This is a genomic window from Cysteiniphilum litorale, assembly GCF_003428165.1.
Taxonomy (GTDB): domain Bacteria; phylum Pseudomonadota; class Gammaproteobacteria; order Francisellales; family Francisellaceae; genus Caedibacter; species Caedibacter litoralis.
Map to the genome: position 1 here is coordinate 1 of NZ_QLIQ01000026.1, position 43,617 is coordinate 43,617.

Here is a 43,617-nt window from a genome sequence, read left to right on the forward strand (position 1 = left end):
ACATTGAGCTGTTGGTGGTCGTGTTATTGCTCTTGTCATGCTTGGTTAAAGCCTATCAACATCCATTTTTGGTAAGTATACAGGGGAACTAGCACATAATCACGCTGTCATCAATGCGTAAGTCCTAGAGATTTATTTTGAGTTGCTAAGTGATATTGATAGCGCTGATTTTAAGGCGGGCGTGAAAAAACTGTTGAATCAAAGAGTTTACAACTCATTCCCAACGATTGCCGAGCTTCGCAATGCGTGCTTAATTGATGCCGATAGTCGCGCGATTATGGCATGGCAATCAGTTTACGATGCGATAGCGCGCTTTGGTGCATATGCTACGGTGGCATTTGACGATAAGGTTATCCATATGGCGCTAGGGGCTGTAGGTGGTTGGCATCATTTATGCTGCAGCACGATTCAGCAGTTGGAGTTTTTGAAGAAAGACTTTATGAAAGCCTATGTTAGCTATAGCAGAACACCAATGGAAACGAAACCATATTTCACAGGAATTTGTGACCGAGAAAACGGTTTAGCAACCATTAACAGCATTAGCTGTAGTTATCTCAGCGAATCAGAGGTCAACAAACAGCTTGCGTATGTCTCTGGCAACAAAGGCAGTGCTAAGCAAATTATGGCAGAGATAAGAAATAAAATTGCGCTTAAGGAAATCCAAGGAGGTGCAGCATGAGTTTTGAAGATGCTTTCAGAGGAGTTGTATCAGCGGAAGTTCAGCCAATCACACAAAATATTGAGCGATTAACCCAAATGGTTGAATATTTAGCTGACAAAGTTCAAAGGCTAGAAACAGCTAGGGGCACGACAGGAATCAAAAAAGAGCTTTTGTCGTTGCGTGATGTTGAAAACATTGTCGGGCGCAAGCAGTGCTGGATATACAAACAAATGCATGCAAACGCTTTTCCTGCGCAAATTTCAATGGGTAGTCGCGTATTTTGGAAACGCGAAGATATTGAACGATTTGTTGATATCACCAAAAAGGGTGAAGTGTATACAGTTAAAAATGGAACCACGGAGGGCTAAGCGATGTCTAAAAAGAGATTATGCGAAATATGTGGGCTAAATCCTGCGACAGTTCCTGACAGGGGTCGTCCCGGCAAATTAATTAATCGGGTATGCGGTAGATGTCATGGCTTGAGGCTAAAAGGAGATTTTCAACAAATTTTAGAATTACGCAAAGCGTGGAGGCTAAGCCATGAAAACAACTAATGCTATGTTGAAATACCGCACTAAGCGATTGATTGATATTGACCGTGAAGAGATTGAGGCGGCTGAGAACGTTAAAAGCGCTCATAAATCGCCTGTAAGCGACTTTTTTATAAAATACGTAGTTAGACAGCCAAAGGATGGTGTTCGTTCATTGGCGCCCTATTTACGTCGAAATGCGGGGTTGTGAAATGTTCGGAACAAAAGAATTTGATGCTGTACTTGTAGGTTTTGAAAACGCCATGCGCTATGGCGCCTTTAGATGTAGGTTAGACAGGGAGTCAAGAGAAGAAATGCGCGAGGGAAAAGGTAATTGGTACCAAGATGGTGAGGCTAATCAGTTGTTTAAGGCGTATATGCTTGGATATTCAAACGCCAAGAGCGTTTATCAGCAAAGTTAGGAGGGAATGGTATGCACCAATCACTAGAGATATTAAATCACTTAAAAGACAACGGCAGTATCACGCCACTTGAGGCACTGCACAAATATGGCTGTATGCGCCTTGGTGCGCGGATTTTTGAGCTACGCCAGAAAGGTTACCCGATTAAAACGGAGATTTCTGAGAGTAGCAAAAAGTATGCGGTTTATAAATTAGTTAAGGAGTAGTTATGACTATTGAAGAGTTTAAAAAGCAAAAGTGGACAGCTGAGATGTATTGTACATATTCAAACCCGCGCACGAAGGAACAAACTATGCACGCTGTTGCAACGGTTTGTTTTTCTGAATGTCTGGTTGGGCTGTGCGATCCAAACGTAGATGAATGTGAGCCTGAGGATATCCATTGGGTTAGATGTGAGAATGTTACTTTAGGTGTGACGGGGCGTGGCAGGACATGAAAGTTTTAAGCTTATTCGATGGTATTAGTTGCGCACAAGTCGCTCTAAACAGAGCGGGTATTGCTTGCTCAGAATACCATGCTAGCGAAGTTGATAGCCATGCAATCAAAGTAACACAGTCTAACTACCCGATGACTAAACAGCTTGGCTGTGTAACAACGGTTACTGCGCAGGACTATGATTTGATTGTTGGCGGCTCACCTTGCCAGGGCTTTAGCTTTGCGGGGAGACAGAAAAACTTTAATGACAACAGAAGTAAGTTGTTTTTTGAGTTTGCGAGAGTGCTTAAAGAAAATAAGCCGTGCTATTTTTTGTTTGAAAATGTCAACATGGAGCAGAAGCATCAAGACGTCATTACGCAAGAGCTAGGTGTTAAGCCTATCAAAATTAATAGTGCTCTGGTGAGTGCTCAAAATAGAGTTAGGCTTTATTGGACTAATATTCCTGCGGTAAAACAGCCAGGCGATAAAGGCATTGTATTAGCTGATATTGTCGGCTCTGGTTATGTGAAAGTAAGTAAAAAGCTTACGCCTAAAAACAATCAACTTAAAGCATCCTGTTTGACCGGTGGTGGTCACAGTGGCGGTAATCATAGTGATATGGATTTACTACTGGTGAATGGTAAAACAAGACGATACACACCAGAGGAATGCGAAGCTTTGCAAACATTACCGCGAGGATATACGGCATCAGTGAGCAATACACAACGCTACAAAGCACTAGGCAATGCTTTTACGGTTGACGTTATAGCGCATTTGTTTAGCGGTTTGCAGGGTTAATATGAGGGCTTTAATCACATTTTCTGAGTTCTCAGAGCTAAAGCAAGTTGTACTGCTTGCCTTAGTCTGTGAACAAAAGCAGACAGAATCAAAAAAGCAGGTGCTAACTCGAGTGCTTAAAGCCTTTGATGTGAGCGAGTTTGTCAAAGAAATGCTCAAGCGTGACGTGCTTGGGTTTGTTTAGCTGATGGATTGTGAAGTCAAGTTACACAAACTTGAGTGAAGCAGGTTGGTAATATTGACCTCACAACAAAAAAGGAATGCTTACGAATGAATGAACTTCAGAAAATAACAGACTGGAAGTATGTTACAACAGATAAAGCGAAGCATATATTTGCGCAGTTAGAAAAAGAGCTAGATACAAGTCTGGAGACGCAAAAAGTCTTAGACGACAAGCTATTCAAATTGCTCAGTTTCTCAATTGTTGCTATTCCAGCATTATTTACGGCTATGCAGTTCACAAAAGTATCGGCAGCGATTTTTATCATTGCGATAGGTTTCTTGGTTTGCATGTTGTTTTGTTTGCTTGGTGTGTATGCGCGCAAGTATCGAGCAAGAGCAGAAAAACCAAGTGATTATATGTGCACAGGCGTTATTGATGAACCCTACAGATTGTTTTTGTATGCGGATGCAATGAGCTTTCAAGCATCGATCTCAGAAAATATCAAATCTAATCAGAGTAAAAGCAAATGTTATAAATTGGCGATTGTCAGCCTATTTGTTGGGTTTTCTTTAAGTACACTTATTTTGGCGGTGGCATGCCTCTATCCCATCCATCTGGTACAGGTCTAGGGTTTGGGGCAGTCAAGTTTAAAGCCATAGTGAAAACTCCATTTTTAAGGTTAAGCAATGAGTATAACAAGAAACACAGCATTCACGAAAGCGCAGCAGCAGTTATTACAAAGTCAAACTTTATCAAGCATTACTTTGCACGCCAGCGGGGAGGTGGGGGCTGAGTGCGTCTTTAATGGGAAGCTTACTTTTTCCTCTTTAGACGCGCTTCAGGCTTGGCTTGATAACGAAGGTAATTTATTTATTTAAACTCTTGGGAGGGAGGCGATGAGTCAAGAAGTGCAGACCGTCAATAATCAGGTCACAGTTGTTACCGATGAGCAAATTGGCAAGTATCTGGAGTCAATGGGTAATGATTTAAATCCAGTACACAGAACACAATTTATTGAGCTTGCTAAGGCGTTTAATCTCAATCCGTTTACGAGGGAGATATATGGCGTCAAATATGGTGATAATTTCAATATTATCGTTGGCTATGAAGTTTATATAAAACGTGCTGAGCGTAGCGGTCAGTTAAATGGTTGGTATGCATGGACAGAAGGCAATTGCGAAATTAAAAGCAAAACCATCAAGCGCAGGAATAAAAAAACAGGTGAGTATTTTGACGTAACGGTTAATTATCCTGTTGGTGACATGGTGGCAAAGATTGAAATATATCGAAAAGATTGGGATAAGCCGTATAAGCACAAAGTGCACTTAAGTGAATATGCGCAGGAAAATGAAATGTGGGCATCAAAACCTAGAACAATGCTTGAAAAAGTCGTTATAGCACAAGGATTTAGGCGTGCATTTAGTGTTGAGCTTGGTGGCATGCCATATACGAAAGAGGAGTTACCACCGCCAAGTGAGCCAATCGATGTCACGCCACAGAATGAGCAGCCTAAGCAAAAACCAGCAACACATCCAACAGCAAATAAGATTTTCTCAAAATTGAAGTCTGAAGGGATGAACACTAAACAAATGCAGCAGTTTGCTGCATATGCAAAGCTTATATCTAGTGACGCAGATAGTTGTGCGCGCGTATTCAATAACTTTGCTGAGATATTAGAGCAATACAAAGAATCAAAGGTAATCGATCATGAAGCTATATGATATTAATCAAGAAATTATGCAGATTGTCTGCGAAGCAGTTGACGCTGAAACGGGTGAAGTAATTGCAGAACTAGATACCCAAAAGCTAACAGACCTTAAGATAGCGCGTAAGGAAAAAGTACTCAATTTGGGTAAATACATTAAAAATTTAGATGCTGAATTGACTGCTGTAAACAATGAAAAAACAAAGTTTTTGAAGTGGGAGCAATCGCTTAAAAAGCGTATTGAGTCGATTAAAACCTATCTGGCTAAAAACATGGCAGAGGGTGAGAAGTTCAAAGACGCGCAAATCATGGTGAGTTGGCGCATGCCAAGCGAGCAAGTGCATGTGTCTAACGTTGATATGCTGCCAGAGAAATACAAGCGTATCAGCGTTGATGCTAACAAGGTCGAGCTAAAGCGCGCGATTAAAAACGGTGAGGCAATTACTGGAGCTTGTTTGCAATATGGTGAGCCGAGTGTATTGATTAAGTAGGAAATGCAAATGTTTATCGTACTATTTTTAATTTTCTTAACCTTAAAAGTAATCGGTTTAATTGCATGGTCATGGTGGTGGGTATGCTCACCGCTTTTGATAGGCACAGTTTTTTACTTACTGGCAACGATGGCAATGCTAATGATTAGTGCAAAATTTCATAATGTTTGGAGGAATCTAGAGTGAAAAATTTAACCGTTTTGAATAATGATAAGTTAACGATGTCTAGCCGCGAGATTGCTGCTTTAGTAGAAAAAAGGCATGATAATGTTAAGCGCACTATAGACACATTGCTAGAGAAAAAACTTATTGGCTGTCCTCAAATTGAGGATGGGGAAAAGTCGGCTAATGGTGTGGTTGAAAAGGTTTACCTAATAGGCAAGCGCGACAGCTATGTCATAGTGGCTCAACTAAGCCCTGAGTTTACAGCTCGACTTGTTGACCGTTGGCAAGAGTTAGAAGCTAAATCACAATCAAACCTACCAAACTTTAGCAATCCGGCAGAAGCAGCTAGAGCTTGGGCGTTGCAATATGAGCAGAATCAAAGTTTGCTAATCGAAAACACCAAAAAAGATCAGTTAATAGGTGAATATAAGCCAAAGGCTGATTATGTCGATATGATTTTAAAGTCGACTTCATTGGTTACCATTACTCAGATTGCTAAAGATTACGGCAAAAGCGGTCGCGCTATGAATAAGCTGTTGAATGACTTGGGCATACAATATTACCAAAGTGGGCAGTGGCTACTGTACAGCAAGTATCACGCACAAGGCTATACACATTCCGAGACAATTAATATCAAACACAATAACGGTCTTGATGAAATCAAAATGACAACGAAGTGGACGCAGAAGGGGCGTTTATTTTTATATGACAGATTAAAAGCAGCAGCTGTTTTGCCTTTGATTGAACAGAAAGCAGCGTAGTTATGCAGTATGCGTTCACAACGGATTACCCGCCAAGTGTCAATAATCTTTATGTGACCACCAAAAGCGGTAAAAAGTGCTTATCAAAGCGACATGTAAAGTTTAGAAATCAGCTTTATTTTGATGCTGTTGAGCAATGCGGGCGTGTTATTAAGCCGATTACTGGTGATGCTAAGCTCATCGTTTTGCTTAGTCCACCGGATAACCGCGTCCGTGATGTTGATAACGCATTGAAGTCCTTATTTGATGGGATTAAGAAAGCGCGAATGATTAACGATGACAGTCAAATCAAAACGCTGTATGTGCGTATGTTAGCTAAAAAACGAGGTGGAAGTTGTAGCGTTAAAATTAAAGCAATAGGAGCTTCAGAGCATGATTGAGGTTGCAAAAAATCAAGAATGGAAAGCAGCGCGGATTATCGCAAAGATGGAAAAACAAGGAGAAATACAACCGCTGCAATGGCTCAAAATCCCTAATGCAGTGATTAAAAAATATTTCATGGTGATTAACAAAGAGAATGGGAAAAACGGGAATAACAGGAATCAACAGCATGCATAATCATAATATTGTTGCCACAACGGGCACTTACACCGGACAAGACGGACAAAAGAAATATATCAATAAAACGATTGGCAAAGTATTCCAAACGCAACATGGGATAAAGCTAAAGCTTGATGCAAGTTTCAATTTAGCGGCATTACAGCAAGCTGATGATGGTAGCGTATGGCTAGCGGTATTTCCACCGCGTGACAACACCCAACAGCAGGGAGTAAGCACTCAGTCGCAACCACAGCCAACTATGCAGCAGTTAAATGATTTTGATGACGATTCAATACCGTTTTAAGGGAGGAGTTAGGCAGATGTATACATATGACAACAAACAATTTAAGTCAAAGAAAATGCTTTTTTCACACTTGCGCGAGCAAGGCACTATTTCATGCTCACATGGCTATTTTCTTAAAGCTTTCTCAAAGAATTATTTAAACATTGAGCAAACGCTTGCGTACATTGGCAGCGCTTACACATTAAACAGGTCAGTCAAACATACCGATTTTACAGTCAATGATGTTTACTTTAAGAACATGCGCGAGTTTGAAATTCATTACAACTTGCCCGCTAACACACTGTCATCAATGAAGAATAAACGTAAAATCAGTACAAGCGAAGCCGCTAAAATTGCTTTGGAGTCACCAGAAGTCCAAAAGCAAATTGCCTATAAAAATTCACACACGGCTAAATTTCTACAGCTCAGGCTACCAACGACTAACTTTGTTTACCATTAATTGAATGACTGGAGTATCAGGAGGGTATTATGGAGGAGTTAACACTATCAGTAGGCTACAAAATGATTCGTAATGTGGTTGGCGAGAAATACGCTGATATCATTTACGATGTGGCGTGCACCAATAAGCGTAATAAAATCTACTTTCCGATGTATGCCAATAAATCCTGTGGTGCGCTTAAAAAAGTATTGCCGCATGATGTGCTTAGAAAGCTTTCTGATCACTTTGGCGGTCAAGCTATCTATGTGCGAAAAGATAATTTAAAGATTGATGACGCTAAGGAAAAAGAATGGGCGGCACGCACTCTAGCTAAAGCCGGAGCAACTGCCGATACCATCGCCAGAGTGCTAGGCGTGACTAAAAAGACGGTGCTTAATTGTTATGTTGAGCAGAGAGTAAAGCCCGTTGATAAGAGCGGTCAACGGCAGTTGTGTTTGTTTTGAATAGATGGTGTCGTAATGTTCTTTTTAAAAGATAAAAATTTTGCTACATTCTCACCTATAAAAGTTTTTTTGCAAAATGGAAGTGGTAGGGTGCAACAGGAGTTCGCAGAAAGCATAGATGATTTTGAGGTGGTATTTGGTGGCGCAAATACAATAGATGCTGAGATATTTTCCAAGTTGATTAAGGACACTATTGGCTTAGTTCGAGAGAGCGCAAAAGTGGTTGACCCTAGCTGTTTTGTTAGACTTGAGATTAAAGCAAATGAGCAAGGCAGCTTTAAAACAATCATTGACGTGATCACAAAATATATTCCTGATATACTAGCATGCACATCAATTGCAAATGAAGTTCTGCAAGGATTTGTCAACTTCCTCCAAATTAAAAAGCATTTGAAAGGCAGAAAAGCTAAGGATATTACCTATAATGATGAAAGTGCATTGATAAAAAATGCAGAGAATGCGGTCTTTGAGGTGCCTAAAAATATAGGTGAAGCGTTTTTTGAAAATAATAAAATTGATCAATTAACCATCCAGTTTATTAATAATGTCGCAAGCAGTGATCGTAGTCACGTGTCTGTGAGCACAAAGTCTCAAAATATTGAAATCGTTAGTAAAGATTACCACGAAATGTCCCAAGCAGTAGTTGAGAATGTTTATAACACTGTCAAGATGGAGCCATTAGAAGTAGAGTTAGCATTAAAAAAACCAGACCTTCTTGGCTCATCAAAGTGGGAGTTTGTTTATAATAATAAGAAAATTGAAGCAAGTGTTTTAGATAAGAAATTTATAGGGAAAGTGCAAGAAGGCGAGATTCGCCGCCTTTATGCAGGTGTTAAAGTTCCTTGTATAATGCAGATGGAATATGATTTGAATTCAAAAGGTGAGATTGTTGCAAATAGCGATAAATACACTGTTTTAGAGGTAACGGGTCATATTATTGAGCCCGAGAATAAAAAACAGTCTGAGTTGTTTTAGATAACCCTGATGTCTAAATGTTTATCAAAAGCACCCAAAGCCTGCTCGATTGCTTCAATCTTAGAGCGATAACGCAGATTGAATAGTCTATCTAAATTTGATGGCGCGATCCCTATTTTACTAGCAATGTCTGTTTTTTTAAGGTTAGACGCTAACCATTCGTTATAAAGATATACTTTGGCAGCCAGACCAACTGGTAAGGTAATGTAATCGACGCCAATATTTTGAGGTATTGGAATGGGCTTTTTATCTTCAATATAAAAATCAAAGGCAGAGACAAGCGCATCAGCTGCTTGGGTATGCAATTCTGTTAGCTTCTCAACAGTTGTCACTGCCTCGGGCACATCAGGGAATGTAACTAAGTACTCGCCGTTGCTATCTTCTTGAATATTAATATTATATTTCATCAGGTCACCTCGCATTATTTCAAATCTAGGTCTTTCTTTATTTTTTCAACCAACCCTTTACCGATTTCTTTTGCACCATGGTCAGGGAAGATGGTCTGGCGTCCATTTAAATATACTTTGAAATGGCTGCCTTTTGCTTTTTTGAATGTCGCGCCATTGTCTTTTAACCATTTTCTAAACTCACTGTACTTCATTCAATGACGCTCCGTGCTTGCTATATTTTTAGTTTATCAAAAATGATAAAAACGTCAAGGAAAAATTATCAAAAATGATAAATATTTCATGCTAAATAAATATAGGGTTAATATGGGGTGATTGGTCGACTACCCCATATTAAAACCCTTGTAGTGTATGGCTTTGCATTGCGTATGATAAAAGCGACAATCACTCTACATTTCATAAGACATTGCACAAACTGCTAGACAGTCACTTGCTACAATCCCTGATATCAAAGGCTTTAAGGTACTTCCGGAGGCTTGAAAGCGGGCAGGTTTGATACGCGCAGAAAACACTTTCTGCGTGGTTTTTTGAGTTTGGGGTTTAGGTTTAGTTACGGGGATTAGATGCCGACAATAATCAAGGGGAATATTGTTACACGACAGCAAGCAGCTGATACTTTTGGCTTTGACGTTATTACAATTGATAACTGGGTGAGGCGTGGTTGCCCATATGTTAAAAAAGGTGGACGTGGTAAAGCGTGGTCATTTAATACAGCGGATTTATTTAAGTGGCGTTTACAAGAAGAAGCACAAAGAAAAGCCAATAAATATGATGACTTACAAAATGGCGAGGAGCTTGACTTAAAGATTAAGATCGCACGTTTACGCTTAACCGATGCCCAAGCTGAAAACGAAGAAATCAAAGCGCGATTGGCATCTAGTAAAGCAATCGATGCTGAGCAGTTAGAGCATGCGTTGGCAGAAGTGCTAGGCATGATGCGCAATAAACTATTAGGTATTCCCGAACGTGTTGAAACCACGTTAGTAGGCGAAACCGATAAAGACGTGTTCAAAAAAATCCTCACTGCCGAGCTTAAAGATGCGATGTATGCCGCATGCGATGGTATTGATGAAACATTAGATAAACTAACCACAGGAGAACAGAATAATGATTGATATGAATGAAGAAAATGACTTGATTCCAAACATTGCCGAAATAAAAGAACGAGCGTATGTTGATGCTTTGCATCTTTCTGGCTTAAGGTATGCGTCCCTGAGTGGGCAGTTATATACGACAACAACTAAATTTACAGAACTGTTTAGATCAATATTATCTGAAAAAGACGCTGATAGAGAGATTCTAGTGGACTATGTTGAAACGCTACCGCGAGATGTTGCCGTGATGATTATTGGTGATTTACTTGTGACAGATGACATTACACACGCAGAATACCAAAGACTTGAAAGCATTATTTTTGACTAACGTGCTATCTGAACTAATCAAGCAAACCTTTGAACAGCACTTTAAGCCAGTTAAAGACATGGGCATTAGTGACTGGTCAGAGTCACATGTTTATTTGCCTGCGGGCACGTCTGCCGTGCCTGGCAGATGGCGCACTATTGAATACCAAAAAGGGGTGTTTGAGGCGATTGAAAATCCCAAGGTCAATAAGATTACCTTAATGTTTGGGGCACAGTTAGGTAAAACCTCAATACTTAACAACAGCTTGGGTTACTATATTCAACATCAACCAGAATCACAGATTGTGATGCAGCCGTCAGAGTCGGATGTTAAAACTTGGCTTGAAACAAAGTTCAACCCGATGGTAGACAACTGCCCAAGTATACGCGATTGCTTAGCAAAGCCGCGCGGACGTGAGGGCGTTAATAATCAAAAGATGAAATCCTATCATGGTGGCTTTTTAATGCTCAGTTGGTCAGGCTCACCCAATACCATGCGCGGACGTTCAGCACCGAAGATTTATGCCGATGAGGTTGACGGTTATGAGCGCACCAGTGAGGGGCATCCTGTTAATTTGTTGTGGCAACGTGCGGCAACCTTTGGCAGTAAGCGCAAGCTATTAATCACGAGCACACCAACGCACAAAGGTGCATCTTTTGTTGAGATGAGTTATCTATCAGGCGATCAGCGGCAATACTATGTGCCATGCCCGCATTGTGAGGAATATCAAACGCTTAAGTGGGCAAATGTTACATGGCACAGTGACAAAGGCAAGCATGATATACACAGCGCGCATTATACGTGTGAACATTGTGGCAGCTTAATCAATGATGGGCAAAAACTTGCGATGCTGCGTAAAGGGCAATGGCGGGCAAATATGGCGTTTACTGGGCATGCCAGTTTCCATTTAAACGAGCTGTACAGTCCGTTTAGAACCTTTGCTGATATTGTTGAATCGTTCTTAGAGAAAAAACAAACGGGTGATTTAAAAACCTTTGTTAATGTATCTCTTGCCGAAACGTGGGAGGAGGAAGGTGAGCAGGTCGAAGCAGGCAGTTTACTTGCCCGCGTTGAGCATTGGCAAGCCTTGCCAGAAGGTGTTGCTTTAATCACCGCAGGCATTGATGTGCAGCAGGATAGAATCGAGCTGCAAGCCGTTGGTTGGGGTGTAGATGAAGAGAGTTGGGTTATTGATTACAAAATCTTTCATGGTGAAACCAGTGAGGATGAGGTTTGGCGTGAGTTGACACAATTTCTAACTTGTAAGCGTTACTTACATGTTTGCGGTAAACAATTACCTATATCCTTTGCCTGTTTGGATACTGGTGGCACCAATAACATGACATCAAAAGCATATGACTATGTGCGCCATAGTCGAATTGGTTTGCCGTTTGCGATTAAGGGGCGCGGTGGTGAGCATCCCTTTGTATCCGCACCCAGTCGTAAGCGTGTGCCCAATAAAAAAGCCTTTGATTTATATAACATTGGCACCGATGAGGGCAAAAGTATTTTATACAATCGCTTAAAGCTCAGTGATAGCCAAGGCGCTAGCGTGATCCACTTTGATGCTAATATTTGTGATGAGCGCTATTTTGGGCAGTTGACCGCTGAAAAGCGTTTGCTGCGTTATCAAAAAGGATTCCCCAAATACGAATGGCACAATGTTGCCCCTGATAAGCGCAACGAGGCGTTAGATACCTATATCTACGCACTGGCTGCATTAAGAATTACGAATATTGATTTGAACTTAAAACTGCAGCAGTTATTGAAAGAAACAAAGAAGCTCAAGAAAGTGAGCACTAAAAAAGGCTATAAGCTTTAACAAGGGTAGACTTATCAAAGTGAGTATATTTATAAGCCTGTTTTTTTTGAGAACTCATTATCTAACTTTATACGATCGAGAAGTTCTTGCTCTTCTTTATCAGGAAGGCGATATTTATGAATAACGTCCATTGTATGTCGAATTTGTGAAATGTCAGATTCGATTTCACCTATGCTGCAACAGTTCTCAGATATTTGGTCATATGTGTCTGCAATATGGCTCAATAATTCAGTTTGCTTTTTTAGCATCTCAGCATTTTGACTTTGAAAATAACACAGCTGGTCTAAACTCTTGCGGATTTTGGAAAAACTATAAAATAGAGTAAAGATAAGAATTACGAGCAAATAGCTGATTTCATTTTCTACTAAGGAATTAAGAAAATTATGCAATATATCATACATGACGATAGCACCTCTTTGGTATTTGAAGCAAATTTTGAATTAAGAATAGATTTTAAAAATAAATTTTCAAACTTTTAGCTTGCTTTACTTCAAAACAATTTACACAAACTCTCTCTATCCCTACGCATACAATATCCTTATTAAAGATGGGGGTCTTATGCTTTTTATGGATATTGAAACAGAATTAGCGCAGAAATATGCTGAATTAGAGGGCATTCGCGCATCAATCAATAAAGCGATTAGTAATGCGCATATTGGCACATATAGCGCTGCGGGTAATTCGGTTACCTATCGCGAGATGAAAGACTTGCGTGCGGAAGAATCACGGCTTGTCTTTGCAATTAATCAGTTGGAGCTTATTCAGCAAGGTAAAAAAGCAAATAGCTTTATGTCAACAGGGTTTAGGGTGCGCTAATGGGGTTATTATCACTTTTTAAACAAGATAAAACAAAAGCACAGCATGCGCTGCAGCGCAAGACATACAACGTTATGCAAAAGCGGATGTATGAGGCAGCGCGCTCCAATCTGGTACGGGATATTTTCTCAGGTGGTGATATTGATGAGATGATTGAATCACAATCAAGCGCCATTTTGCGCCGTGCGCGTGAGGCGTATGCCAATAATGATTACGTCAAAGGCTATATTTCAATGGCGTGCACCAACATTATTGGGCACAAAGGCATTCGCATTCAGTGTAAAAGCAAGAGTGACGCGTTAAACAATAAGGTTGAGCTTAGCTTTTCTCGTTGGGCACGTCGTGGGCGCTGTGATGTCACTGGGCAGTTATCATTGATCGATGTGCAATTATCTTGCGTGCGTTCGTTGTTGCGTGATGGTGAGTTTTTTGTGCTTAAACACGTGATTGATGGGCAGTTGCAATTGCAATTAATTGACAGTGGGCGCATTGATGTGACCAAACGTGCAACATTAAGCAATGGTAATAAGGTGATTAATGGCGTTGAATTAAACCACTATGGCAAACCGCAAGCCTATTATTTAGTTGATGACGATGGCGCTGAAACGACACGCATTGCTGCTCAAAATGTCATTCATGGTTTTATTTCTGAATATATCGGACAAAAGCGGGGTATTTCAACGATTGCTACGGCGTTAATTCGCCTAGGGTTATTAAAAGAGTTTGAAACCGCAGCAGTGGACAATGCGCGAAGTAATGCCAAATCAATGGGCTTTTTCAAAAAGCCTGAAGGGGTGATTGATTATGAGCAGTTTGCCGATCGTGATGGGGAAGCCAGTGACGAGTTTAGTATTCAAACCTTAGACGATGCTGCGCGCTTTCACGTAATTGAAGCAGGTTACGATTTTACGGGATTTGATGCGCAATTCCCAAGCACCAACTTTGCCCCTTTTAAAGAGTCAATTTTAAAGGCGATTAGCTCAAGCTTAGGCTATGGCGTTAATTACATTAATCTGGGTAATGATCTAAAGGGTGTCAGTTATTCAAGTGCCAGACAAGGCTTGTTAAGCGAGCGCGATGCGTGGCGTATGCTGCAAACTTTGCTGATTGATACGTTGATGCGCCCAGTGTTTGAAAGTTGGTTAGAGGTTGAGTATGCCAGTGGTAGGTTGGGTAATATCAGCGTATTAAGTTTTGATAGTTTAATCGATAGCGTACGTTTTCAAACGCGCGCGTGGGCGTGGATTGATCCATTGAAAGATGCCAAGGGCACCACGGAAAGCATTAATAATCACACGATCAGTTTATCACAAGCCATTTTAGATGCCGGTGGTGATCCCGAGGATACCTTAAACCAGATTGCGATGGATAACGAACGCCTAAAAGAGCTCGGTATTGTCATGCAGAGTGTGCCTGATGACAATAATGAGATGAATATTCAAAAGCAGATAGAGGATGGAATAAGTAATGCAGAATTATATCAAGACGATTAAAGAAAGTGAGTGTTTGACGCGGGATTACTCGCTCAATGCCACGCATAGCAAGATAGATACTGAGAAACGTACCGTTGAGTTAAGTTTTTCAAGTAACACGCCCTATCAGCGCTGGCAAGATGCTAATGAAGTATTGGAGCATCGAGCGGGATCGATTGATTTATCACGCTTAAATAATAAAGGCGCACTATTGGTTAATCATGACTGGAATCGCCAAATTGGTGTGGTTGAGCATGCTTATATCGATGGCGATAAGGCGCGAGCGGTAGTGAAGTTCTCAAAACGTCAAGAAGCACAGGACTTTTTCCAAGATGTCCAAGATGGGATTATCGCCAATGTGTCGGTGGGTTATAAAGTTGATCAGGCAGAACCAGATCACAATAACAAAGCGGTACGCGTAACTAAGTGGCAGCCGTTTGAGATTTCATTGGTTAGTGTTCCGGCTGATGTCACGGTTGGCATTGGCAGAAACACAGCACAAAGTATTAATCAAGAAACTGCTAAGCTAGAGGCGGTTTTAAATCACATGACTACAACTAATCCTGAGGGGGAGAGAATGAGTAACGAAGTAAGTAATCTAAACCATGTAAATAAAGGGGATGTAACAGGGGTGAGTTCTGCAAAAGAAGCAGTACGCTCATTTGATGAGGGTATTAAAAACGAGCGTGAACGTGTTGCGCAAATCGGCAGCTTAGCACGTGAGTTTCAACAAGCAGACTTTGCCAGAAGCTATATCGATAATGGTGCAAGCTTTGAATCATTTCAAAAAGATTTACTGTTGCATGTACAGTCCACGCAAAGAGAACGATTAAGAACACTTGAGCAGCAAAGCCCGCAGGTTAATGCGGTGCAATCCTGTGCTAATAATATTGGCATGAGTGACAAAGAAACGCGTGAGTTTAGCTTAACTAAAGCGATGCGCGCGATGTCGCAGCCAATGAGTGCACAAGCGCGTGAAGATGCCAAGCTTGAGTTTGATGCCTCGGAAACGGCAAAGCGTAAAATGGGTATTTATGATGACTCTTTTGTTATCCCTACCGACGTTTTGCAACGTGATTTCACGGTTGCCGGAGGAGGTAACGCACTGGTGGGTACTGAGCTTAGGGCGTCAAGTTTTATTGATATGCTGCGCAATAAGTCAATTATGATGAGCATTGCGCAACGGTTATCAGGTTTGCGTGGTAACTTATCAATTCCACGCCAAACCCAAGGCTCCAATGTCTACTGGGTTGGTGAAAAAGAGGATGTAGGTGAAGGTAATATTGTCACCGATCAAATTCATTTATCACCTAAGCGCTTGGGTGCGTATTTGGAGGTGTCGCGTGAGTTAATTACCAATAGCTCACTTGATGCTGAGACCATGGTGCGTAATGATTTATTAGCAGCTTTGGCAACAGGTATTGATACTGCTGCTTTATATGGCACAGGACAAGATAAGCAACCACTTGGTTTAACAAAAACCAGTGGTATTGCGACCGTTGAATATGATGCAGCAAGCCCGTCATTGGCGGATTATATCGGCTTAGAAACGAGTATCGCGCTGCAAAATGCGGATGTTGCCAATATGCGTTATTTACTTAATCCAGCGCTAAGGGGTGCAGCTAAAACCACGCCAAGATTGCCAAACAGTGAAATGACCGTATGGGAGTCAGGCAATACCATTAATGGCTACAATGTCGAGGTAACCAATCAGATTGCAAATAATCAGGTGATTTTTGGTGACTTTAGTCAGCTGATTATTGGGCTGTGGGATGGTTTGCGTTTAACCGTTAACCCGTACGCTTTAGATAAGTCCGGTGGCATTCGTGTGGTCGTGATGCAAAGTGTTGATTTTGCGGTGCGTCGTCCGGAGTCGTTTGCGATTGCCAATAAAAAGGTTGTGGTGTAAGTAAATTCAAGGCAAGTAGGTGGGGCTTGTCTTGATAGCTATCTAATGAGGGGATTTAAAAAAATGAAAGCAGAATTATTACGATCGATTGTTGCCGCAGGTAAAGCGCGCAAGGTGGGTGATGTGGTGGAATTAAGCGAGCATGAGTTTGATTTTTTAGCAGCGCGTGGATTAGTTCAATTACATAATCCTAAAGAGCCAGAGCCAGAGCCAGAGCCAGAGCCAGAGCCAGAGCCAGAGCCAGAGCCAGAGCCAGAGCCAGAGCCAGAGCCAGAGCCAGAGCCAGAGCCAGAGCCAGAGCCAGAGCCAGAGCCAGAGCCAGAAAAGAAGAAAACATCAAAGAAAGCCAAAGCAGCTGATAAGTAATCTATGGCATTGTATTTGGATAATTTTGATTGCTTGTTTAATGATTTTGGTGAGCCTGCACGCATTGAGCGCACGGGTGAAAACTTAGTTGTTAAACATGACTTAATCGAGAGTTTACATGATTTGAGTCTAGCGAAATACAAGAACTGCTCAGGGGTGGCATGGCTTAAGTTTATTGATAAAAACAAAGTCGAGCGCCATGACATGCTGACTTTATTAAACAGTGCACAGACCTATCGCGTTGAGCATAAGATGCTTGATGGTGGTGGACTGGTCAAGTTGATTTTAAGCGATGCGGTGAATAATGAGTATATCGATTTCTAAAGCAGAGGCGTTTGCGCTTACGGATGCCATTGATGGCATCAAGGCAAGCGAGAAAGAGCTTGCTAATGCTTATCATCAATCGATGGGGCGTGCGGCAAATTACGCAAGTAAACGTGTGACGCGTGAAATAGCTAGCCGTTTAGATATTCCATTAAAGCTATTAAGAAAACGGCTGCTTGTTTTTAAGAAAGCCGATCATAAGGGTGCATGCAAGGTGTGGGCAGGCTTGAATGATTTGCCCTTAGATGCTTTAGGCAGACCCAAACGAAGTGGTGCTGATGTGATGGTTAAAGGGATTACTGCAAGTAATGCCTATATCACCAAAGCCGGACGTGTGCGCTTACGTGGCACAAGCGAGTTGGCAGTGCTATCAATTGATGAGTCAGCAGAAGATTTACTGCAGAAGCTGTTGCCTTACTATTTTTATTATTACTTTGAAAAAGAGTTCACGCAGTTGGTTAAATTTAAGTTTGGTGGGAACTAATGGAAAACAAAATACAAAACACGCGGGCATTAAGTGAGTATATCTTAGATGCCTTAAAAGCACATGAGTCACGGATTAATTGGCAGTTATATCCTGAGGTACAGACACTAAGTGGCGTTAAGCTACCGATTGCCCACTTGGAGCTGCAAAGCTTTGACTTAAGCCCGAAGATTACTACCGACTTGAATACAGTTACCTGCACATTTGCACTAAGATTATTATTTAATGATACACCACTTGGGCAGCTTAATATTCGTGATGCAGCGCTTGCGATGAGCACGTTTATTAATGGCAATTATTTTAACTGTGAGCAATTGGAAGCAGCGGGTGTCATCAGTAATCAACAGGATTTTTTTGCGCCAGAGGTCGATGGCTTTATCAGTTGGGAGATTCTGTTTTCGATTCCATTTTACTACGGTGATTCGGTGTATGAAGAAAATGGTACCTCGCCTGAGGTTGAGATAAATATAAATAATAATGTGGTATAGAGATGTCTGCTAATCAAATTAAGGAAGCCCATTCATGTTAAGACAGAAAGCATTACGCGTACTGGCATTATCGCAGGAAAACTGGCGTAATATCACCTTACCAATGGCTAAGTATGCTGTTGAACAAGCGCAAGAAGTTCTTGGCAATATAGCAGATGACGTAAAGCTAATAAACACGCAGGCGCTTGCTATGCTGTCCTTTTTGTCAGCGTCGCTAACAATGATTATTGCAGTACATGATTACTTTCATGTTAAGGTTTTAATCTGCATGATATCAGGCATTGCATTGAGTATGTTGTTGCTGTTAATAACGCTTTTGCCACGTGGGTTTATGGGTAAAGGCAGTTGTCCTGATAATATTCTGGATAGTGAAAGCTTGGCATATGATGAGCTTTATTTTTACAAATACCTTATCCATATCAATATGCGAGATGTCCAGTATGATTCAAATAAGCTTGCACGCAAAGCAATGTACTTTACAGGCGCTATTGTTACAATCGCCATAACTGCTATAAGCTGCGCTTTCTTGGTATGTTTACAGGTTGTTGGGGTGGTAAATTAGGTTGGGCAGGTATGGGCGTGTCCATGATGTCTATATTCCTAAATAAATGGGTAAGGTTATGAGCGATATTACACAACACCTCGTTGATATGCAACGGCGTTTAAATAACCTGATTCGGGTGGGGCTCGTCATTGAGACGAACCCCTCTCGTTTAAAAGTAAAAATAGGTGATAACACCAGTGGTTGGTTACCGTGGTTGACACAAAGAACCGGTGACTGCGTGACATGGTGGAAGCCGTCTGTTGGTGAGCAAGTGATGGTATTAAGCCCATCGGGTGAGCTAAACAATGGTGTGGTGTTACCTGCGATATACACTAAAAATCAGCCAACTTTAAACGCCAATGAACACATGACGGTTTATAAAGATGGCACCAAGGTGAGTTATGATTATGAGCAAAAGAAACTCTCAATAAATTGTGTTGGTGATGTTGAAGTCGTAGCGGCTAAGACGCTAATAGCAGATATTACTGGCGAGGTAACGGTTAAAGGTGCCAAGACACTAAGCATTGACTTTGTAGGCAATATTGATATTAAAACCCCTGCACAAGTTAGGATTGACGCACCTAATACGATCTGCACGGGTAATCTCATGGTGCAAGGTGGCTTAACCTATATGCAGGGTATGAGTGGGTTTAACCAAGGTGGCAGCACGACAGCAACCATTCAAGGTAAGGTTACCGTAACTGAGGATGTGATTGCTGGTGGCGTTTCCGTTAAAGGGCATACGCATATGGGTGACAGTGGTGGCAGTACGTCTGCGCCAGTGTAAAAGTTCTTAGGTTGAAAATAGGATGCTTTTAAGACTTTAGTTGATTCAGATTCTTTATAAGTAAATGATTTATCTTTGAAAATTGAGTATATTATTATACCTGCACCGAGCAAAGCTATAAAAATCCCTATAGGGAGTTGCTGACTTTTGAAAATTGGTATCCATTTGCTGCGTATTTCTATATCCATTGTTCTGTCATGATATGACCTTAAATACTTGATGCCGATCCTAAATATCAAAAATCCAATAATTAGGACAGCCAGATTGTATAAAGTGACGCTTAGAATTATGAATATACTTATCATTTTAAATTTCCTCCATGATTAATATCCTTATAATAACTATGCAAGCTCAACAGTATAGTGTAAATTTTCACGATTAATCACATCTTGCAAAGCTAAACGAATAAAGCTTTTAGGATTCATGCCGAGCGCTTTGGCAAAGCTAATAGCAAGCTTAATTCCCACAGGGCGTCGCCCGTGTTCAATGTCACACAGCTGCTGTTTGGAAATACCGATTTGCTTTGCAAAATCAGCTTGTGTAATTTCCTCACATTTACGTAAAGCAAGCAGTGTATTACCGATGGTTTCTGGCTCACCAATTAAGTTATCTAAGTATTTTATTGCATCAATATTCATGTTTGTTTACCTCATCGATTTCAATATAGTTTAGCTCAACTTTGCCATTATCATATTCGGTATAAATGGCGCGATAAGCTTTATTTAAACGGATTGATCGTTGACCTTTACGATTACCGTGCAAAGGCTCATCGTGGTAGCCAGGTGTTTTTCTTACTTCTAAAATGCCATATTCACCAACATCGTGCACCCATAGTCGAAGCTTTTTGATGATATGAGATGGAATTCTCTGTAAGTCTTTCTGAGCCTGTTTGCTAAGCTCAACTTTATACGTTTCCATCCATCGAATCCATTTATTGTAAGCTTTGCATGATTGTACTCATTTAATGGGTATTTGTCAAGTCGTAAGTTGTGAAGCGGCACAAACCTAACACGATTTAACGCTTATCCTTGCTGTATACCATCGGGGGAGGGTAAGCAATGCATGGGGTAGACCGCTATAGCGGGCGTGTGCTAGATGATGTCGAGCACGTTAAGCAATCAATCAAAGATATTTTAACCACACCAATAGGCACACGTGTGCAGTTGCGCGCGTATGGCAGTCGACTGTTTGAGTATATCGATAAGCCAATGAATAACGAAAATGTCATTCAGATTATTCTCGCGAGTGCCGAGGCAATTGATACATGGGAGCCACGGGTTAAGCTCACACGGGTATTGCCAACGGTGAGTGATAGCGGACGTTTAAACATTGACGTCGAGTTCACCTATCAGCCCAATGGCAAACCAGCGCAATTGCGCGGGGTTATGCTATGAGTGTTTTTAATCTGGCGAATCTGCCACTGCCTGCCTCAATTAGTGCGGTTGATTATGAAGCGAATTTTAATGCCTTACTGGATAAGTTTAAGGTGCTTATGCCTGAGTATGACGCCTATTTAGAATCTGACCCTGTGATTAAGATATTTGAGGCATGCGCTTATTTATTGACACTGAAGGATCAAGCGCGCAACGACCAAATCAAAGCCATACTGATTGCTTTTGCTAAGGGGGCTGATTTAGATAACTTAGGCGCACTATTAGCGGAAGCACGCCAAGAAAACGAGGAGGATGATCGCTTTAGAATACGCATTTTAACCGCTTTGGATAAAGCCAGTACCGCGGGTGCCGCGGAAGCCTATGAAGCATTAAGCTTAGAAGCTGACGCGCGTGTCGCTGATGTCAAAGCGTATGATGATATTACACAACCTGCTAAGGCATTTGTAACGATTCAATCGAATGTCAGTGACAATGGCGAAGCAGATAGCGCACTTATTACAGCGGTTACTGACTACCTAAACCATGAGGATCGAAAGCCATTAGGTGCGCAGGTGATTGTTAATAGTGTGGCTGCGTTAAATTATCAAATTGATGCAGTCGTCAAGTTTGATCAAACTGCTGATATTGAAACGGTTAAGCTGCATATGCTTGATGCCATTGCTGAGCTTGTAGCGCAAAAGCATAAAATCAATGCCGAGATTGCCTTGTCAGAAATTTATGCGCGCTTAAATATTGAAGGTGTTTCAGTGGTTGAGCAATTAAATGAACCTAAAGCCAATATCAAGGCGGGTAAACACCAAGCACCCTTTTGTACAAGTGTTAATATTGTCGAGGCGAGCACATGAGTTTATTGCCACCTAATAGTAGTGATTTAGAAAAGGCAATTGTTGGTGCGTTTCAATCAGTGCTTGATAGCAAGGACTTATTAATCCAGACACTATGGAATGCCGATTTGTGCCCGTATGAGTTTTTGCCTTATCTGGCAAGCGCTTTGAGTGTCGATTTTGCGATTTATAACCAATTAATCGAAGCAGAAAAGCGCGAGTATATTAAAAAATCAATTGAAATCCATCGCAAAAAAGGTTCATTAGGCGCACTTAAAAAAGCCTTAAACATTGCTGATTATGACATCAAAGTCAACGAATGGTATGAGTATAACGGCACACCACATACGATTAAAGTCGATATTACTAAACAATCATCTGGTGCTTTTAACATTGATTTAATCAATAACACCATTAACGCCAATAAAAATGTCCAAACTGCCCGCGTATTATCGGTTAAAAATGAAGTGAGCAATAGCATCACACTGGGCAATGGTAACAGGGTAACCTTGCGCCAAGGTGTACCGTTTAATAAAGCCTATGCATTTATCGGTTGTATTACCTTGGTGTGTTTACGGTTTAAATAAAGTAAAGAAAAAAGAGGAAAGAAAATGCCACAGTTAATGTTAACCGAAAGCGCTCTTGCTAAATTAGCAACGGCACAACAAACGGGTGTGCAGATAAAATTAGGGCAGTTTGAGGTCACCAATAGTCTTGACGCGAGCCTTGAAGCAACAGGGGACTGTCTTTACAAGGGCGGCATTTCAAGTATTGCTAATGAAAATGCGACGACTTTGCGCGTAAAGTGTTTAATGCCAGCAGGGCTTAATGTCAATGACGTTGTGCAAAAGTGCTATGTTTATGATGAGCAAAACGATGTCTTTGCCTATGGTTTGATTAATAGCTTTAAATACACACAATCAGCAAATATTGAGGCTGAGATTAATATTTATCTCACCTTTAGCGAGGCGGGCAGCGTGTCTTTAACGGTGCCGTCAGATAGTTTTGTGGATTATAAAACGTTTAATGAGCATAAGCATGATGAGCGCTACTATCAAAAAACGGAAGTTGATAACAAGGCTTATGGTTATCCTTACTGGCGATTGTCACGCAATCAGCTAGGCACCATAACCAATGGCGCATTAGATCATTTTGTTATTAATCCGAATATTACCATCAGTTTTGAAGTTTATAAAACGATTCATTCAGATGTGCCGTGGGCAGATCGTGACGCTGAAGAGCAAGAAATATTAACGGCTATGGGGCGTTATGGTCAGCGTTATTTTGCGCCTAGTTATTTTCATGTTGTCCGCATTAGGTGGAGCGGTGCAATACCTGAAGATTGGAGTGCAGGCAAATACTGGCTTTTTTATCAATATATAAATTATCACAATATTATCACCAGTGCATGTTATGCCAAATTAATCAGTGGAGATGTTTCAGGATATGCCTTTGAAAATATTAGTAGTACGTGGGGCTTGTGTGGTGGCACCATGGATTTACAAGGCACGTCTTATACGCACCCACATCCGTACTCAGAAACACAATCAGGTGAGGTTTTATTTTGCATGCTTGCCAATGTGGCAGGCTGCTTTCCATTAGATAGAAATAATCCAAAGTGGGGCTATTTGCCCTATTTAGAACGTTTAGAAGATTAATTGTATTTTCAATCATGAGGTAATCATATGATGAATATTATCCCAAGTGTTACCTTGCGTAATGCTGATGTATTAAAGAGCGTCCCCGTTGATCAATTAGAGCAACTGGATATTAGCGCTGAAGAAGAGATGCGCATTAAATTATACGTACGCAAAGAAGAAACGATTACACGCATCTTGGCGTTCACAAAGCAAGTCAGACAATTGCTGTCCAATCATTCAGAAGCTGAAAGAATGGTGGGTTGGGTAGAAAAAGAAAAGCGCGCAAGGCGAGTACTAGATGGTGTTGCTAGTGATGCAGATAAACAGCAGCTGACCATTGAAGCGAGTAAACGTGGCTTTGGTGAGACGATAGAACAGCTTGCGCAAAGACAAATCGAGTTGGCGGATATTCTAGCACTGCAAAACGCCGAACTTGACGGGTTAGAAACTAAGGCAATTGATTCGGTTCAACACGCTAAAGATATTGCAGAAGTTGAAGCACTTCTTGAGCAATTTAAGACTGAAGCGGAAGAGAGCTTAAAAAATATTAAAACCTATGGTGAGGCTTAATTATGATTGTCAAGTTACATTTCATCAGACGCAATAGCTTAATGTCACATGCGGTGCGTTTGATGACGGCATCAAAATACTCACACTGTGAAATTGAGATTGACGGCATGTGCTATGGTGCCAAAGCATTTAAAGGCGTGTATAAGCAGCCAGTGCGCGAGCTGTTTGAAAACGAAGATGTGATTGAAACATGGACGTTTGCCAATCCGAGCTTTTGGCGTGCTGCTAACCTGCGAGACTGGCTTGAGGCGCAAGTTGGTAAAAGTTATGACTATCTGCCTGCGTTGGCTTTGGGGTTTTTACGCAAGAACTGGGCGAATAATGAAGACAAGTGGTTTTGTTCAGAGTTAATTGACGCAGGCTTCAAACGTGTCGGTATGCCATTGACCAATAAGGATTACATGCCGTATCGCTTAACACCCAATGACTTGCGTCCGAGTAATCGCTTGCGTTACTTGTCATTAGAGAAATCAACGTCAAAGCCTTTTTGGAGTAGGTTTGTGCGCTTTTTTGTTTAATCACCATTTGCCAGCAATTGGCACAATCTCAATCAATTATTAGCACTACACTAGGAATCAAACGAGGGGGAGGATTAATAGTTTGAATGTTGTTAAGGGGATTTTGAGTGCACTGCCAAGTGTGATTATTTTATTTTTTGTGTTAGGTGGTGCGTATTACTTAAATAGTAAGCTCGACAAGATGAATGACATGTGGCTATCAGCTAATCAGGTGACAGTGAAAAATCAGCAAGCACAGATTAAAATTAACCGCATATTTGGCAAGCAGATGGATGATTTTACCAGCTATATTCATGGCTTACCTGAAGAGAAGCGCAAACCATGGCTTGAAACATATAGCGAAGAAGTGCAAAAGATGTTGTTCACGCCACCCAAGGGCTTAAAAAACCAAAGCGGTGAGAAGTGATGCGGTTATTTTTAGCTATTTTCACCATCATTGTGACAATTTTTATCAATGGTTGCTCGTTGTTTCCTGCTGCACGTGTTTCTGGACATATTCCACCGGAGTTAATGGAGCAGCGCTTGGTATATGGCTGTAGCAGCATTCAAAACGAATTAAAGCTTGCAACATGCTATTTAAAAACCCGTGAAGCGCTGTATTTGGCGAATCAGGATAAGCAGGATTTAGCTGAGTTAGATCGCATTTGGAGTAATTAATTAAGTTATTAAAAGAGCAAAAGGTAAAAGGGGGAGTTATGAGTTTTTACCATGGGGTTGAAGTTGTTGAGATTGATGGCGGTGCGCGCCCGATTCAAACGGTTAAATCGAGTGTTATCGGTTTAATTGGTACGGCACCAGATGCTGATAGTACCGCATTTCCGTTAAACGTGCCAGTGTTGATTGCAGGCAACCGGACAGAGGCGGCAAAGCTTGGCAGTAATGGTACATTGCCAGATGCAATTGATGGCATCTTTGACCAAATCGGGGCAATGGTGATCGTCGTGCGTGTTGAGCATTCAGATGACAACGCACAAATGCTTACTAATGTTCAAGGCGGTATTGATGCAACGACAGGCGCACGCACTGGGGTGCAGGCGTTTTTAGATGCGGGATCAAAGTTGGGGTTAACGCCACGCATTTTAATCGCGCCACAGTTTAGTAATGAAGTGGGTATTGTGCAGGAATTAATGGGGATTGCTGAGCGCTTAAAGGCAGTGATTATTGCCGAAGCCCCAAGCACCACAGATACTGCTGCAATTGCCTACCAGAAAAACTTTGGTTCGGCGCGTGTTTATGTCATCGATCCACGGGTGATGGTGCTAGCCAATGGTGTCGAGGTGGCTAAGCCCGCCTCGCCACGTGTTGCGGGGTTAATGGCACGCATTGATAAGACATACGGTTGGCACTACTCACCATCGAATCACGAGATTTATGGTGTAACAGGTACGGAACGTCCGATTGATTTCGAGTTAAATGGTGAGTGTCGTGCGAATTACTTAAACGAAAACAAGATATCGACGATCATTAATCAAAGTGGTTTTAGGCTGTGGGGTAATTTAACCTGCTCAAATGATCCCAAGTGGCAGTTTTTAAGTGTGCGCAGAACGGCGGACATGTTAAACGAATCATTGCTCTATGCGCATAACTGGGCAGTGGATCGCGGGATTAGCAAGACCTTTGTTGATGACATTGTGATGAGTGTTAACGGCTTTTTGCGCTCGCTTGTCGCGCAGGGTCGCATCTTGGGTGGCAAATGCTGGGCTGATCCCGAGTTAAACAGTGAGAATGAGATTGCAAACGGTCATATTACGTTTAGCTTTGATTTCACCCCTGTTTATCCAAGCCAACATATCACGTTTAATAGTCATCTAGTGAATGACTATATCAGCGAAATATTTTAATCAATCAGCACAGTAGGAGCTTAGCATTATGTTTAACAATATTTTAATTAACTTTGGTGTGTATCTGGATGGCATTGCCTACTTAGGCACGGCTAGTGAGGTGCAGTTACCTAATCTTGCAATTAAGACCGAAGAGTGGACAGCCGCAGGCATGTCTGGAACGGTTAAAGTTGATACGGGTAAAATGGAAGCGATGGAGTCGGTGATTAAGTTCAAAGGCTTACAAACCGACCCCATTAAAGTCATTGGTAATAAAGAAGCGCCGCTGATTATTCGTGGCAGCTTACGCAACAAAGATGGCACCGAAAAGAAACTCACTGTTGAGATGCGCGGGTTGGTGACCAGTTATGACAATGGCACGATTAATGCCGAGTCAACGGGAGAAACCTCGCTCACCTTGTCTGTCAGTTATTACCGCTTTAATGCTGATGGTGAGGACTTGGTGGAAATCGACCCGATTAATAACGTACGTAGTTTAAATGGTACGAATCAGCTTGAAGGCGTATTAGCCAATATTTCAAATTAAGAAATTAAAAAAATTAAAAAGCAAGATGTGAACAACAAGGACAAAAACATGAAAGTTACGTTGAGAAATAAAGTCAAACTGACCAGTGGTGAGCAAACGAATGTTATCCACTTTCGTGAGCCGACGCGCGGCGATTTAAAGGCAGTGGCGAATATCGATAATGATATTGCCAAAGAAGATATGTTAATCAGTCGGCTAACGGGTATATCCATTGCCTCACTTGATGATGTAGTGATGGCAGACAGTGCCAAGTTGCAGCAGGGATTAAGTGAGATTACGGACGCTGACTATGACCCAAAGCCTATAACGAATTAATCTTTGTTGTGGCAACACAAACCGGTTGGCAGATCAGTGAGCTAGACAAACTGCCACTGTCTGAGTTAATCAGTTATTACCAGTATGCAGTGGATTGGATAAAAGCAAAAAGCGGGTTAGATAAGTAAAAATGAGCAATTGGAATAAAAAGGTTAGCCTTGAGTTAGGTGGTAGCATTAACCCAAGCTTTAGCAGGGCAACTGATGATGCAGCTAAAAGCTTAGGCATGCTTGGCAGAAAAGAGAAAGCCTTAAAAGACAATAAGGCGCTTATCGGTAAGCTGCAAGCTGATCAAGCGGCGATTGCGAAAACCAATACTGCTTATAAAACACAAGTTGCCGAGCTTAAAGCTTTACAGCGTGCCTACAATGCCGCAGGTGGGCAAGATGCTACACTCTCTGCCAAGATTTCCAAGAAGCAGCAACAGGTTAATAAAACCAATGCTAAATTAAGCGAGCAGCGCAAAGGTTTGCAGAATTTAGGCACCAGTCTTAAAAAAGCAGGCATTGATACGGCAAATCTCACAAGCGAAGAAAAACGCCTGCAAATGCAACTGGAGAAAACACAAAAGCATGCCAAGTTAAAAGGCAAAACACTGTCGACCTTGGGCAGTGGCGTAAGCAAGTTAAAATATGCAGCCCTTGGTGCGACAGCTGCGATTGGGGCGATGGGTGCGGCTGCGATGAAATCGGTTAATAGCTTTGCCGAGCATGGCGACAATGTTGCCAAAACAGCGGACAAGTTAAACGTTAGTACCACCTCATTACAAGAAATGCGCTATGCCGCTGAGCGTGCTGGGTTATCGACAGATAAACTAGATAAATCACTCGAGTTTATGCAGAAGAATGTTGTTGATGCAGCCCAAGGCACAGGTGAGGCAAAAGATGCACTGAATCAACTGGGGTTAAGTGCTGATGAGCTTAAATCCTTAAAGCCCGATCAAGCACTTGGTTTAATTGCTGATCGCATGAAAGGGGTGACGAATAATCAAGAGCGCTTACGCATGGCAACTCGCATCTTTGGACGCGAGGGTGCAGGTATGGTTAACATGCTCAGAGATGGCTCCAAAGGTTTAAAAGAGATGGGAGCAGAAGCCAATCGCGTCGGTTATGTTCTTAATGAAAAGTCACTGCGCGCAGCTGAGGCGAATCGCGATGCTTATTTAAATATGACAACCAGTATCAAAGGCATGTGGTTTTCAATCGGCAATGAGCTAATGCCAAAACTGACAGAAATGTTTAGTAAACTCACGGATTGGATTGCGGAAAATCGTGGGCAAATTGGTGAGTGGGTTAAAAGCTTTAGCAGTATGATAAGCTCAGTTTTCAGTGGTATTAAGACAATAGGCAGTTTTATCCAATCAACGATTGGACTAGATAATGCGTTCAAAATAGTCGGTGGTACTATTGCGTTTAGTCTGGTTAATAAAATAGTTAATCTTGGCTCAGTCATTAAAGGGCTTGGCATGACCTTTAAGCTTGTGAGTAAGTTATTTTTAACCAATCCTATTGGTTTGGCAATTACAGGCATTGCTACAGCAGCGCTACTGATCTATAAATATTGGGAGCCGATAAAGGATTTCTTTGCCGAATTATGGGATGGCATCAAAAGCATATTCAACAGTGCGATTGATTTTATTGCAAAGTTATTCGAGCCACAGGTTAAAATGATTAAATGGGTTGCCGAAAAAGCTACTTCAGTGGCTAAATTTTTTGGATTCGGTGGAAGTGAAAAGGAGGATAAAGGTAATAAAACCAAGGAAATCTCAAGTAAAAAATCACTTGTTAGTATAAAAGAGTCAAACTTTGACCCAGATGCTGAAAATAAAATTGATTGGAATAAGCATAAGCCTTTAAAGATTGAGGATTTCAGACAGTTAAAGCAGCAGGTTCAAACTGCCAATCAACAAACCAATAACCATAATAGAACCAATAATGTCACCATTACCAATCAAGTCACTGTGCAAGGCAATGGCGATAAAAACACCTTGATGCAAGGTATAGAACAGGCAACACAAAAAGCATTGTATGATTTTAATCTAGGAGGTGTGTAGATGGCATTTATTCCATTGGTGTTGGGCGCTTTACCATTTAGCGTCAACACGGCAACCTATAACAAAATAAGCAAAAGCTACTCAAGCAACTGGGCAACACAAGAGCGGGTTAATAACAGCCCTGCATTACAAAACACGGGTGACCAGTCGGAGACGATGACTATATCGGGTGTGACTTTCCCGCATGATAACTTTGGAGCAAAAGGTGCCTTAATGGCATTGCGTGAGTTGGCAGCAAGTCAGGAAAGCAAGTTCTTGTTTGATTTAGATGGCTTTATCTATGGCAAGTGGGCAATAACCAATATTCAGCAGGAGGATACCAATAACAGTAACACAAGTTATAGTGTCAGTCTGGCACGTTATCCAGAGTCCAGTGCAATTGATCAGGCAAAGGCGTATGTCAAAGGAGCCGGAAATGGCTAAATACATCACCAAAAACGGCGATATGCTCGATTATATCTGCTATCAATACTACGGCACGACAGAGATTACAAGCAAAGTGCTTGAGGCAAATCGTGAGCTTGCGAAGCTTGGCGCTGTTTTGCCTGCAGGCATCAGTATTGAATTACCTGAGATTGAAAAACCAACGGCAAAGCGTAAGGTGACGTTATGGTAATTGATTATCAAATCTTAGCCGATAATAAAGATATTACTGAGAAGATAAAGGCGGCACTGGTGAGTCTAACGATAACTGACACAACAGGCGACCATGCGGATGGCTTAAGCCTGCGATTAGCTGATTACACTGACTCGTTAAAGTTTCCTGAATCAAGTGCCAAGCTTAACGTGCATTTGGGCTATAAAGATAATTTGCATGATTTTGGTTTTTTCTTTGTTGATACGATGAGCTACAGCTATCCACCGAGTGTCTTAAGCTTAAATGCCAACAGCGTGCCCTTTGCTGCATCCAATACATATAAAGCCATGCAAACGCAACAAACGCGCTCATTTGATAACACCACCGTGCAAGGTTTAGTTGAGCAGATTGCCAAAGAGCATGGCTTAGAATCCTCAGTTACACCAGAAATAGGCAAAATTACTATTGAGCACATCGACCAAACCGATGAGGGCAATATCGGCTTTTTGTATCGGGTGGTCAGACAATACGGCGGCACCTTAAAACCAACGCATACCAAACTCGTTGTTTTAGATGCCAAGGGTAAGAATGCCAACAATGAAGATATGCCAACCGTCACCTTGGATTTAAAAGAGATTTCACAGCTAAGCTATAGCAGCAAAAAAGAAGCCAAGTTCAGAAGTGTCACTGCTAAATATCATGATGTTGATACTGCTGAAACCAAAAAAATCACAATGGGTAATGGGCAACCTGAATTTTTATTATCCTACACCTACGAAAACGAGACAGCGGCAAAGGCGATGGCTAAGAAGGTATTAGATGGTTATTCACTTGATACCGATTCGATTAATATCACCACGGTGGGCAATCCAGCGATTATTGCGGGTGTTCCAATTGAAATTAAAGGATTACGTGAGGATATTCCACAGGAATGGTATGTCAAAACGGCAACGCACTCGTTAAGCAAGCAGGGCTATCAAACCAGCGCGCAATTGACGCTACAATCAGCAATAGAGTGATGCTACCGACATTGATGTCGGTACCAAAAAATAAACAAGTTAGCTTAGAAGTCAAAAAGATTGTGTAAGCAAAAACAAAATATTTACACAAACTCGCTGTTGGTTTTGCTGCAAACTGTCAACGCTTGCATTGATTTTGCATTTTGTTCCCGTGCAAGCATCACTATGGTGCTGTCAGACGTGTCGGCATCATTCTACGCTTAAATATTTGACGGTATTTTTGACGGTATCGTAAAATTTATTTTATCCTTTAAATGGTGTTGTATGTGTTGATATATATGGGTTTGAGTAATGCTGAAAATAATTGATTCTGGCGGAGGGGAAGAGATTCGAACTCTCGATACGCGTTAACGTATACACGCTTTCCAGGCGTGCTCCTTCAACCACTCGGACACCCCTCCAGAAAATTAACTTGTTCAACTCGTGGTTGATTTGTTACTAAACTCGATCATCGTGATCTTGTTAAGTAACCCAGCCTTTCGCTCCTGCTATAGGCGCTCATTAGCTCGCAGCTCGAGGGTCTAACTCGGACACCCCTTACAGAAACTTCATTAAGCTAATACTGTATAAAAGCATGTGCATCCTAGCAAAGTCGATCCTAGAAAGCAAGGCGCTTGACATCTTAAAATATCACGGTAAAGTCGGCGCAAATTAATTTTATCTCGCATCTTAAAATGCATAAAAATACAAACTACTCATTACGTGCGTGGCTTTCGATGTTTGCCGCAGCACTTTTCTTTTTTTATTGGTTTATTCAGTTATCACTTAATAACACGCTAATTGACTATTATATTGCGCGTTACCAAATCGGTTCATATGGTTTATTTACGTCGATGTACTTGATTGGTAATGTACTGATGTTTATTCCAGCAGGCGTAATTTTGGATCGTTATAATAGCAAAAGAGTAATTGTGTCGGCACTTATTGTAATGTTGATTAGTGTGGCAATCATGACATTTGTCAGTAATCAGTTTATTGCTTACGCCTGTATGCTATTAGTCGGATTTGGCGGTGCTTTTACCTTATTATCATGTGTGCGTGTGGCAACGAGCTGGTTTGAGCATGGACGAGTCGGGTTCCCCATCAGTATGGCGATTACGATTGCCTTTTTAGGAAGTTACTTAGGAAATGCCGGTGGGCATGCGCTGTTGGTATATTCTGGCTCTGGTCAGGTCGTGCAAATCACTAATATTGTTATGGGGCTCGTGATTATTGTCTTGGCATTACTGCTGATTCAAAAGAAACCACAGAGAAATGAGCAAAATGAGCAAAATAATGAAGCGCAACAGTCAATTTGGCGTGCGTTTAAAAATTTACGTTATGTGGTGAACAAAAAACAAAACTGGCTAGCGGCACTTTATATTTCATTGATGAATTTCCCTGTGATGATTCTAGAATTTAGTTTTGGGCAGGCGTTTTTAAGGCATAGCTTTAGCATAAGCGCACAAGATGCGGCGATGATTGCGGGGATCATCAGTATTGGTTATATGATTGGTGGACCTTTATGGAACAAGCTTTCAGACTATTATCGCTCACGCAAGCCTTTTATGTTGTTGGGGGCGAGCCTCTCATTGGTGGTGACTTTGTTATTGCTTAATGCAAATCTTAGCTATCATGCACTGATTGTAATCTTCTTTTTTATCGGTGCGTTAACTGCAGCGCAAAATATTGGTTATCCTGTTATTGCTGAGTCAAACCCAACAGAGATTGCTGCCTCAGCAACTTCATTGGGCTCTTTAATTATTATGGGCGGCGGTGCCTTAGCACAGATTGGCTTTGGCATGCTTGAGCAATCATTAAGTTTTCGTGGTGCTTATATCGTTATTCCAATATGTATTAGCATTTCATTGCTATTGGTTTTCCTGATAAAAGAGCCAAAACGCACAGAAATAAAAGCGGAATAAGTCTAAGGCGACTATACTCTAAGCGGTAAAATGTCCGCATAGCATGTAAAGAGAAAAGAGATGGCAAGAATAAATAGTATTAGAAGTATTAAAAGTAACAGCATTATATTTATGGTCGTGCTTTTAAGCGCGTGCACAACAGTAAATAATATGCCAGATTCATCAAGTTATTCAGTGGCGCAAAAAGAGCAAAAAACGCAAAAACAGCAAATACATGCTGAAAGAAATATAGATACTAATAAGCATGACGTTTTAACAACGCTGAATTTGCCACCAAGTTGTAGTTATGATAGTGCTTATAAGTATTTGGTATTAAAGGGTGATGCGATTGATAGGATTGCTCATCGTATTGGTGTTTCATCTGGCTGCATTGTGCAGATGAATAACCTTGAGGATAATGACTTATCTATTTCACAAGCGCTGCGACTGCCAAAGCAAGCATTTATTAATACGATGCTTACTAAGATGTGTCCGATCAACCGACAGATTCTCAAAGATCGAGACTTTTTATTAGCATTAGAATCAAAGCCTAGTATTACTCGTCAAGATAAAGTACGTTTGCGCAAGTTGGCAGATGTTTATGCGCTTCAAGCTTATGCAAAAAACGCTAGCAGTTTGATTAATCATCTGTTGTTAAGAGTGAATGTTATTCCTGAAAGCTTGACTTTGGCACAGGCAATTGTTGAGAGTAATTGGGGTGGTTCGCGTTTTGCGGTGCATGGTAAGAATTATTTCGGCTTACATTGTTTCTCACAAGGTTGTGGTATCGCGCCTAAATACCCAACACCAGGAGTGATTGATGAAGTCAGTAAATTTACGGATGTAAGTGCTGGCATTGCAGATTATTATCGAGTGCTTAATACTTTGGCGCCCTATGCTGAGTTCAGAGAGCAACGAGCGCAGTTAATTATGTTAAATGGTTATGATTTGGCAGATTATTTGCAGTCTTATTCAGGCTTGAAAGGTGACGAATATGCGACGATTCTAAAGACCGTTATGCGTCATAATGATCTTGGGCAATATGATGGTCTATGTGAAAAAATCTAGGTACTTTAATGCTCTTTTTATATTAAAAAAGTAAAAATTTATGTGTTTTACTGTTTAGCTTATGTCAATAATGGCTATACTCTTTCTACATGATTTTCAATGATTTCAATTATGTGATATTTAAGGTCTTTTATAGGATTTCAGTTGCTGTTGAAATTAAAATAAAACAAACAAGGTCAGTAATAAAAAATGAAAAATAGTAGTTTTAAAATTTGTGATGCCAGTGTTCACCCTGGTGAGAAAGCGACATTGGCATTGCCCTTGCCTGAGCAATATTCATGCTCACCAATGTATATGCCAATCAAAGTAATCAATGGCAAACAAAGTGGACGTAAACTCTTAGTCTTTGCAATGGTCGATGGTAATGAATTTAATGGCTTGGAAATCGCTAATCAGTTATATGACGATATCTCTGCCGATGAGCTGCAGGGGACATTGATCGCTATCCCAGTTTTAAATGTTTATGGTTTGTCACATTTCCCCAAGCCAACGCCAAGTGGTGTGAGACTAAGTGCTTGTTTTCCAGGCGATGAGCATGGCAGTTTTGGTGAGCGTATTGCACATATCTTTACCAAAGAAATATTGACACAGATCGATTGCTGTATTGAGTTAAATACGGGCTCGCTAAACCATGAGATTTTGCCACAAGTGTATTGCAGCTTTGATAATGTCGAGGCGAAGAAATTAGCCAAAGCATTCCAAGCGCCAGTGATTACTGAGGTTGAGACTAAGCAAAGCGGTATTCGTGTCACTGCAGAGAGTTTGAATATTCCTTTGTTAGTGTATGAAGCAGGCGAGGCGCAACGTTTTGACCAAACGGCTATTCAGGTTGGTTTAGATGGTATTAAAAATGTGATGTGCAAACTTGGGATGCTCAGTGGTGAGATCGATGATAGTGTGACACCTGTATTCTCAAAGGATGATGATTGGCTTATTTCATCATCATCCGGTGTCTTGCATAGTGAAGTGGCATTGGGTGAGTCGATCAAGAAAGGTGATAAAATTGGGCGCCTGACGGATCCATTTAGCAATGAGAATGCAACAGTAATTAAATCAGATCTTGATGGGGTGATTGTAGGGATTAATCGCTCACCATTGATTCAAGAGGGCGTTTCTATCTTTAAGGTGGCATCTTTTATTGATAACCAAAAGGCTGAGGAAATTCTAGAGGAATGGGAAGAGAATAAACCTGAGGTTGACGAATAATATGAGTCAAAATCAAAAAATGAGTTTTATCGGCACGATCATTTGGTTGGTGTGTGCATTATTCTTCATGTATGAGTTTTTACTTAGAACGATTTTGGGCACATTTGAGCATCCTATTATTCAAGATCTTAATTTAAATCTTGTGACATTTGCCATTCTAAGCTCAACCGCTTACCAGCTGGTTTATGGCATTATGCAAATTCCAGTAGGTATTATTACCGATCGCTTAGGCTTAAAAAAGGCATTATTCGTAGCTGTATTTTTCTGTGCGTTGGCAGTTACTGGTTTTGGCATGAGCTTTGGCTTTGATAGTGCTTTTGTTTTTAGAGTATTAATGGGGCTTGGTTCATCTTTCGGCTTTATCTGCTTGTTAGTGGCTGTATATGACTGGATGCCACGCAAACATATTGCATTGTTTATTGGCTTATCGCAATTCATAGGTACGATGGGACCGATGTTGGCAGCAGGTCCTTTAAATAGCTTATCATCACACTCAGAGTTGCCATGGCGTTATATTTTTTATGCGTTAGGTGCAATTGGTATTGTGATTGCGATTATTGTGCTTCTCATCGTTCGCAATAATACGGATTACACGGGAAGCTTTCGTATTTTAAAGCGCCAAGAGCGATTGCAAGTCAATCTTTGGCAGCTGATGCGTCAACGTCAGGTTTGGTATATTGCCTGTTATTCAGCATGTGTGTATTTCGCCATAGAATATTTCTCTGAAAATAGTGGTAAAGCATTCTTGATGTTGCATGGCTTTAGCTCGGGTGTGTCATCTTATATGTTAACGCTATCATGGTTAGGTTATGCCATTGGCTGCCCATTTTTGGGCTTTATCTCAGATCGCACCAGTAAGCGTAAACGCATGATGGTGTTTGCCGCAGTTGTTTGTGTGTTGTCGGTTTTATGCATTACCTATTTTCCGGTCAATATTATCGTCATTAGTATTGCCTTTTTTGGTCTTGGTATTGGCGCCAGTGGTCAGAGTATTGGCTTTGCGATTATGGCGGAGCAATGCAACAACAACTATCTAGCAGCAGGCTTGGGTCTTAATAATGCTATGATTATGCTTGTAACCTCTTTGATGGCGCCTTTGATCGGTGGAGTGCTTGCCTATTTGTCAAAAGGACAGGCTTTAAGTGTTGTTAATTATCAGCATGGCTTTTTATTAATTATTGCCGTGATAGCTATTGGTGTATTAATTAGTATTTTCTTGATTAAAGAGACGTTTTGTAAGTCAACCAAAGAAACCACCAAGTTGACTGTAACCACATTGAAAACAGTAGAGTAAATCAATGACGACGGTGAAAGTGGCATTAAAACGATCTTTCATCCAGCTTATCGTCATCATCTTATTATTTAGTTTTTGTCTTTTTATTATTTTTGAGCTCTTACATGCAGCGCTTTTTTATAGCGCTTTTATACTATGGGTTATTACCTTTATTGGCATGTTATTACATTACTTATCGAGTAGGAAATTAAACGAAATTATTTTAGTTGAAACTGCGCATACGCGTAAAATTAATCTGCACTACGGCGCTCAGTGGCATAATAATGTAACAGTGCGCCGTAGCATTATGATCGCAGGCACGCTATATTTAGAATGCCAATGTGCACAGGAGAAGCGTTTAAAGCTGTGGTTATTTAAGGATCGGTTTAAAAGTGGCAAGGAGCGTTATCAGTTGATTAGGTTTTTAGTACTGCATAATAATAAGTAAAATATATTGAAAATAAAAATATAATATATTTTTCATGAGAATGAGGTGAAGATAAGATTGGAAGTATAAAAATTTTCAACAAGTTGCATAACCACAATAAGGAGAGTTCAAGATGGACAAGAAACATTTAACAACCAATAATGGCGCACCGGTTCCTAATGATAATACCAGTATTAGTGCTGGTGAGCGTGGCTCGTTAACCTTTGATAATTTCAGGTTATTTGAGAAGCTTGCGCATTTTAATCGTGAGCGTATTCCTGAGCGTGTCGTACATGCGCGTGGCTCTGGTGCCTATGGTGTATTTACTTTGGAAGAAGATTTATCACATTTAAGCATTGCTGATTTTTTACAGGGCAAGGGTAAAAAAACAGATGTGTTTATTCGCTTCTCAACGGTAGGAGGCGGTCAGGACTCAAGTGATTATGCGCGTGATCCAAGAGGTACCGCAATTAAGTTTTACACCAAGCAAGGTAATTACGATATCGTCGGCAATAATACGCCGGTATTTTTCCTAAGGGATCCGAGTAAATTTCCAGATTTTATCCATTCACAAAAGAAAAACCCGCAAACCAACTTACCAGACCCTGCAGCGATGTATGAGTTTTGGTCCAAGAATCCACAATCGTTACATCAAATGACGATTTTAATGTCTGATCGTGGTATTCCTAAGAGCTATCGCCATATGCATATGTTTGGCTCACATACCTTAAGTTTGTATAATGCTAAAGGTGAACGTTTTTGGGTTAAATGGCATTTTAAAACCCAGCAAGGTATAGAGAATCTAACCGATGAAGAAGCAGCTAAAATGTCTGGATTTGGTGCGCAAAAAGATCTTTTTGATACTATTGCCAAGGGTGATTTTCCAAAGTGGGATGTCAAAATTCAGGTAATGACGGAACAAGAGGCGCAAAATTATCATATTAATCCATTTGATTTAACCAAAGTTTGGCCACATGCTGATTTCCCATTGCAAAAGATCGGTGTGCTTGAGTTAAATCGTAATGTTGATAATTATTTTGCTGAAGTTGAGCAATCAACATTTGCGCCAAGTAATCTCGTACCTGGTACGGGTGCCTCTCCTGATAAAATGTTGCAAGCAAGACTACTAGCCTATCAAGATGCACATCGATATCGAGTTGGTGTTAACGCGCATCATCTACCCGTTAACGCGCCAAAATGTCCAATGCATAATTATCAACGTGATGGTGCGATGGCAGGCACTGGCTTGGATATCTCGCAAAATAGTGACGTGAACTTTTATCCTAACCAACAAACCAGCGCACCAACTGAAGCGCCTCAATATCAAGAACCACCATTAAGACAATCTGGTGATATTGATTATTATGATGCACAAGCTGAGGATAACTACTCACAAGCGGGGGATTTGTTTCAGTTAATGAATGAATCACAAAAAGAGCAGCTAGCACATAATATTGCCGGCGGGTTGGTGCATGCGACAAAGGAAGTGCAAGCCATCATGCTTGAGCAATTTAACCAAGCACATCCGGAATATAAGAAGTATGTAAAGGCAGCGCTCATGCAGCAATAAAGTATCAAAATATAAATCTTAATCGTAATCATAGAAGGGCAAGAATGTGGTGTGGTGTTATTCAATAAAGCTGATCTTATAATTAATTATCTTTGGGTATCCCTCCCCCATGCGTGGAAGTGCTTAGAGTGGATATTATACATAATGTGTTCGGGAATATTTTTTAAGGGTATATTATGGATATTAAAAGTTTGCTTTCACCAGAGTTAACAAATATAGCAAAAAATCATCATACAATGGGCATGGCATTGATACATGTCACTAAAGCAAAAACAGCCTTTCATTGCATTAAAGAGTTAAATATAAAATTAGCCGCTCAAACAGAATACAAAGAGTTAACCTCACTGTTTTTAAATTATGATCAAGTAACCAATCTACCAGATCAGTTCTTTTATTCAGACTGTCATTTTGCACGAGGAAGTTCGATCGAAAATAATTTAGATATGCTTTTTATCATAACTCACATGGATGTTGATAATATTGTTATTCTATGTGTTGGGGTTGATAGTAAATGGTTTGGATATCATTTGTTAAATAATAAGGTTTACCTGCAAAATACTATCGTCAACTCTATTGTCGACATAAATAAAAATAATATTAAGCCCAAATTAAGTCTGTTTCATAGTCAGTTTAACAAACTAGAAAGTGGCACATTATTTTACGCAGACAAAGTACAGCAAAGAGATACAAAGGAGTCAGCGGAAATAATTCCTTTAACTTCTTTGGAGAGAAAGTGCTTTCAGATGATTTATGACAATATTATACGTTCTAGTGATATTGCTCAGCAGCTTGAAATTTCAAAAAGAACGGTTGATGATTATATTGAGCGACTTAAAGTGAAATTTTCATGCAATAACAAGTATGAACTATATTATAAGATTAAAACCTTTAATCGGAGATACCTTCTGTCCGCATAATTGAGTATTTAGATTCAAGTAAACTATCTTGACCTAATTTTTTGTTTCTTAAGTAGGTGATTTCTTGTGGATGAGAGATCTCAAGCTTAAGCTGATATGACTTTAATATTTGTTTTAATTTATTGTGAAGCCTTTGTTGTTGCTGCTGTACTTTTGCTATAGAGGATCCTGTGTTGATTGAAATAGCAACACATATAACAGGAATAACATCAAAGTTTTGGGCATTTGCTGTTATTCTACCAAGCAAATGATTTGGTGTTGTTGACTGTGGCTGAATACCATAACTTATGTTTACTTTAGATGGAAAATCTATAACACGTTTGATATGTGTTTCGATAAGTATTTTTGAAGGTGATTGCGATAGCCTGTTTAAGAAAAGTTGTTCAATTGTTGTATTAACTGAAGGGTTTAAGCAGGGAAACACACCAAGAAAATGAGCCCGAAGAAAATCATCAATCAATTGATTGATACGTTGTGTTTGGGTGGGTGCTAGGTGGGTGAGTTGGGTACAATAGTCATATAGCCGTCTATCAATAGTTGCCAGATTAGCATAAATATAGACTTTATCGTTTAGCCATTCTATTTTAGTGAAGCCAGGGTGAATAGATAAAGCTTTTGATTCACGACAAAATACAATGTTTTCTTTTTTGATACCAATCAAATAAAGTGCAGACATCAATAGTTCAGGGGACATTTTAGGTATTAACCGCCTGATTCTTGCAATTTTCTGATTTTGTTGATCTTGGTTAATCATGTTGTACAAGCACCTGGTTTAGTTTAATAAAACGTTGAAGATGGCGTGAAAAATATTGATGCAATGATTGTTGCATATCTGCTTTATCGTAGATTTTTAAGGGCTCCCATATACCTTTTGGATTAAATTGATCAAGTTGCGAAATATAATTGATAAAGTAGTCATGGCAACTGGTGAGTTTGAATATTCGGCATATATTTTTTATATCACCGTAATTCAACTGCTTATGATTCTTGCGTAAAGTGTCTAGTAATTCAACTTTATTTAGATCAGCAAACTCAAAGGGAATATGACTAAAATAATCGATTTTCATGGTTGAAATGTGATAGTTTTGCAAGCTGACTTGCATATGTGATAGTCGCTGTTTTCTAAATTGATAATTATAGCAACAGATAGTTGAAAGTATCCAACGCTGCTGGGATTCAATAAGACTGTCCAAAACATCCTCAACATAACCATGTGCAAGAGAAAGCGAAAAGTTTTTATAGTCACTAGTATGGAGTGAATAGTAGCGATCATTAATTGCATTATATTCTTCGTCGTGAACTTCGAGTAATGACTGCAAATGAACCCGACTGTCTTCAAAATGAATAGGATATTTACTTTTATCAATATCAATTGATAGTGAAGTTGAGTTATTGGGACTTAGAGCCCCAAGTTTAAAAATATTAGTATGAATAAGCGTTTGAATAATATCAGGATCTATTAGCTTTGCTTCATCCGGCTCAAGCTCAAAATAAATGGTAAATTGATTGGTTTGTGTTTGCTTAAATGGTATGGGAATACTTAACTCTTGTGTTTTTTCAGGGTGATTTAAACGTAATCTTAAATTCTCAAATGAGTTAAGAGATGCTAAAGCGCTTTTTTCATGCTTGACTTTGATGGGGGTGTGAGCCTTTGTACTCACATGGCAAAAACTCTTGGTGCTTAGCAGTTGATAGAACCAAATGATATACATAGGATTGATACTTGAATTAATTAGATTCAAGTGCAGTGTTTGAGGCAGGTCACAGTTGTGGGAGGCTTGAAAGTCAAGGCAGAGATTATGATCTTTAATCTGGCATTTAGAAAGTTCAAAGTGATGAAGCTCTTGATTATTTAAGGATCGCATCTCACAAGTGTCTAACCCATCACTAAAATGAAAACGTTGGGAAAAGTCGATATGCTTAGGAAAGTTAGAGCTGTTAGCTTTGATTTTACAAAGGTATATAAAAGGCGTATGGCGAAAAAACCAAGGATATTGTTTAAGATAATAAGCATTTCGTTCCAATGCAACTTGTTGTTCAAAATTATGGGATAAGGTTGCAAAGTGATTATTGAGAAGATCTTGCAAAGACTCAATTAAATGCTTTGCTGGTTCAACTTTATTCAATTTATCCATTGCTTTTTCAATAGGTTTCATGATTATCTCCTAAGCCATCTCTACATAAGCTTGAGCCAAATCAAGATAGAGATATAAAATGCAGTCATCAAATGCAGGATTAACTTCAACCCATAGGCTCTTCTCATTAATGGAGTGTTGCCATTCATTATGATTTAGTTCAAGTTTGAAGACTTGGCAGACGCTTAAATCAACCTGTTGCTCATTAAGAGATCCCTTGTAATGGGTTAATGCAATACCAGAGACAGCAAGATTTTTCATATGAACAAGACGCGATTTACTTGCAAGATAAAGATCATCTTGTACCAATGTTTTTGACAAATCTTTTCGTTTGATAATTAAAAAGACATCACGTGCAAGCTGGGCACGTTCATCAAGTGCAAATTGATACGTGTTAGCTATATTTGTTAATTCACTATTGATAAACGATTTATGATTTAACTTGAGTGAGAAAATTTCAGCGATGGCATCAAATAAATTTTGAAAGCTCATATAATAGTCATTGAAATCTAAGTAAAGTTTTTTCGGTTTCTCGATACCTTTAATAAAAGAAATTTGTACATAGAGACGATAAAACTGCTCGTAAATATCACATATACGTATTCTCATTTGCCTCAACTGTAATTTTTGGAGTTCATAACTTAAATAAAAGCATGTCTGCTTAATAAAGTTAAGCATTGTAATTGTCGTGCTTTCAGTGATTGCAAGAGCAGATAACTCTTTGCTAATAAAGTTTTGAACACTCTCTAAAAGCTTTTGCATGGCATAGCGTGTTGGGCTCATGAATAGATTATCTAAATAAAAAACTGGAGGGATATAATTTTGTTGAATTTCCCATTTTAAACTATTGGGGTTGTATCTGAAATGAGCTAGCTTGATACCCAGGAGTTCATTATGTGTCGGTTTTATATCAAGCAGTAGCTGATAGCCGTTGATTTCTAACTGTTCAGTATCGTGCAATAGACTTTGTTTTTTTGTTAGATGTAAATATAAACTAATATTTTCTTCTTTTGTATCGAGTAAACTTAAATTATAGCTAAAACAATCAACTGGATTACATCGTTTCAAATTTTCGTGAGTAATCACCTCACCTGTTTTAGATAAAAGCGTTAAGTTATTAATAACAAAACGATTATAAGTAAGTGCGCTTTCATCATACTCCAAAGAGATAAAGATATCTTTTTCGATCAAATCAGTTGCCAACAAAGTATTGCAATTACTATTTGCTTTTTTTATCTGATCATCAATGATAAACGCCTGTGCTGAGAGCACCATGCCATTATGCCAGTGAATATTCATAGTATCACCCGATTTAGTGTTTAATAAGATAAATAATAATCAACTACTTAAAGATTATTTACCGTTTGAGTACGGTAAAATCTGTGATTAGCTTTATATCGACCCCCTCGGTAGGGAGAGTGATTTTTGATAGATATAAATCAAACTACGCCCGTATTTATGCGGTAACGATTGGGGTGAAAAGCAATCATAATGTGCTCAAGTCCAATGACAGGAGTAATATATGAGTGATCAAATTATCCAATTAGTAGAGTCAGCTAATTTAAATGTAACCGGTGACATCTCTGAACTAATTTCATCGACAAAATTTAATGATGTTGTCCCCGTTGATAAGAAAAATGTCACGGAAGAATCTGAGTTACAAGAATTTCTAACGGCTTTAACGTTAGTGATGTCAGATGATAAAAGCAGTTTTTTCTCCAAAGATGTTACGTCTCGAATTAAGCTGAAAATTGATGAGTTAGTGGATGCTCAGATTAATGAGATTATTCAAAATAAAGATTTTAAATATCTAGAGTCTATTTGGTTATCATTACGTGACATATTCCACGAAGCAGCTGATGAAAAAGATATTGAAATTTGTCTTTTGGAATTAACCAAAGAAGAGCTATTAGATGACTTTGAATTAAATAGTGCTGATTTTACTGGTTCAAATTTATTCAAACGCATTTATCGTGATGAATATGATCAATATGGTGGGGAGCCTTATCCCAACTTGGTAAGCAAAATTTCTGAAACGTAGACAGCATAAGGCATTGAGCCATACACAAAGTTGAGTTAAGGCACTACAGATTTTTTGTGTTTTTTTTTTGATTTTTTGATTTTTTGTGAAGACGTGATCGATGCGCTATAGCGTTGTAATGATCTGCTTTAGTGGAATAGCTGGGGCATTACAGGCTTTATAAATCTTAGACTGCTCATGATTGGG

62 protein-coding genes and 1 tRNA gene are annotated in these 43,617 nt (G+C 40.1%); 54 read left to right on the forward strand and 9 right to left on the reverse strand.

Annotated elements, in window-relative coordinates; genetic code table 11:
* Positions 1-181 precede the first annotated feature (181 nt).
* From DNJ75_RS10160 to DNJ75_RS10255, 19 genes are all read left to right on the forward strand, one after another.
* Positions 182-679: a DUF6475 domain-containing protein gene (locus DNJ75_RS10160; protein ID WP_150468951.1), complete on the forward strand. Its 498-nt coding sequence runs from the start codon at positions 182-184 to the stop codon at positions 677-679.
* Entirely contained in the window at positions 676-1,029 is a 354-nt protein-coding gene (locus tag DNJ75_RS10165) for a helix-turn-helix transcriptional regulator (protein WP_117003351.1), read from the forward strand. The genes DNJ75_RS10160 and DNJ75_RS10165 overlap by 4 nt, the downstream gene beginning before the upstream one ends.
* A gap of 172 nt (positions 1,030-1,201) precedes the next feature.
* Positions 1,202-1,402, forward strand: a complete 201-nt coding sequence (locus tag DNJ75_RS10170; protein ID WP_117003352.1) for a hypothetical protein — start codon at positions 1,202-1,204, stop codon at positions 1,400-1,402.
* Position 1,403: 1 nt separating this feature from the next.
* Positions 1,404-1,613: a hypothetical protein gene (locus tag DNJ75_RS10175; RefSeq protein WP_117003353.1), complete on the forward strand. Its 210-nt coding sequence runs from the start codon at positions 1,404-1,406 to the stop codon at positions 1,611-1,613.
* 11 nt (positions 1,614-1,624) lie between these two features.
* Positions 1,625-1,819 (forward strand): helix-turn-helix domain-containing protein, encoded by a 195-nt coding sequence (locus DNJ75_RS10180; RefSeq protein WP_117003354.1) that lies wholly within the window; start codon positions 1,625-1,627, stop codon positions 1,817-1,819.
* Between the two features lie 2 nt (positions 1,820-1,821).
* Positions 1,822-2,049, forward strand: coding sequence for a hypothetical protein (locus DNJ75_RS10185; protein ID WP_117003355.1), 228 nt, complete (start codon positions 1,822-1,824; stop codon positions 2,047-2,049).
* The gene (gene dcm / locus DNJ75_RS10190; protein WP_117003356.1) at positions 2,046-2,828 is read left to right on the forward strand and encodes a DNA (cytosine-5-)-methyltransferase; all 783 of its coding nucleotides are present in this window, start codon (positions 2,046-2,048) and stop codon (positions 2,826-2,828) included. Before DNJ75_RS10185 ends, dcm begins: the two co-directional genes overlap by 4 nt.
* A 1-nt stretch (position 2,829) precedes the next feature.
* The gene (locus tag DNJ75_RS10195; RefSeq protein ID WP_117003357.1) at positions 2,830-3,012 is read left to right on the forward strand and encodes a hypothetical protein; all 183 of its coding nucleotides are present in this window, start codon (positions 2,830-2,832) and stop codon (positions 3,010-3,012) included.
* An 86-nt stretch (positions 3,013-3,098) separates the two neighbouring features.
* Positions 3,099-3,620, forward strand: a complete 522-nt coding sequence (locus DNJ75_RS10200; protein WP_117003358.1) for a hypothetical protein — start codon at positions 3,099-3,101, stop codon at positions 3,618-3,620.
* Positions 3,621-3,677: 57 nt separating this feature from the next.
* A complete protein-coding gene (locus DNJ75_RS10205) occupies positions 3,678-3,869 on the forward strand; it encodes a hypothetical protein (RefSeq protein WP_117003359.1) in 192 nt (63 codons plus the stop codon).
* Between the two features lie 18 nt (positions 3,870-3,887).
* A complete protein-coding gene (gene bet, locus DNJ75_RS10210; RefSeq protein WP_117003360.1) occupies positions 3,888-4,712 on the forward strand; it encodes a phage recombination protein Bet in 825 nt (274 codons plus the stop codon).
* Positions 4,699-5,187 (forward strand): siphovirus Gp157 family protein, encoded by a 489-nt coding sequence (locus DNJ75_RS10215; RefSeq protein WP_117003361.1) that lies wholly within the window; start codon positions 4,699-4,701, stop codon positions 5,185-5,187. The genes bet and DNJ75_RS10215 overlap by 14 nt, the downstream gene beginning before the upstream one ends.
* Before the next feature lie 182 nt (positions 5,188-5,369).
* Positions 5,370-6,113, forward strand: coding sequence for a phage antirepressor KilAC domain-containing protein (locus tag DNJ75_RS10225; protein WP_117003363.1), 744 nt, complete (start codon positions 5,370-5,372; stop codon positions 6,111-6,113).
* Between the two features lie 2 nt (positions 6,114-6,115).
* Positions 6,116-6,493 carry a RusA family crossover junction endodeoxyribonuclease gene (locus DNJ75_RS10230; protein WP_117003364.1) on the forward strand — a complete coding sequence of 126 codons (378 nt, stop codon included), beginning with the start codon at positions 6,116-6,118 and terminating at the stop codon, positions 6,491-6,493.
* The gene (locus tag DNJ75_RS10235) at positions 6,486-6,671 is read left to right on the forward strand and encodes a hypothetical protein (RefSeq protein WP_117003365.1); all 186 of its coding nucleotides are present in this window, start codon (positions 6,486-6,488) and stop codon (positions 6,669-6,671) included. Before DNJ75_RS10230 ends, DNJ75_RS10235 begins: the two co-directional genes overlap by 8 nt.
* Positions 6,664-6,957 carry a single stranded DNA-binding domain-containing protein gene (locus DNJ75_RS10240; protein WP_117003366.1) on the forward strand — a complete coding sequence of 98 codons (294 nt, stop codon included), beginning with the start codon at positions 6,664-6,666 and terminating at the stop codon, positions 6,955-6,957. The genes DNJ75_RS10235 and DNJ75_RS10240 overlap by 8 nt, the downstream gene beginning before the upstream one ends.
* Before the next feature lie 16 nt (positions 6,958-6,973).
* Entirely contained in the window at positions 6,974-7,396 is a 423-nt protein-coding gene (locus DNJ75_RS10245; protein WP_117003367.1) for a hypothetical protein, read from the forward strand.
* A gap of 29 nt (positions 7,397-7,425) precedes the next feature.
* Complete coding sequence (locus DNJ75_RS10250) at positions 7,426-7,839, forward strand: hypothetical protein (protein ID WP_117003368.1); 414 nt, start codon at positions 7,426-7,428, stop codon at positions 7,837-7,839.
* 15 nt (positions 7,840-7,854) lie between these two features.
* Positions 7,855-8,814, forward strand: a complete 960-nt coding sequence (locus DNJ75_RS10255) for a hypothetical protein (protein ID WP_117003369.1) — start codon at positions 7,855-7,857, stop codon at positions 8,812-8,814.
* Here DNJ75_RS10255 and DNJ75_RS10260 read toward each other — a convergent pair.
* Positions 8,811-9,221 carry a type II toxin-antitoxin system HicB family antitoxin gene (locus DNJ75_RS10260; RefSeq protein ID WP_157968301.1) on the reverse strand — a complete coding sequence of 137 codons (411 nt, stop codon included), beginning with the start codon at positions 9,219-9,221 and terminating at the stop codon, positions 8,811-8,813. The genes DNJ75_RS10255 and DNJ75_RS10260 overlap by 4 nt on opposite strands.
* A 14-nt stretch (positions 9,222-9,235) precedes the next feature.
* Positions 9,236-9,415 (reverse strand): type II toxin-antitoxin system HicA family toxin, encoded by a 180-nt coding sequence (locus DNJ75_RS10265; protein ID WP_117003371.1) that lies wholly within the window; start codon positions 9,413-9,415, stop codon positions 9,236-9,238.
* Between the two features lie 369 nt (positions 9,416-9,784).
* On the opposite strand from DNJ75_RS10265, the gene DNJ75_RS10270 reads away from it, so the two are divergent.
* The 3 genes from DNJ75_RS10270 to DNJ75_RS10280 are packed head-to-tail and all read left to right on the forward strand — an operon-like array spanning position 9,785 to position 12,444.
* On the forward strand, positions 9,785-10,336 hold the full coding sequence (locus DNJ75_RS10270) for a terminase small subunit (protein ID WP_117003372.1): 552 nt from the start codon (positions 9,785-9,787) through the stop codon (positions 10,334-10,336).
* On the forward strand, positions 10,329-10,643 hold the full coding sequence (locus DNJ75_RS10275) for a hypothetical protein (RefSeq protein ID WP_117003373.1): 315 nt from the start codon (positions 10,329-10,331) through the stop codon (positions 10,641-10,643). The genes DNJ75_RS10270 and DNJ75_RS10275 overlap by 8 nt, the downstream gene beginning before the upstream one ends.
* Positions 10,591-12,444 (forward strand): phage terminase large subunit family protein, encoded by a 1,854-nt coding sequence (locus DNJ75_RS10280; RefSeq protein WP_117003374.1) that lies wholly within the window; start codon positions 10,591-10,593, stop codon positions 12,442-12,444. The genes DNJ75_RS10275 and DNJ75_RS10280 overlap by 53 nt, the downstream gene beginning before the upstream one ends.
* 29 nt (positions 12,445-12,473) lie before the next feature.
* Here DNJ75_RS10280 and DNJ75_RS10285 read toward each other — a convergent pair whose 3' ends face one another.
* On the reverse strand, positions 12,474-12,845 hold the full coding sequence (locus DNJ75_RS10285; protein ID WP_117003375.1) for a hypothetical protein: 372 nt from the start codon (positions 12,843-12,845) through the stop codon (positions 12,474-12,476).
* Positions 12,846-13,002: 157 nt separating this feature from the next.
* Between DNJ75_RS10285 and DNJ75_RS10290 the strand changes: the two genes are divergently transcribed.
* The 9 genes from DNJ75_RS10290 to DNJ75_RS10330 all read left to right on the forward strand — a co-directional run bounded on the left by DNJ75_RS10290 (position 13,003) and on the right by DNJ75_RS10330 (position 19,634).
* Positions 13,003-13,260 (forward strand): hypothetical protein, encoded by a 258-nt coding sequence (locus DNJ75_RS10290; protein WP_117003376.1) that lies wholly within the window; start codon positions 13,003-13,005, stop codon positions 13,258-13,260.
* Positions 13,260-14,753, forward strand: coding sequence for a phage portal protein (locus DNJ75_RS10295; RefSeq protein WP_117003377.1), 1,494 nt, complete (start codon positions 13,260-13,262; stop codon positions 14,751-14,753). Before DNJ75_RS10290 ends, DNJ75_RS10295 begins: the two co-directional genes overlap by 1 nt.
* A complete protein-coding gene (locus DNJ75_RS10300) occupies positions 14,728-16,641 on the forward strand; it encodes a phage major capsid protein (RefSeq protein ID WP_117003378.1) in 1,914 nt (637 codons plus the stop codon). Before DNJ75_RS10295 ends, DNJ75_RS10300 begins: the two co-directional genes overlap by 26 nt.
* A 63-nt stretch (positions 16,642-16,704) precedes the next feature.
* Positions 16,705-17,007: a hypothetical protein gene (locus tag DNJ75_RS10305; RefSeq protein WP_188618917.1), complete on the forward strand. Its 303-nt coding sequence runs from the start codon at positions 16,705-16,707 to the stop codon at positions 17,005-17,007.
* A gap of 3 nt (positions 17,008-17,010) precedes the next feature.
* Positions 17,011-17,331, forward strand: coding sequence for a hypothetical protein (locus tag DNJ75_RS10310; protein WP_117003379.1), 321 nt, complete (start codon positions 17,011-17,013; stop codon positions 17,329-17,331).
* On the forward strand, positions 17,312-17,815 hold the full coding sequence (locus DNJ75_RS10315; protein WP_117003380.1) for a hypothetical protein: 504 nt from the start codon (positions 17,312-17,314) through the stop codon (positions 17,813-17,815). The genes DNJ75_RS10310 and DNJ75_RS10315 overlap by 20 nt, the downstream gene beginning before the upstream one ends.
* Positions 17,815-18,303, forward strand: a complete 489-nt coding sequence (locus DNJ75_RS10320) for a hypothetical protein (RefSeq protein WP_117003381.1) — start codon at positions 17,815-17,817, stop codon at positions 18,301-18,303. The genes DNJ75_RS10315 and DNJ75_RS10320 overlap by 1 nt, the downstream gene beginning before the upstream one ends.
* Positions 18,304-18,337: 34 nt before the next feature.
* On the forward strand, positions 18,338-18,865 hold the full coding sequence (locus DNJ75_RS10325; protein ID WP_117003382.1) for a hypothetical protein: 528 nt from the start codon (positions 18,338-18,340) through the stop codon (positions 18,863-18,865).
* Positions 18,866-18,923: 58 nt separating this feature from the next.
* Positions 18,924-19,634, forward strand: a complete 711-nt coding sequence (locus tag DNJ75_RS10330) for a phage baseplate assembly protein V (protein WP_157968302.1) — start codon at positions 18,924-18,926, stop codon at positions 19,632-19,634.
* A 341-nt stretch (positions 19,635-19,975) separates the two neighbouring features.
* Here the strand turns inward: DNJ75_RS10330 and DNJ75_RS10335 are convergent, their stop codons facing one another.
* Complete coding sequence (locus tag DNJ75_RS10335) at positions 19,976-20,272, reverse strand: helix-turn-helix transcriptional regulator (RefSeq protein WP_117003384.1); 297 nt, start codon at positions 20,270-20,272, stop codon at positions 19,976-19,978.
* Complete coding sequence (locus DNJ75_RS10340) at positions 20,262-20,552, reverse strand: type II toxin-antitoxin system RelE family toxin (protein ID WP_117003385.1); 291 nt, start codon at positions 20,550-20,552, stop codon at positions 20,262-20,264. The genes DNJ75_RS10335 and DNJ75_RS10340 overlap by 11 nt, the downstream gene beginning before the upstream one ends.
* Positions 20,553-20,692: 140 nt before the next feature.
* Between DNJ75_RS10340 and DNJ75_RS10345 the strand changes: the two genes are divergently transcribed.
* From DNJ75_RS10345 to DNJ75_RS10415, 15 genes are all read left to right on the forward strand, one after another.
* On the forward strand, positions 20,693-21,028 hold the full coding sequence (locus DNJ75_RS10345; protein ID WP_117003386.1) for a GPW/gp25 family protein: 336 nt from the start codon (positions 20,693-20,695) through the stop codon (positions 21,026-21,028).
* Positions 21,025-21,873, forward strand: coding sequence for a baseplate assembly protein (locus tag DNJ75_RS10350; protein ID WP_117003387.1), 849 nt, complete (start codon positions 21,025-21,027; stop codon positions 21,871-21,873). The genes DNJ75_RS10345 and DNJ75_RS10350 overlap by 4 nt, the downstream gene beginning before the upstream one ends.
* On the forward strand, positions 21,870-22,439 hold the full coding sequence (locus DNJ75_RS10355) for a phage tail protein I (RefSeq protein WP_117003388.1): 570 nt from the start codon (positions 21,870-21,872) through the stop codon (positions 22,437-22,439). The genes DNJ75_RS10350 and DNJ75_RS10355 overlap by 4 nt, the downstream gene beginning before the upstream one ends.
* Before the next feature lie 24 nt (positions 22,440-22,463).
* Positions 22,464-23,510 carry a hypothetical protein gene (locus tag DNJ75_RS10360; protein WP_117003389.1) on the forward strand — a complete coding sequence of 349 codons (1,047 nt, stop codon included), beginning with the start codon at positions 22,464-22,466 and terminating at the stop codon, positions 23,508-23,510.
* 27 nt (positions 23,511-23,537) lie between these two features.
* Positions 23,538-24,062 carry a hypothetical protein gene (locus DNJ75_RS10365; protein ID WP_150468949.1) on the forward strand — a complete coding sequence of 175 codons (525 nt, stop codon included), beginning with the start codon at positions 23,538-23,540 and terminating at the stop codon, positions 24,060-24,062.
* 2 nt (positions 24,063-24,064) lie between these two features.
* Positions 24,065-24,580, forward strand: a complete 516-nt coding sequence (locus DNJ75_RS10370; RefSeq protein WP_117003391.1) for a C40 family peptidase — start codon at positions 24,065-24,067, stop codon at positions 24,578-24,580.
* A gap of 82 nt (positions 24,581-24,662) precedes the next feature.
* Positions 24,663-24,986 carry a hypothetical protein gene (locus DNJ75_RS10375; RefSeq protein WP_117003392.1) on the forward strand — a complete coding sequence of 108 codons (324 nt, stop codon included), beginning with the start codon at positions 24,663-24,665 and terminating at the stop codon, positions 24,984-24,986.
* Positions 24,986-25,237: a hypothetical protein gene (locus DNJ75_RS10380; protein ID WP_117003393.1), complete on the forward strand. Its 252-nt coding sequence runs from the start codon at positions 24,986-24,988 to the stop codon at positions 25,235-25,237. The genes DNJ75_RS10375 and DNJ75_RS10380 overlap by 1 nt, the downstream gene beginning before the upstream one ends.
* A gap of 38 nt (positions 25,238-25,275) precedes the next feature.
* On the forward strand, positions 25,276-26,421 hold the full coding sequence (locus DNJ75_RS10385) for a phage tail sheath subtilisin-like domain-containing protein (protein ID WP_117003394.1): 1,146 nt from the start codon (positions 25,276-25,278) through the stop codon (positions 26,419-26,421).
* 28 nt (positions 26,422-26,449) lie between these two features.
* On the forward strand, positions 26,450-26,947 hold the full coding sequence (locus DNJ75_RS10390; protein ID WP_117003395.1) for a phage major tail tube protein: 498 nt from the start codon (positions 26,450-26,452) through the stop codon (positions 26,945-26,947).
* Between the two features lie 48 nt (positions 26,948-26,995).
* Entirely contained in the window at positions 26,996-27,262 is a 267-nt protein-coding gene (locus DNJ75_RS10395; protein WP_117003396.1) for a phage tail assembly protein, read from the forward strand.
* A gap of 130 nt (positions 27,263-27,392) precedes the next feature.
* Positions 27,393-29,315: a phage tail tape measure protein gene (locus DNJ75_RS10400; RefSeq protein WP_117003397.1), complete on the forward strand. Its 1,923-nt coding sequence runs from the start codon at positions 27,393-27,395 to the stop codon at positions 29,313-29,315.
* The gene (locus tag DNJ75_RS10405) at positions 29,316-29,738 is read left to right on the forward strand and encodes a phage tail protein (protein WP_117003398.1); all 423 of its coding nucleotides are present in this window, start codon (positions 29,316-29,318) and stop codon (positions 29,736-29,738) included.
* On the forward strand, positions 29,731-29,931 hold the full coding sequence (locus tag DNJ75_RS10410) for a tail protein X (RefSeq protein WP_117003399.1): 201 nt from the start codon (positions 29,731-29,733) through the stop codon (positions 29,929-29,931). Before DNJ75_RS10405 ends, DNJ75_RS10410 begins: the two co-directional genes overlap by 8 nt.
* Positions 29,925-30,911, forward strand: a complete 987-nt coding sequence (locus tag DNJ75_RS10415; RefSeq protein WP_117003400.1) for a phage late control D family protein — start codon at positions 29,925-29,927, stop codon at positions 30,909-30,911. Before DNJ75_RS10410 ends, DNJ75_RS10415 begins: the two co-directional genes overlap by 7 nt.
* A 311-nt stretch (positions 30,912-31,222) precedes the next feature.
* On the opposite strand, the gene DNJ75_RS10420 is transcribed toward DNJ75_RS10415, so the two are convergent.
* Positions 31,223-31,312, reverse strand: a tRNA-Ser gene (locus DNJ75_RS10420).
* Between the two features lie 273 nt (positions 31,313-31,585).
* On the opposite strand from DNJ75_RS10420, the gene DNJ75_RS10425 reads away from it, so the two are divergent.
* From DNJ75_RS10425 to DNJ75_RS10455, 7 genes are all read left to right on the forward strand, one after another.
* Entirely contained in the window at positions 31,586-32,815 is a 1,230-nt protein-coding gene (locus DNJ75_RS10425; RefSeq protein WP_117003401.1) for an MFS transporter, read from the forward strand.
* Positions 32,816-32,875: 60 nt separating this feature from the next.
* A complete protein-coding gene (locus DNJ75_RS10430; RefSeq protein WP_117003402.1) occupies positions 32,876-33,862 on the forward strand; it encodes a glucosaminidase domain-containing protein in 987 nt (328 codons plus the stop codon).
* Positions 33,863-34,051: 189 nt separating this feature from the next.
* Positions 34,052-35,068, forward strand: coding sequence for a succinylglutamate desuccinylase/aspartoacylase family protein (locus tag DNJ75_RS10435; protein WP_117003403.1), 1,017 nt, complete (start codon positions 34,052-34,054; stop codon positions 35,066-35,068).
* A 1-nt stretch (position 35,069) separates the two neighbouring features.
* The gene (locus tag DNJ75_RS10440; protein WP_117003404.1) at positions 35,070-36,362 is read left to right on the forward strand and encodes an MFS transporter; all 1,293 of its coding nucleotides are present in this window, start codon (positions 35,070-35,072) and stop codon (positions 36,360-36,362) included.
* Positions 36,363-36,366: 4 nt separating this feature from the next.
* Positions 36,367-36,789: a hypothetical protein gene (locus DNJ75_RS10445; protein WP_117003405.1), complete on the forward strand. Its 423-nt coding sequence runs from the start codon at positions 36,367-36,369 to the stop codon at positions 36,787-36,789.
* A gap of 112 nt (positions 36,790-36,901) precedes the next feature.
* Entirely contained in the window at positions 36,902-38,338 is a 1,437-nt protein-coding gene (locus DNJ75_RS10450; protein ID WP_117003406.1) for a catalase, read from the forward strand.
* Positions 38,339-38,514: 176 nt separating this feature from the next.
* A complete protein-coding gene (locus DNJ75_RS10455) occupies positions 38,515-39,255 on the forward strand; it encodes a helix-turn-helix transcriptional regulator (protein WP_117003407.1) in 741 nt (246 codons plus the stop codon).
* Here DNJ75_RS10455 and DNJ75_RS10460 read toward each other — a convergent pair.
* Genes DNJ75_RS10460 through tssK form a run of 3 tightly spaced genes read right to left on the reverse strand, consistent with a single transcriptional unit; the run spans position 39,227 to position 42,689 of the window.
* A complete protein-coding gene (locus DNJ75_RS10460; protein WP_117003408.1) occupies positions 39,227-40,009 on the reverse strand; it encodes a hypothetical protein in 783 nt (260 codons plus the stop codon). The genes DNJ75_RS10455 and DNJ75_RS10460 overlap by 29 nt on opposite strands.
* On the reverse strand, positions 40,002-41,411 hold the full coding sequence (gene iglH / locus DNJ75_RS10465; RefSeq protein ID WP_117003409.1) for a type VI secretion system baseplate subunit TssF/IglH: 1,410 nt from the start codon (positions 41,409-41,411) through the stop codon (positions 40,002-40,004). Before iglH ends, DNJ75_RS10460 begins: the two co-directional genes overlap by 8 nt.
* 9 nt (positions 41,412-41,420) lie before the next feature.
* Positions 41,421-42,689, reverse strand: coding sequence for a type VI secretion system baseplate subunit TssK (gene tssK, locus DNJ75_RS10470; protein ID WP_117003410.1), 1,269 nt, complete (start codon positions 42,687-42,689; stop codon positions 41,421-41,423).
* A gap of 223 nt (positions 42,690-42,912) precedes the next feature.
* On the opposite strand from tssK, the gene DNJ75_RS10475 reads away from it, so the two are divergent.
* Positions 42,913-43,431, forward strand: a complete 519-nt coding sequence (locus DNJ75_RS10475) for a type VI secretion system contractile sheath domain-containing protein (protein WP_117003411.1) — start codon at positions 42,913-42,915, stop codon at positions 43,429-43,431.
* Positions 43,432-43,617 lie beyond the last annotated feature (186 nt).

Coding starts and splice junctions, on each gene's coding strand:
- DNJ75_RS10430 (WP_117003402.1), top strand. CDS start 32,876: ATGGCAAGAATAAATAGTATTAGAAGTATTAAAAGTAACAGCATTATA.
- bet (WP_117003360.1), top strand. CDS start 3,888: ATGAGTCAAGAAGTGCAGACCGTCAATAATCAGGTCACAGTTGTTACC.
- DNJ75_RS10335 (WP_117003384.1), bottom strand. CDS start 20,272: ATGAATATTGATGCAATAAAATACTTAGATAACTTAATTGGTGAGCCA.
- DNJ75_RS10185 (WP_117003355.1), top strand. CDS start 1,822: ATGACTATTGAAGAGTTTAAAAAGCAAAAGTGGACAGCTGAGATGTAT.
- DNJ75_RS10370 (WP_117003391.1), top strand. CDS start 24,065: ATGATTGTCAAGTTACATTTCATCAGACGCAATAGCTTAATGTCACAT.
- DNJ75_RS10340 (WP_117003385.1), bottom strand. CDS start 20,552: ATGGAAACGTATAAAGTTGAGCTTAGCAAACAGGCTCAGAAAGACTTA.
- DNJ75_RS10360 (WP_117003389.1), top strand. CDS start 22,464: ATGCCACAGTTAATGTTAACCGAAAGCGCTCTTGCTAAATTAGCAACG.
- DNJ75_RS10330 (WP_157968302.1), top strand. CDS start 18,924: ATGAGCGATATTACACAACACCTCGTTGATATGCAACGGCGTTTAAAT.
- DNJ75_RS10285 (WP_117003375.1), bottom strand. CDS start 12,845: ATGTATGATATATTGCATAATTTTCTTAATTCCTTAGTAGAAAATGAA.
- DNJ75_RS10460 (WP_117003408.1), bottom strand. CDS start 40,009: ATGATTAACCAAGATCAACAAAATCAGAAAATTGCAAGAATCAGGCGG.
- DNJ75_RS10175 (WP_117003353.1), top strand. CDS start 1,404: ATGTTCGGAACAAAAGAATTTGATGCTGTACTTGTAGGTTTTGAAAAC.
- DNJ75_RS10450 (WP_117003406.1), top strand. CDS start 36,902: ATGGACAAGAAACATTTAACAACCAATAATGGCGCACCGGTTCCTAAT.
- DNJ75_RS10265 (WP_117003371.1), bottom strand. CDS start 9,415: ATGAAGTACAGTGAGTTTAGAAAATGGTTAAAAGACAATGGCGCGACA.
- DNJ75_RS10380 (WP_117003393.1), top strand. CDS start 24,986: ATGCGGTTATTTTTAGCTATTTTCACCATCATTGTGACAATTTTTATC.
- DNJ75_RS10440 (WP_117003404.1), top strand. CDS start 35,070: ATGAGTCAAAATCAAAAAATGAGTTTTATCGGCACGATCATTTGGTTG.
- DNJ75_RS10255 (WP_117003369.1), top strand. CDS start 7,855: ATGTTCTTTTTAAAAGATAAAAATTTTGCTACATTCTCACCTATAAAA.
- DNJ75_RS10435 (WP_117003403.1), top strand. CDS start 34,052: ATGAAAAATAGTAGTTTTAAAATTTGTGATGCCAGTGTTCACCCTGGT.
- DNJ75_RS10250 (WP_117003368.1), top strand. CDS start 7,426: ATGGAGGAGTTAACACTATCAGTAGGCTACAAAATGATTCGTAATGTG.
- DNJ75_RS10325 (WP_117003382.1), top strand. CDS start 18,338: ATGTTAAGACAGAAAGCATTACGCGTACTGGCATTATCGCAGGAAAAC.
- DNJ75_RS10345 (WP_117003386.1), top strand. CDS start 20,693: ATGCATGGGGTAGACCGCTATAGCGGGCGTGTGCTAGATGATGTCGAG.
- DNJ75_RS10240 (WP_117003366.1), top strand. CDS start 6,664: ATGCATAATCATAATATTGTTGCCACAACGGGCACTTACACCGGACAA.
- DNJ75_RS10245 (WP_117003367.1), top strand. CDS start 6,974: ATGTATACATATGACAACAAACAATTTAAGTCAAAGAAAATGCTTTTT.
- DNJ75_RS10320 (WP_117003381.1), top strand. CDS start 17,815: ATGGAAAACAAAATACAAAACACGCGGGCATTAAGTGAGTATATCTTA.
- DNJ75_RS10405 (WP_117003398.1), top strand. CDS start 29,316: ATGGCATTTATTCCATTGGTGTTGGGCGCTTTACCATTTAGCGTCAAC.
- DNJ75_RS10455 (WP_117003407.1), top strand. CDS start 38,515: ATGGATATTAAAAGTTTGCTTTCACCAGAGTTAACAAATATAGCAAAA.
- DNJ75_RS10350 (WP_117003387.1), top strand. CDS start 21,025: ATGAGTGTTTTTAATCTGGCGAATCTGCCACTGCCTGCCTCAATTAGT.
- DNJ75_RS10365 (WP_150468949.1), top strand. CDS start 23,538: ATGATGAATATTATCCCAAGTGTTACCTTGCGTAATGCTGATGTATTA.
- DNJ75_RS10165 (WP_117003351.1), top strand. CDS start 676: ATGAGTTTTGAAGATGCTTTCAGAGGAGTTGTATCAGCGGAAGTTCAG.
- DNJ75_RS10205 (WP_117003359.1), top strand. CDS start 3,678: ATGAGTATAACAAGAAACACAGCATTCACGAAAGCGCAGCAGCAGTTA.
- DNJ75_RS10180 (WP_117003354.1), top strand. CDS start 1,625: ATGCACCAATCACTAGAGATATTAAATCACTTAAAAGACAACGGCAGT.
- DNJ75_RS10425 (WP_117003401.1), top strand. CDS start 31,586: ATGCATAAAAATACAAACTACTCATTACGTGCGTGGCTTTCGATGTTT.
- tssK (WP_117003410.1), bottom strand. CDS start 42,689: ATGAATATTCACTGGCATAATGGCATGGTGCTCTCAGCACAGGCGTTT.
- DNJ75_RS10200 (WP_117003358.1), top strand. CDS start 3,099: ATGAATGAACTTCAGAAAATAACAGACTGGAAGTATGTTACAACAGAT.
- DNJ75_RS10260 (WP_157968301.1), bottom strand. CDS start 9,221: ATGAAATATAATATTAATATTCAAGAAGATAGCAACGGCGAGTACTTA.
- DNJ75_RS10300 (WP_117003378.1), top strand. CDS start 14,728: ATGCAGAATTATATCAAGACGATTAAAGAAAGTGAGTGTTTGACGCGG.
- DNJ75_RS10385 (WP_117003394.1), top strand. CDS start 25,276: ATGAGTTTTTACCATGGGGTTGAAGTTGTTGAGATTGATGGCGGTGCG.
- DNJ75_RS10215 (WP_117003361.1), top strand. CDS start 4,699: ATGAAGCTATATGATATTAATCAAGAAATTATGCAGATTGTCTGCGAA.
- DNJ75_RS10315 (WP_117003380.1), top strand. CDS start 17,312: ATGAGTATATCGATTTCTAAAGCAGAGGCGTTTGCGCTTACGGATGCC.
- iglH (WP_117003409.1), bottom strand. CDS start 41,411: ATGAAACCTATTGAAAAAGCAATGGATAAATTGAATAAAGTTGAACCA.
- DNJ75_RS10280 (WP_117003374.1), top strand. CDS start 10,591: ATGACATTACACACGCAGAATACCAAAGACTTGAAAGCATTATTTTTG.
- DNJ75_RS10230 (WP_117003364.1), top strand. CDS start 6,116: ATGCAGTATGCGTTCACAACGGATTACCCGCCAAGTGTCAATAATCTT.
- DNJ75_RS10355 (WP_117003388.1), top strand. CDS start 21,870: ATGAGTTTATTGCCACCTAATAGTAGTGATTTAGAAAAGGCAATTGTT.
- DNJ75_RS10475 (WP_117003411.1), top strand. CDS start 42,913: ATGAGTGATCAAATTATCCAATTAGTAGAGTCAGCTAATTTAAATGTA.
- DNJ75_RS10235 (WP_117003365.1), top strand. CDS start 6,486: ATGATTGAGGTTGCAAAAAATCAAGAATGGAAAGCAGCGCGGATTATC.
- DNJ75_RS10400 (WP_117003397.1), top strand. CDS start 27,393: ATGAGCAATTGGAATAAAAAGGTTAGCCTTGAGTTAGGTGGTAGCATT.
- dcm (WP_117003356.1), top strand. CDS start 2,046: ATGAAAGTTTTAAGCTTATTCGATGGTATTAGTTGCGCACAAGTCGCT.
- DNJ75_RS10305 (WP_188618917.1), top strand. CDS start 16,705: ATGAAAGCAGAATTATTACGATCGATTGTTGCCGCAGGTAAAGCGCGC.
- DNJ75_RS10445 (WP_117003405.1), top strand. CDS start 36,367: ATGACGACGGTGAAAGTGGCATTAAAACGATCTTTCATCCAGCTTATC.
- DNJ75_RS10390 (WP_117003395.1), top strand. CDS start 26,450: ATGTTTAACAATATTTTAATTAACTTTGGTGTGTATCTGGATGGCATT.
- DNJ75_RS10415 (WP_117003400.1), top strand. CDS start 29,925: ATGGTAATTGATTATCAAATCTTAGCCGATAATAAAGATATTACTGAG.
- DNJ75_RS10295 (WP_117003377.1), top strand. CDS start 13,260: ATGGGGTTATTATCACTTTTTAAACAAGATAAAACAAAAGCACAGCAT.
- DNJ75_RS10290 (WP_117003376.1), top strand. CDS start 13,003: ATGCTTTTTATGGATATTGAAACAGAATTAGCGCAGAAATATGCTGAA.
- DNJ75_RS10395 (WP_117003396.1), top strand. CDS start 26,996: ATGAAAGTTACGTTGAGAAATAAAGTCAAACTGACCAGTGGTGAGCAA.
- DNJ75_RS10310 (WP_117003379.1), top strand. CDS start 17,011: ATGGCATTGTATTTGGATAATTTTGATTGCTTGTTTAATGATTTTGGT.
- DNJ75_RS10275 (WP_117003373.1), top strand. CDS start 10,329: ATGATTGATATGAATGAAGAAAATGACTTGATTCCAAACATTGCCGAA.
- DNJ75_RS10270 (WP_117003372.1), top strand. CDS start 9,785: ATGCCGACAATAATCAAGGGGAATATTGTTACACGACAGCAAGCAGCT.
- DNJ75_RS10170 (WP_117003352.1), top strand. CDS start 1,202: ATGAAAACAACTAATGCTATGTTGAAATACCGCACTAAGCGATTGATT.
- DNJ75_RS10195 (WP_117003357.1), top strand. CDS start 2,830: ATGAGGGCTTTAATCACATTTTCTGAGTTCTCAGAGCTAAAGCAAGTT.
- DNJ75_RS10410 (WP_117003399.1), top strand. CDS start 29,731: ATGGCTAAATACATCACCAAAAACGGCGATATGCTCGATTATATCTGC.